Origin of the sequence: Rhodococcus artemisiae, assembly GCF_036327795.1 — a bacterium.
In the GTDB taxonomy this organism is placed as follows: Bacteria; Actinomycetota; Actinomycetes; order Mycobacteriales; family Mycobacteriaceae; genus Rhodococcus; species Rhodococcus artemisiae.
Map to the genome: position 1 here is coordinate 171,993 of NZ_JAUTXY010000013.1, position 57,671 is coordinate 229,663.

Annotated in this window: 55 protein-coding genes and 5 tRNA genes (1 of these 60 only partly in view); 28 read left to right on the plus strand and 32 right to left on the minus strand. The window is 65.3% G+C overall.

Features of this window, described 5'->3' with window-relative positions; all coding sequences use genetic code 11:
• Window positions 1–37: 37 nt before the first annotated feature.
• The 5 genes from Q7514_RS24050 (at window position 38) to Q7514_RS24070 (ending at window position 5,479) form a co-directional block, all read left to right on the plus strand.
• Entirely contained in the window at window positions 38–1,468 is a 1,431-nt protein-coding gene (locus Q7514_RS24050; RefSeq protein WP_330135774.1) for an HAD-IB family hydrolase, read from the plus strand.
• Complete coding sequence (locus Q7514_RS24055) at window positions 1,469–2,674, plus strand: lysylphosphatidylglycerol synthase transmembrane domain-containing protein (protein WP_330135775.1); 1,206 nt, start codon at window positions 1,469–1,471, stop codon at window positions 2,672–2,674. It begins immediately after the preceding gene.
• Between the two features lie 113 nt (window positions 2,675–2,787).
• Complete coding sequence (locus Q7514_RS24060) at window positions 2,788–4,350, plus strand: sodium-dependent transporter (protein WP_330135776.1); 1,563 nt, start codon at window positions 2,788–2,790, stop codon at window positions 4,348–4,350.
• Window positions 4,347–4,454: a methionine/alanine import family NSS transporter small subunit gene (locus Q7514_RS24065; RefSeq protein WP_330135777.1), complete on the plus strand. Its 108-nt coding sequence runs from the start codon at window positions 4,347–4,349 to the stop codon at window positions 4,452–4,454. The genes Q7514_RS24060 and Q7514_RS24065 overlap by 4 nt, the downstream gene beginning before the upstream one ends.
• Window positions 4,455–4,633: 179 nt before the next feature.
• Window positions 4,634–5,479 carry a hypothetical protein gene (locus tag Q7514_RS24070; RefSeq protein ID WP_330135778.1) on the plus strand — a complete coding sequence of 282 codons (846 nt, stop codon included), beginning with the start codon at window positions 4,634–4,636 and terminating at the stop codon, window positions 5,477–5,479.
• A 25-nt stretch (window positions 5,480–5,504) separates the two neighbouring features.
• On the opposite strand, the gene Q7514_RS24075 is transcribed toward Q7514_RS24070, so the two are convergent.
• Entirely contained in the window at window positions 5,505–6,158 is a 654-nt protein-coding gene (locus tag Q7514_RS24075; RefSeq protein WP_330135779.1) for a TetR family transcriptional regulator, read from the minus strand.
• Window positions 6,159–6,300: 142 nt separating this feature from the next.
• Between Q7514_RS24075 and Q7514_RS24080 the strand changes: the two genes are divergently transcribed.
• Both Q7514_RS24080 and Q7514_RS24085 read left to right on the plus strand, forming a co-directional pair.
• Window positions 6,301–7,152 (plus strand): LLM class F420-dependent oxidoreductase, encoded by an 852-nt coding sequence (locus Q7514_RS24080; RefSeq protein ID WP_330135780.1) that lies wholly within the window; start codon window positions 6,301–6,303, stop codon window positions 7,150–7,152.
• A gap of 28 nt (window positions 7,153–7,180) precedes the next feature.
• On the plus strand, window positions 7,181–8,644 hold the full coding sequence (locus tag Q7514_RS24085) for an FAD-dependent oxidoreductase (protein WP_330135781.1): 1,464 nt from the start codon (window positions 7,181–7,183) through the stop codon (window positions 8,642–8,644).
• 83 nt (window positions 8,645–8,727) lie between these two features.
• Here the strand turns inward: Q7514_RS24085 and Q7514_RS24090 are convergent, their stop codons facing one another.
• From Q7514_RS24090 to Q7514_RS24105, 4 genes are all read right to left on the minus strand, one after another.
• Entirely contained in the window at window positions 8,728–10,236 is a 1,509-nt protein-coding gene (locus Q7514_RS24090) for a GMC oxidoreductase (RefSeq protein WP_408016174.1), read from the minus strand.
• Window positions 10,237–10,325: 89 nt separating this feature from the next.
• On the minus strand, window positions 10,326–11,585 hold the full coding sequence (locus tag Q7514_RS24095) for a hypothetical protein (protein WP_330135783.1): 1,260 nt from the start codon (window positions 11,583–11,585) through the stop codon (window positions 10,326–10,328).
• A complete protein-coding gene (locus Q7514_RS24100) occupies window positions 11,579–12,130 on the minus strand; it encodes a nuclear transport factor 2 family protein (protein WP_330135784.1) in 552 nt (183 codons plus the stop codon). The genes Q7514_RS24095 and Q7514_RS24100 overlap by 7 nt, the downstream gene beginning before the upstream one ends.
• A gap of 14 nt (window positions 12,131–12,144) precedes the next feature.
• Window positions 12,145–12,339: a ferredoxin gene (locus tag Q7514_RS24105; protein ID WP_330135785.1), complete on the minus strand. Its 195-nt coding sequence runs from the start codon at window positions 12,337–12,339 to the stop codon at window positions 12,145–12,147.
• Between the two features lie 83 nt (window positions 12,340–12,422).
• Here Q7514_RS24105 and Q7514_RS24110 point away from each other — a divergent pair, with 83 nt between their 5' ends.
• A complete protein-coding gene (locus Q7514_RS24110; RefSeq protein ID WP_330135786.1) occupies window positions 12,423–13,643 on the plus strand; it encodes an RNA-guided endonuclease InsQ/TnpB family protein in 1,221 nt (406 codons plus the stop codon).
• A gap of 6 nt (window positions 13,644–13,649) precedes the next feature.
• Here the strand turns inward: Q7514_RS24110 and Q7514_RS24115 are convergent, their stop codons facing one another.
• The 5 genes from Q7514_RS24115 to Q7514_RS24135 form a co-directional block, all read right to left on the minus strand.
• Entirely contained in the window at window positions 13,650–15,044 is a 1,395-nt protein-coding gene (locus Q7514_RS24115) for a cytochrome P450 (RefSeq protein WP_330135787.1), read from the minus strand.
• Window positions 15,041–15,826 carry an SDR family oxidoreductase gene (locus Q7514_RS24120; RefSeq protein ID WP_330135788.1) on the minus strand — a complete coding sequence of 262 codons (786 nt, stop codon included), beginning with the start codon at window positions 15,824–15,826 and terminating at the stop codon, window positions 15,041–15,043. Before Q7514_RS24120 ends, Q7514_RS24115 begins: the two co-directional genes overlap by 4 nt.
• Window positions 15,819–17,045: a cytochrome P450 gene (locus Q7514_RS24125; RefSeq protein ID WP_330135789.1), complete on the minus strand. Its 1,227-nt coding sequence runs from the start codon at window positions 17,043–17,045 to the stop codon at window positions 15,819–15,821. Before Q7514_RS24125 ends, Q7514_RS24120 begins: the two co-directional genes overlap by 8 nt.
• 3 nt (window positions 17,046–17,048) lie before the next feature.
• Window positions 17,049–17,609, minus strand: a complete 561-nt coding sequence (locus Q7514_RS24130) for a TetR/AcrR family transcriptional regulator (RefSeq protein WP_330135837.1) — start codon at window positions 17,607–17,609, stop codon at window positions 17,049–17,051.
• 76 nt (window positions 17,610–17,685) lie between these two features.
• On the minus strand, window positions 17,686–18,909 hold the full coding sequence (locus Q7514_RS24135; RefSeq protein ID WP_330135790.1) for a cytochrome P450: 1,224 nt from the start codon (window positions 18,907–18,909) through the stop codon (window positions 17,686–17,688).
• Window positions 18,910–19,011: 102 nt separating this feature from the next.
• Between Q7514_RS24135 and Q7514_RS24140 the strand changes: the two genes are divergently transcribed.
• From Q7514_RS24140 to Q7514_RS24170, 7 genes are all read left to right on the plus strand, one after another.
• Complete coding sequence (locus tag Q7514_RS24140; protein WP_330135791.1) at window positions 19,012–19,611, plus strand: TetR/AcrR family transcriptional regulator; 600 nt, start codon at window positions 19,012–19,014, stop codon at window positions 19,609–19,611.
• 27 nt (window positions 19,612–19,638) lie between these two features.
• Entirely contained in the window at window positions 19,639–20,469 is an 831-nt protein-coding gene (locus Q7514_RS24145; RefSeq protein WP_330135792.1) for an oxygenase MpaB family protein, read from the plus strand.
• 133 nt (window positions 20,470–20,602) lie between these two features.
• Window positions 20,603–22,072: an aldehyde dehydrogenase gene (locus Q7514_RS24150; protein ID WP_330135793.1), complete on the plus strand. Its 1,470-nt coding sequence runs from the start codon at window positions 20,603–20,605 to the stop codon at window positions 22,070–22,072.
• 38 nt (window positions 22,073–22,110) lie between these two features.
• Window positions 22,111–22,860, plus strand: coding sequence for an SDR family oxidoreductase (locus Q7514_RS24155; protein ID WP_330135794.1), 750 nt, complete (start codon window positions 22,111–22,113; stop codon window positions 22,858–22,860).
• Complete coding sequence (locus Q7514_RS24160) at window positions 22,857–23,744, plus strand: NAD(P)-dependent oxidoreductase (protein ID WP_330135795.1); 888 nt, start codon at window positions 22,857–22,859, stop codon at window positions 23,742–23,744. The genes Q7514_RS24155 and Q7514_RS24160 overlap by 4 nt, the downstream gene beginning before the upstream one ends.
• Window positions 23,741–24,106, plus strand: a complete 366-nt coding sequence (locus Q7514_RS24165) for a carboxymuconolactone decarboxylase family protein (protein WP_330135796.1) — start codon at window positions 23,741–23,743, stop codon at window positions 24,104–24,106. Before Q7514_RS24160 ends, Q7514_RS24165 begins: the two co-directional genes overlap by 4 nt.
• The gene (locus Q7514_RS24170; RefSeq protein ID WP_330135797.1) at window positions 24,103–24,753 is read left to right on the plus strand and encodes a class I SAM-dependent methyltransferase; all 651 of its coding nucleotides are present in this window, start codon (window positions 24,103–24,105) and stop codon (window positions 24,751–24,753) included. The genes Q7514_RS24165 and Q7514_RS24170 overlap by 4 nt, the downstream gene beginning before the upstream one ends.
• Before the next feature lie 6 nt (window positions 24,754–24,759).
• On the opposite strand, the gene Q7514_RS24175 is transcribed toward Q7514_RS24170, so the two are convergent.
• The 9 genes from Q7514_RS24175 to Q7514_RS24215 form a co-directional block, all read right to left on the minus strand.
• A complete protein-coding gene (locus Q7514_RS24175) occupies window positions 24,760–26,346 on the minus strand; it encodes an FMN-binding glutamate synthase family protein (RefSeq protein ID WP_330135798.1) in 1,587 nt (528 codons plus the stop codon).
• A gap of 245 nt (window positions 26,347–26,591) precedes the next feature.
• A complete protein-coding gene (locus Q7514_RS24180; protein WP_330135838.1) occupies window positions 26,592–27,650 on the minus strand; it encodes a glucosidase family protein in 1,059 nt (352 codons plus the stop codon).
• A gap of 16 nt (window positions 27,651–27,666) precedes the next feature.
• Window positions 27,667–28,398, minus strand: a complete 732-nt coding sequence (locus tag Q7514_RS24185) for a class I SAM-dependent methyltransferase (protein ID WP_330135799.1) — start codon at window positions 28,396–28,398, stop codon at window positions 27,667–27,669.
• Window positions 28,398–29,630: a glycosyltransferase family 4 protein gene (locus tag Q7514_RS24190; RefSeq protein WP_330135839.1), complete on the minus strand. Its 1,233-nt coding sequence runs from the start codon at window positions 29,628–29,630 to the stop codon at window positions 28,398–28,400. The genes Q7514_RS24185 and Q7514_RS24190 overlap by 1 nt, the downstream gene beginning before the upstream one ends.
• A 237-nt stretch (window positions 29,631–29,867) precedes the next feature.
• Window positions 29,868–29,941, minus strand: a tRNA-Asp gene (locus tag Q7514_RS24195).
• Window positions 29,942–30,061: 120 nt separating this feature from the next.
• Window positions 30,062–30,135: transfer RNA gene (locus Q7514_RS24200), tRNA-Phe, on the minus strand.
• A 38-nt stretch (window positions 30,136–30,173) separates the two neighbouring features.
• Window positions 30,174–30,247, minus strand: a tRNA-Asp gene (locus Q7514_RS24205).
• Between the two features lie 54 nt (window positions 30,248–30,301).
• Window positions 30,302–30,374, minus strand: a tRNA-Glu gene (locus Q7514_RS24210).
• 109 nt (window positions 30,375–30,483) lie between these two features.
• Window positions 30,484–31,125: a TetR family transcriptional regulator gene (locus tag Q7514_RS24215; RefSeq protein ID WP_330135800.1), complete on the minus strand. Its 642-nt coding sequence runs from the start codon at window positions 31,123–31,125 to the stop codon at window positions 30,484–30,486.
• A 232-nt stretch (window positions 31,126–31,357) separates the two neighbouring features.
• On the opposite strand from Q7514_RS24215, the gene Q7514_RS24220 reads away from it, so the two are divergent.
• Window positions 31,358–31,430: transfer RNA gene (locus Q7514_RS24220), tRNA-Lys, on the plus strand.
• 55 nt (window positions 31,431–31,485) lie between these two features.
• On the opposite strand, the gene Q7514_RS24225 is transcribed toward Q7514_RS24220, so the two are convergent.
• A complete protein-coding gene (locus Q7514_RS24225; RefSeq protein WP_330135801.1) occupies window positions 31,486–32,130 on the minus strand; it encodes a hypothetical protein in 645 nt (214 codons plus the stop codon).
• A 126-nt stretch (window positions 32,131–32,256) separates the two neighbouring features.
• Here Q7514_RS24225 and Q7514_RS24230 point away from each other — a divergent pair, with 126 nt between their 5' ends.
• From Q7514_RS24230 to phoU, 6 genes are all read left to right on the plus strand, one after another.
• Window positions 32,257–32,715: a hypothetical protein gene (locus Q7514_RS24230; protein WP_330135802.1), complete on the plus strand. Its 459-nt coding sequence runs from the start codon at window positions 32,257–32,259 to the stop codon at window positions 32,713–32,715.
• Between the two features lie 72 nt (window positions 32,716–32,787).
• The gene (locus tag Q7514_RS24235; protein ID WP_330135803.1) at window positions 32,788–33,396 is read left to right on the plus strand and encodes a DUF937 domain-containing protein; all 609 of its coding nucleotides are present in this window, start codon (window positions 32,788–32,790) and stop codon (window positions 33,394–33,396) included.
• Between the two features lie 249 nt (window positions 33,397–33,645).
• On the plus strand, window positions 33,646–34,599 hold the full coding sequence (locus tag Q7514_RS24240; RefSeq protein ID WP_330135804.1) for an acyl-ACP desaturase: 954 nt from the start codon (window positions 33,646–33,648) through the stop codon (window positions 34,597–34,599).
• 165 nt (window positions 34,600–34,764) lie between these two features.
• Window positions 34,765–35,907: a tRNA dihydrouridine synthase DusB gene (gene dusB / locus Q7514_RS24245; protein ID WP_330135805.1), complete on the plus strand. Its 1,143-nt coding sequence runs from the start codon at window positions 34,765–34,767 to the stop codon at window positions 35,905–35,907.
• A gap of 397 nt (window positions 35,908–36,304) precedes the next feature.
• Window positions 36,305–38,278 (plus strand): LCP family protein, encoded by a 1,974-nt coding sequence (locus Q7514_RS24250; protein WP_330135806.1) that lies wholly within the window; start codon window positions 36,305–36,307, stop codon window positions 38,276–38,278.
• A gap of 85 nt (window positions 38,279–38,363) precedes the next feature.
• Window positions 38,364–39,068, plus strand: coding sequence for a phosphate signaling complex protein PhoU (gene phoU / locus Q7514_RS24255; RefSeq protein WP_054716997.1), 705 nt, complete (start codon window positions 38,364–38,366; stop codon window positions 39,066–39,068).
• Window positions 39,069–39,164: 96 nt separating this feature from the next.
• Here phoU and pstB read toward each other — a convergent pair whose 3' ends face one another.
• The 6 genes from pstB to Q7514_RS24285 form a co-directional block, all read right to left on the minus strand.
• A complete protein-coding gene (gene pstB / locus Q7514_RS24260) occupies window positions 39,165–39,941 on the minus strand; it encodes a phosphate ABC transporter ATP-binding protein PstB (RefSeq protein WP_054717000.1) in 777 nt (258 codons plus the stop codon).
• Window positions 39,942–39,996: 55 nt separating this feature from the next.
• Window positions 39,997–40,905: a phosphate ABC transporter permease PstA gene (gene pstA, locus Q7514_RS24265; protein WP_330135807.1), complete on the minus strand. Its 909-nt coding sequence runs from the start codon at window positions 40,903–40,905 to the stop codon at window positions 39,997–39,999.
• A gap of 4 nt (window positions 40,906–40,909) precedes the next feature.
• Window positions 40,910–41,959, minus strand: coding sequence for a phosphate ABC transporter permease subunit PstC (pstC, locus tag Q7514_RS24270; protein ID WP_330135808.1), 1,050 nt, complete (start codon window positions 41,957–41,959; stop codon window positions 40,910–40,912).
• A 69-nt stretch (window positions 41,960–42,028) separates the two neighbouring features.
• On the minus strand, window positions 42,029–43,147 hold the full coding sequence (gene pstS, locus Q7514_RS24275; RefSeq protein WP_330135809.1) for a phosphate ABC transporter substrate-binding protein PstS: 1,119 nt from the start codon (window positions 43,145–43,147) through the stop codon (window positions 42,029–42,031).
• 237 nt (window positions 43,148–43,384) lie between these two features.
• A complete protein-coding gene (gene mshD / locus Q7514_RS24280) occupies window positions 43,385–44,386 on the minus strand; it encodes a mycothiol synthase (RefSeq protein WP_330135810.1) in 1,002 nt (333 codons plus the stop codon).
• A gap of 17 nt (window positions 44,387–44,403) precedes the next feature.
• Window positions 44,404–45,126 (minus strand): winged helix-turn-helix domain-containing protein, encoded by a 723-nt coding sequence (locus Q7514_RS24285; RefSeq protein WP_330135811.1) that lies wholly within the window; start codon window positions 45,124–45,126, stop codon window positions 44,404–44,406.
• A 133-nt stretch (window positions 45,127–45,259) separates the two neighbouring features.
• Here Q7514_RS24285 and Q7514_RS24290 point away from each other — a divergent pair, with 133 nt between their 5' ends.
• The 6 genes from Q7514_RS24290 (at window position 45,260) to Q7514_RS24315 (ending at window position 49,255) form a co-directional block, all read left to right on the plus strand.
• On the plus strand, window positions 45,260–46,042 hold the full coding sequence (locus Q7514_RS24290; protein WP_330135812.1) for an LmeA family phospholipid-binding protein: 783 nt from the start codon (window positions 45,260–45,262) through the stop codon (window positions 46,040–46,042).
• On the plus strand, window positions 46,039–46,464 hold the full coding sequence (locus tag Q7514_RS24295) for a thioredoxin family protein (protein WP_330135813.1): 426 nt from the start codon (window positions 46,039–46,041) through the stop codon (window positions 46,462–46,464). The genes Q7514_RS24290 and Q7514_RS24295 overlap by 4 nt, the downstream gene beginning before the upstream one ends.
• A gap of 206 nt (window positions 46,465–46,670) precedes the next feature.
• On the plus strand, window positions 46,671–47,129 hold the full coding sequence (locus Q7514_RS24300) for a DUF4395 domain-containing protein (protein ID WP_330135814.1): 459 nt from the start codon (window positions 46,671–46,673) through the stop codon (window positions 47,127–47,129).
• A gap of 83 nt (window positions 47,130–47,212) precedes the next feature.
• On the plus strand, window positions 47,213–48,046 hold the full coding sequence (locus tag Q7514_RS24305) for a sulfurtransferase (protein WP_330135815.1): 834 nt from the start codon (window positions 47,213–47,215) through the stop codon (window positions 48,044–48,046).
• Window positions 48,047–48,050: 4 nt separating this feature from the next.
• Window positions 48,051–48,356, plus strand: coding sequence for a DUF1416 domain-containing protein (locus Q7514_RS24310; protein ID WP_054716598.1), 306 nt, complete (start codon window positions 48,051–48,053; stop codon window positions 48,354–48,356).
• 239 nt (window positions 48,357–48,595) lie between these two features.
• Window positions 48,596–49,255 carry an FABP family protein gene (locus Q7514_RS24315; protein WP_330135816.1) on the plus strand — a complete coding sequence of 220 codons (660 nt, stop codon included), beginning with the start codon at window positions 48,596–48,598 and terminating at the stop codon, window positions 49,253–49,255.
• A gap of 3 nt (window positions 49,256–49,258) precedes the next feature.
• On the opposite strand, the gene Q7514_RS24320 is transcribed toward Q7514_RS24315, so the two are convergent.
• From Q7514_RS24320 to Q7514_RS24345, 6 genes are all read right to left on the minus strand, one after another.
• Window positions 49,259–51,022, minus strand: a complete 1,764-nt coding sequence (locus Q7514_RS24320; protein ID WP_330135817.1) for a BCCT family transporter — start codon at window positions 51,020–51,022, stop codon at window positions 49,259–49,261.
• Window positions 51,023–51,358: 336 nt separating this feature from the next.
• Window positions 51,359–53,005 carry a thiol reductant ABC exporter subunit CydC gene (gene cydC, locus Q7514_RS24325; protein WP_330135840.1) on the minus strand — a complete coding sequence of 549 codons (1,647 nt, stop codon included), beginning with the start codon at window positions 53,003–53,005 and terminating at the stop codon, window positions 51,359–51,361.
• 107 nt (window positions 53,006–53,112) lie between these two features.
• Entirely contained in the window at window positions 53,113–54,831 is a 1,719-nt protein-coding gene (gene cydD, locus Q7514_RS24330; protein WP_408016175.1) for a thiol reductant ABC exporter subunit CydD, read from the minus strand.
• Window positions 54,822–55,859 (minus strand): cytochrome d ubiquinol oxidase subunit II, encoded by a 1,038-nt coding sequence (cydB, locus tag Q7514_RS24335; protein ID WP_330135819.1) that lies wholly within the window; start codon window positions 55,857–55,859, stop codon window positions 54,822–54,824. The genes cydD and cydB overlap by 10 nt, the downstream gene beginning before the upstream one ends.
• Window positions 55,860–55,868: 9 nt before the next feature.
• On the minus strand, window positions 55,869–57,389 hold the full coding sequence (locus Q7514_RS24340) for a cytochrome ubiquinol oxidase subunit I (protein ID WP_330135820.1): 1,521 nt from the start codon (window positions 57,387–57,389) through the stop codon (window positions 55,869–55,871).
• Between the two features lie 211 nt (window positions 57,390–57,600).
• Window positions 57,601–57,671, minus strand: the 3' end of a protein-coding gene (locus tag Q7514_RS24345; protein WP_330135821.1) for an aminodeoxychorismate lyase. Its footprint extends 784 nt past the window's final position; the window shows 71 of its 855 coding nt (coding positions 785–855); the start codon falls outside the window, past its right edge; the stop codon is at window positions 57,601–57,603.

Consider the following 57,671-nt stretch of genomic DNA (forward strand, 5'->3'; position numbering starts at 1 on the left):
CCCGCCGTGAACGACGGGGCATCCAGGCGAGGTCCCGGTGAACATCGAGCAGGCACTGCACAGGGTGCGGACGGGGCCACAGGGCCGTGAGGTGGCTGCGTTCTTCGACTTCGACGGCACCATCGTGCACGGTTTCTCGGGGTTGCATTTCTTCCGCGACCGGCTCCTCGCGGGCAAGGTGACCGCAGCCGAACTCGCGTCGACCATGGTCAACGGTCTGCGCGGAACCGACAGCGAAGCCGATTTCGAGCGCTTCGTCGCGGTCGCGTTCAAGGCGTGGCGCGGCCACAGCGAGGAAGAGCTGTACGAGATCGGGCAACGCCTGTTCATGTCGACGATCGCCGGTCATCTGTACCCCGAGGCGTGGCAGCTCATCGGGGCGCACCAGAATGCCGGCCACACTGTAGTGATCGCGTCGTCGGCGTCGCGCTACCAGATCCAGGCGGCGGCCGACGCACTCGGTGTGGAGCACGTGCTGTTCACTCCGCTCGAGGTGGTCGACGGCGTTCTGACCGGAAGAGTCGATGGAAAGTCATTGTGGCGCAGCGGAAAAGCAGATGCCACACGCGCATTCATCGAAGAGTACGGGATCGACGGTCCACGTAGCTACACCTACTCCAATGGTGGTGAGGACGCCGAATTCCTCGCCACGACCGGAAACCCGACCGCGACCAACCCCGACGGCACGCTCGACCGGATCGCACGCGAACGCAAGTGGCCCATCCTGCGGTTCCGACCGCGAGGTACGCCGGGGGTGAAGGAAGCGGTGCGCACCGCCGCCGCCTATGGCGGAATCGTCGGTTCCGTCTGGACGGGGCTCGGGCTCGGGCTGGTCAATCGCAGCCGCAAGGTTGCGCTCGACTCGATCATGAACATCGGATCCGACGTGTCGCTCGCGCTCGCAGGTATCGACGTGCGCGTGCGCGGAGAAGCCAACGCGTGGGAGCACCGCCCGGCGGTGTTCATCTTCAACCATCAGAGTCAGCTCGACCCGGTGCTCCTCGCCAAGGTGCTGCGACACGACTTCACCGGCGTCACGAAGAAGGAGATGGCGACCGACCCGTTGTTCGGTCCGCTGTTGCGTTTCGCCGGTGCCACCTTCGTCGACCGCGGCAACACCGAACGCGCCGTTGAGGCGCTGGCACCCGTAGTGGACACCTTGCGACAGGGCACCTCGGTCATCATCGCGCCGGAGGGCACTCGCTCTCCCACACCGCAGATCGGGCCGTTCAAGAAGGGCGCGTTCCGCATCGCTATGCAGGCGCAGGTCCCGATTGTTCCCGTGGTGATCCGCAATGCCGGGGAGATACTGTGGAAGCATTCGACCCTGCTCCGGTCGGGCACCGTCGACGTCGCGGTACTCGACCCCATCGATGTGAGTGAGTGGCGCGTCGCCGATCTCGACACGCACATCACCGCAGTCGAAGACCTGTACCGAAAGACTCTCACGGACTGGCCGATCGCGTAGATGACGGACGACGACACCCCCGACGAACAGGCAACGAACGGCGCCGACCCGAGTGACTCCTCCGACACGAGTGACACCGACACGTCAGGCTCGGCGGGCAACGAGGACCCGGGCAAAGGCAACGAGGACTCCGGCAAGAGCAGCAGCAACGGCAACGGTTCTGCTCTCACCCCGAAGCGTCGTCGCTACCTGAAGTGGATCGTCGGCGTCCTGCTCGTGGTGGTGCTCACCGTCGAGGTGATCCTCGTGTGGCCGGAGCTGACCGACGGTGTCAGCGGTCTCGGTCACCTCTACTGGTGGTGGGTGATCGCCGCAATCATCGCATCGATTGCGGAGATGACGAGTTTCGCGAGCGTGCAACGCACGCTGCTGTCCGCCGCAGATGTGAAGGTGACTCTTCGCCAATCGCTGGCCGTAGCGCTCGCGTCGAACTCGATGAGCGTGACCCTGCCAGGTGGCCCCGTCGTGGGAACCACCTTCACCTACCGGCAGATGCGCAAGTGGGGGGCGGCCCCCGTCATCGCAACATGGCAGCTCGTGATGGCCGGTCTGCTCCAGGCTGCGGGGCTCGCGCTCCTCGGGCTCGTGGGTGCTCTCATGATCGGCGCCACCACGAACCCGTTCTCGCTGATCTTCTCCATCGGTGGCCTCGCCGCGTTCCTGGTGCTCATCCAGTACGCCGCCAGCAACCCCGGTTCTCTCGAGTCCATCGGCCTGATCTCACTGCGAGGGTTCAACCGGCTCAGGAAGAAGCCCGCGGATGCCGGTTCACGGGCGTGGCGCAAGATCGTCGATCAGATCGGGGCCGTGAAACTCGATCGCCCGCATGCCGCACGTGCCTTCGGCTGGTCGCTGTTCAACTGGGTGTGCGACGGAGCATGCCTCGCGTTCGCTGCCTACGCCGTCGGGGGCACACCCAGCCTCGCCGGTATCGCCGTCGCCTACGCCGCAGGAACCGCGACGAGCCGTGCGATTCCCTTGCTGCCCGCGGGCCTCGGTGTGATGGACGCGGTGCTCGTCCCCGCCCTCACGACGAGCGGAATGTCCGGCGCTGAGGCACTGTCCGCTGTGCTTGTGTATCGCCTGGTCAGCTTCGTGCTGATCGCCGCGATCGGATGGATCGTATTTGCCCTGCGCTATCGCGGCGCACCGGACGACGAGGACGACGACCCGGGTCCTGGGCTCGACAAGCTGTGGCAGGACTGATCCTGTCGGGTGTGTGCAGACACCACACCTGATCATGAATCCCGAATTTGTTCCGATTCCGGCGCTGTGAGGACTAGCGTCTACGCAATCGAACAAGTGGAGGGACAAGGTTCGTGGCACAGCACGAAGCTGCACACAAGCGCGAGGTCTGGTCGGGCCGGTCCGTGTTCATCATGGCCGCCATCGGCTCGGCTGTCGGCCTGGGAAATATCTGGCGATTCCCCTATATCGCGTACGAGAACGGCGGTGGGGCATTTCTCATCCCCTACCTGGTGGCTCTGCTCACCGCGGGTATTCCGCTGCTGTTCGTCGACTACGCGATGGGCCACAAGTTCCGAGGATCGCCGCCGCTGGCGTTCCGGCGACTCAGCCGTGGCAGTGAGTTCATCGGTTGGTGGCAGGTCCTGATCTGCTTCGTCATCGGTGTCTACTACGCGGTGATCATCGCGTGGGCCGCCTGCTACACCTTCTTCTCGGTGACCGAGGCGTGGGGCGACAGCCCCGAAGAATTCTTCATGGGCGACTTCCTCCACGTCGACGGTGAGTCGTCGTTCGGGATGAGTTTCGTTCCGGGAGTCGCGTGGCCGCTGTTGCTGGTCTGGGTGGCGACGCTGGTGGTTCTTGCGCTCGGCGTGCAGCGCGGCATCGGGAACGCGAACCGCATCTTCGTTCCGCTGCTCGTCGTGCTGTTCGGCGCGCTGGTTGTCCAGGCTCTGCTGCTCGACGGCGCATCCGTCGGCCTCGACGCGTTCTTCACCCCCAACTGGGAGGCCTTGACCGACACCGGCGTGTGGATCGCGGCCTACGCGCAGATCTTCTTCTCGCTGTCGGTCGCCTTCGGCATCATGATCACGTACTCGTCGTATCTGAAGCGCAAGACCAACCTGACCGGGTCCGGTCTGGTCGTGGGCTTCTCGAACTCGAGCTTCGAGGTGCTCGCCGGCATCGGCGTGTTCTCGGCGCTCGGATTCATGGCGCAGGCCCAGGGTGTCGCGGTCGACGAGGTCGTGGCCGGCGGCATCGGGCTCGCCTTCATCGCTTTCCCGACGATCGTGTCGCAGATGCCCGGCGGACCCATATTCGGTGTGCTGTTCTTCGGGTCGCTCGTGTTCGCCGGATTCACGTCACTGATCAGCATCCTCCAGGTGACGATCGCGGCGTTCCAAGACAAGACCGGCCTCGGCAAGGTGCCCGCGGTGCTGACGATCGGCGGGGCGTCGGCAATCGTGTCGCTGCTGTTGTTCCCCACCACGACCGGTCTGAACACGTTGGACGTCGTGGACAGATTCGCGAACCAGTTCGGGATCGTCGGCGTCGCATTCGTCGCCATCATCGTGATCGCGTGGATCCTGCGGCGTCTACCCGAGCTGCGTGACCACCTCAACTCGGTGTCGTCGTTCAAGGTGGGCCTGGGCTGGCAGATCTTCGTCGGGGTCATCACACCCGTCGTGCTCGGTTACATGCTCTTCAGTGAGATTCGCGACCGCATCGACGAGGGGTACGGGGGTCTGCCCGATGATCTCGTGACCGTCTTCGGATGGGGAGTGCAGGTCGCGGTGATAGTGCTGGCGGTCGCCATGTCGTTCGTGCCGTGGCGCCGCGGCATCGAGGACGAATTCGAACTGGACGAGAACCGTCCGGTACTCACCAAGACACAGCAGGGAGAGAACTCGTGAACACCTCGGCGATCGTGATGATGGTCCTCGCTTTGGCCACCCTGTGGGGCGGACTGATCGCGAGCGTGATTCACCTGCGAAACCACCCCGACGAAGTGGACTGATCTGCTCGGCACACAGTGTCGGTTGAGTAACACACGGGGCGGCGCTCTGGCCGGAGCGCCGCCCTTGTGCTTTCCTGGGTCTCAACAGTCTCAACCTTTACTTGAGGCTGAGTGTTTGAAGCAGTGTTGAAACGATGTGTCGAGACCGACGTGTCGAGACCTGATGCACAGGAGCACACATGACCCGCAGGACCACGCGCCCCCGGATGCGCCCCTTCGCCGCCGCGGCCACGTTGGCCGTCGCGGCCGGCCTCGCACTGCCCGCCGTCGCCACCGCACAACCGGCACCGGAACCACCTGTAGTCGACGCGCCCGCACCTGCCGATATCCCCACGCCCGCAGCCGACAGCGCAATTGCCACCGCGCTCGGCGTACTGCGCTCGACACCGGGCGCCGACCAGGCTGCGATTGCCGCGGCCGAGGCCATCGCCGGGGCGCGCGGCAGTGCCGTCGACGCGGCCGAAGGCACACCGCTCGCCGTCTACGACGAGGGGACCGAATTCCTGCGCAGGCTCGGCGTAGAGCCGTTCCTCTACCCCACCGGCGCGCCATTCTGCACTTCCGACGGCAACCTGCCCCTCGGAATCGCCCCTGCGCTGGCCGGCGCAGTACCCGGCCCGTGGCCGGGGCAGAGCATCGGAGAGTTCTCCCTCGACGTCGTGGACCCTGCACAGACTTTGTTCGCATTCGTGCCGATGGGCCTGGAGGACGACGCGAACGCCGACGGCATCCAGCTCGCGTGGCTCAACGTCAACACCCTCCAGGGCGGGCTTGTGCCCATGGGCACACTCGACGAAGCCTCGCGCGCGGCGATCCCCGACACGATCCCGGCACACATGCGACCGATGGTGGAGGCAGCGATCTCCAAGTTCCTCGCCGATACCGTTCCGTTCGGCGGCGTGCGTGTTGCGCCGGTCGACACCGGTGCGGGCACCGTCCTGGCCGCCGTGTTCGGCACGGTACAGAACGGCGAGTCGTCGTGCTTCTTCCTACCGACCGTCGGCATCGTCGACGTGCCCGCCTGACACCTCCCGGCTGCAGCGGGTGGGCTCAGCCCGCCCGCTGCAGCCGTTCGAGGCGATCGAAGACCAACCGCACCGCAGTGTCCATGTGAGCGAGAACGCCCTCGGCACTCTGCCGGCCATTGGCCCAGGCGACCAAGGTCGACATCCACACGTCCGCAACGATGCGCACCGCGTTGAGCACCTCTTCGGTGACGATCTCGATACCGGCCGACTTCGCGAACAGCTCGGTGAGCACCTGCCCGAGCCGATCCAGTTCGGGAGCCGACGACGCATCCGCGAACATCACGGCACGCACGAGCGCATCGTATTGCCTCGGATCCTGCTCCAACCTCGAGACGGACGCGCGCAAGACACCCATGATCCGCTCGTGCGGTGTGTCGCCGGGAAGATCCGCGCCGGAAAAATACTCGCCGACCTCTTCGAACTGGGTCACCATCGCCACCACGAGCAACTGGTTCTTCGACGGGAAGTACCGGTAGACCGTGCCGAGCGCGACACCCGACCGATCCGCGACAGCACGCATCTGCACGGCGTCGTAGCCACCCTCGGACGCGAGCTGCTTCGCAGAGTCGACGATCCTCAGATACCGCGCACGCTGCGCCGGCTTCAGCCCTGACCCCGGCGACTGGGCAACCGGACGTTTCCGTGCCTCGGCCCCCATGGCCGACTCTTCCGTCATCACGTCACCTTCCGCTAGTGCAGGTCCAGGATAGTGGAGCTGTCGCATCGACCGAGAAATACTAGACACCTGTCCGGAAACCCTTCCATCCAGAGGTAGAACGCGTTACATTTTCTGCGTCATCCGATGAGAAGGGGTCACTGTGCGCCACGGAATCACCCTGTTCACGAGCGATCGGGGAATCCGACCCGACGTCGCCGCGAAAGCCGCAGAAGAAGCGGGCTTCGACAGCTTCTACGTGCCCGAACACACACACATCCCGGTCCGGCGCGAATCCGCACACCCCGGAACCGGGAACGAGACCCTCCCCGACGACCGGTACATGCGCACCCTCGACCCGTGGGTCGCACTCGGCCTCGCCGCAGCCGTCACCTCCACCATCAGGCTGGGAACCTCGGTCGCCCTCCCCCTCGAACACGATCCCATCACGCTCGCGAAGACGATCGCCACGCTCGACCACCTCACCGGCGGTCGTGTCGTCCTCGGCGCCGGATTCGGTTGGAATGCAGAAGAACTCGCAGACCATGGCGTCCCGCCGAAGAAGAAGCGGACAGCGCTGCGCGAGTATGTCGAAGCCATGCAGTCGCTGTGGACCCAGGAAGAAGCGTCCTACGACGGCACGTTCGTATCGTTCGGGCCGAGCTGGGCGTGGCCCAAACCACTGCAGCAACCTCGCCCCCCGATCCTGCTCGGCGCCGGTGCCACCGACCGGAACTTCGAATGGATCGTCCGCTCGGGCGACGGCTGGATCACCACCCCCACCGAGCGCGACATCGTCGACAACGTGCGGCGCCTACACAAGATGTGGGCCGACGCGGGACGCACCGGCACACCCCAGGTGCTGGCGCTCGCCGGTCGCCCCGACCCGGACCAACTGGCCCAGTGGCGCGACGCCGGCGTCACCGAAGTGATCTTCGGACTCCCCGATCGCTCCGCGGACGAGGTCGTCTCGTACATCGGCCGTCTCGCCGGAAAGCTCGGCCTCGCTTCCTGACCCACCTGCACCAGAAATGGATCACTACATGAGCACCGACGTCCATCCCCTGCTCGCCGACCGGGTCATCACCTGGGATCACGAGGCCGACGTTGTCGTCGCCGGATACGGCATCGCGGGCGTGTCCGCGTCCATCGAAGCCGCCCGCAGCGGCGCCGAGGTCCTCGTCCTCGAGCGCACCGGCGGGTGGGGCGGAGCCGCGTCCCTGTCCGGCGGCATCGTCTACCTCGGCGGAGGCACCGGGCTGCAGAAGGCGCTCGGATTCGACGACTCCGCCGAGAACATGAAGGCCTTCATGCTCGCCGCACTCGGCCCGGGAGCCGATGAAGCGAAGATCTCGGAGTATTGCGACGGCAGCGTCGAACACTACAACTGGCTCGTGGACAACGGCGTCGTGTTCAAAGAGAGCTTCTGGGGCGAACCCGGTTGGGAGATCCCCGGCGACGACGGCCTCATGTTCTCCGGCGGCGAGAACTCGGCGCCCTTCAACGAGATAGCAACGCCCGCGCCGCGCGGTCACGTCCCGCAGATGACCGACAAGCGCACCGGGGAGAAAGGCGGCGGCTTCAAGCTCATGGAGCCGCTGTCGAAGGTGGCAGAAGAACTCGGTGTCCGAGCCGAATACGACGTACGCGTGCAGCGACTCATCATCGACGGCGACGGACGCGTCGTAGGCCTCGCTGCCAAGCAATACGGCAAGGACGTCCACGTCCGCGCTCGGCGCGGTGTCGTCTTGGCCACCGGCAGCTTCGCGTACAACAAAGACATGGTCGCCACCTATGCGCCGCAACTGAACGGCCGGCCCGCCGCTGCCATCGAGGAACATGACGGCCGCGCCATCCGTATGGCCCAGGCACTCGGCGCCGATCTCGCGCACATGGACGCGACCGAGGTCGCATTCTTCGGCGACCCGCAGTTGATGGCACGCGGAATACTCGTCAACGCCCGCGGCCAGCGCTACGTCCCCGAAGACACCTACCCGGGCCGCATCGGGCAGCAGACACTGCTCAAGAACGACAATCAGGCATACCTGATCATCGACGAGAGCGCATACGAAGAAGGATGCGCAACAGTCAGTTCCACTCCGTACTTCCGATTCCAGCCCAAATGGGTGGCGGAGAGCGTCGACGAACTCGAATCCGACATGGGCCTACCGGCCGGCACGCTGCAGTCCACCGTCGAGGTGTACAACCGGCACGCAGCCGACGGTTCCGACCCGGTGCTCGGCAAGAAGTCCGAATGGGTCAAACCGATCGGAACACCCGTCGCCGCACTGGATCTGCGCAACTGCACCGCCGGATTCACACTCGGTGGTCTGCGCACCACGGTCGATTCCGAGGTCCTGCATGTCTCGGGCGAGCCGATCCCCGGGCTCTACGCGGCGGGCCGCTGCACGTCGGGCGTGTGCGCCTGGGGCTATGCGAGCGGCACCTCGCTCGGCGACGGCAGCTTCTTCGGCCGACGCGCAGGAATCTCCGCCGCCAAGGGCTGACGCCCCCTTCCTGCACTTTCGGCCGAATGTCACCTTTGGCCACTCACATCGACCAAAGGTGACATTCGGCCATTCTGCAACGGTCAGAACACGGTGCCGAGGTCGCGGGCGACGATGTCGTCCGCGCCGTACTCGGCCAGCGCCGCGATCGTCATCGACGGATTACACGCTCCCGTCGACCCCGGGATCTTCGCACCATCCACGACGTACAGTCCCCGCTGGCCGAGAACACGGCCCGCGTCGTCACACACCGTGTCGAGCGGGGCTCCGCCCAACGGATGAAACGTGTTGATGTCCACGGCATTGACGTCGATCATGATCGCCGCCGGACCCACGATACGACGGATTCGTGATTCGATCGCACGCGTGAGCGCGCGGTCGTACGCCTGCTCCCAATTCAGTACCGCGTCGTCGCGTTCGGCGTCGTAGCTCCACCTGCCGAGTCCCTTCACCACTCCGAGCCCGATCACCGAGGTCGTGCCGATGTCCGCCGGGAACGGGACAGGTCCCGTGACGATCATCAGGGCACCCGCAGGGTCGGAATGGTCGCGCATGCCGACACACGCAGGCCCGCCTTGGAATGCTCCGGGACTCGCCAGGGGGGATGTCACCGAGAAGACCCTGTCGCCGTTGTTTCCCCAGCCTGTTCCCACCGCGTCGGGGAGATCCGTGATCAGACCCTTGCCGTGCGCCTTCATCAGCAGGCGGGTCGTCCCCGCCGACCCCGCTCCGAGGAACAGTGCGTCGGACACGATCCGCTTGCGCTCCAGCACGGTTCCGTCGGTGTGAATCCGGTCGACATGGGTGATCCACGTTCGATCCGGCCCGCGCTCGACGTCGTTGACCCGGTGGAGGACCATGACATCGACGTGACCCGTCGCCTCCGCTTCCGCGAGATAGGTGACGTCGACGGAGAACTTACCGCCGTTGTTGACCCCGTAGATGACATCACCGGTCGTGTACGACGGCTTCAGTTCGCCGGTGAGCTCGCGGCGCGCGAAGTCCCAATCGATCGACATCGGCACCCGGAAGGTCTCGTACCCTTCCGCGTCCGCGCTGTCGAGGAATGCGCGCGACGATCGGTACCGTTCGTGGCCGAGCACATCGTCCGGAATGGTCGCCGCCCGCAGCATCCGCTCGACACGGCGATAGTGGTCGGAATCGAGGCGGTCATAGTCGATCGACGTCGACACCGACCGGGCAAAACGTTCGCCATCCGGCTGCAATGTCATGCCGTGGTAGGCAAGGGAACTACCACCCACCCCTGCTCCGCACAGGATGTCCATCCCGTCGCCGGGAACGCGTTCGATGAGTCCGGTGAACGACTCCGTCGGGACCGGCGGTGTCCCCGGCATGACCGGTATCGGCGACAACCAGGACACTCGACGATCGGGTTGGAGCATATGCGGGAACGTCTCGGCATTCGGCCCGGTCGGCCACCGGATGCCACGTTCCAATACGACGGTCTGAACGCCCGCGCGCCCGAGGTGCATCGCAGTGATCGCACCACCGAACCCGCTTCCGATGACGACAGCGCGGTGGCGTTCCTCGGTGACCGCGGCGCGAGCGCGCGGAACCGCGGACAAGGTCATACCCACCGCCGCGACTGCGGCACCGCCCAGAAAAGCCCTGCGAGACAGCGCAGTACTCAAGGTCTCCCCTTCGGTCAGAACCTCGGATGTCAGAGCACCGTGAGTGGCAGCGGAATTCCCCGGTCTGCGAAGACGAACTCCGCGCCCGAGCTGAATCTGGTGATCTGCACGTCCTTGGACTCACGCGCCGGTGTGTCCTCTCGGATCACGTCGACAACCAATGCGTCCGGTGACTCCGCCACCAGCCGCGTCGAGAAATGCGGGTCGACCCCGCGGACGAGCGCATCGAGTGGCCCGAGGTGGTCGGCGTCGATGAAAGTCGTCCACCCGCCGTCGATGTCCACGCCCGAGCCACGGCCGATGCGCAGCCGGAGGTGATCATCGCGGTTCTCGATCGTGCGCCCGACGTACTGATACGGCGCGAGGACGGGGTGGATGCCGAGGATTGTCGCCAGGTCGTCGAACGTGCCGGACAGGCCGAGCGCGTTGCGGAGCCGTTCCGACGTCAGCCCGGCGATACCGGTGAGTTGCTTCCGGAGAAGCGTGGATGCCGACGCCTCGTCGGTGCGCTTGCGCACACCGATCAGGAACCCGAGGGTGAGCATGTGCTGTTGGAGGCACACCTCCTCAGCAATCCGGACGAGCGCCGAATGCGAGAAGTCGCCGAAACGCACGTCCGAGAGCAACGGTCCCGAGTAATCGTCGCGTCCACCACCGCCAGGAACGATCGGACTCAGCTCGACTGTCCTCGCCGCGGTTCGCCCCAGCGCTTCGGTGTGAGGCTCGACGGCAGGCGGAACATATGCCGGGTCGATCGTCACCGTCCACGCGCAGTGCGGGTGCCGGTCCTCGGGACGTCGCGGCGGGCGGTGGATGGGTCGCACCTGTGTATGCGGATTCGTCGCGAGCGCGGTGGCGTCGAAGGTCGGGTCTTCGATGTCGTGGCACATCGCGGTCACGTACTCGTCTCCGAGCGGTTCGACGTCCATGAGCGCGCCGCAGTGGTCGAGCCAGAACTCGCCGTGATCGCGGTCGTCGACGCGGAACCGGAAGTCCATGAACTGCGGTGGCGCACCGATGTCGAGTTGCAGGCCCTTGAAGATCGTCACGACATCGTCGCCCTCGTACTTCAGCGCCCGCTGCATGCGCCGGGTGTACCAGGGCGAGGATGCCTGCCATTCTTCGATCGCGATGGCCGCCATTCCCCCCCGGCCGAACGCAGAGATCAGATGGGCCATGCCGGAGCGGTCGATCAATTGCCCGCACAGCAACAGTTCCGGGACGAGAATCGCGAGATCCTCCCGCGACAACGCCTCGAACGAGGCACCGGTCCGCACCGTGGTCACCACAGGGACACCGGTGCCTGGCCCGCGGGGTACCAGCCGGGAAGACGCTTACCGGACGTGGAACGCTCGATACGTTTGTTCATGCCATCGGACAGCGCCCCGTCGGTGATCATCTCGAGGAACAGGTGCGACACGTTCCCGAAATCGAAGAAATCGCGCTGCCACGACCATTGGAAATTCCCGCCGTAGCGGAACCAGCTGCCACCGATGCCGTGCACCGAGTAGTGCTCGCCGTTGTCGCGCTTCGCGTCGGCGATCTGCTTCCACATACCGATCACGTCGCCGGTACGGTCGTCGACGATCAGCTGCTGGTAGGGGTACTCCCACCCTTCCAGACCGCGCATCTCCTGGCCCAGCGCGAGCTCGCGGATCTCGTCGCGGCCGACAGCCATGAAATCGTCCTTGGGACCGTAGTTCCACCCGTAGGTGGCATCCTCGGTGTACATCTCGGCCAGGGGTTTCCAATCACCCACCTCCTCGGCCCGCTTGTTGGCGTCGATCCAGCGGGTAATCATCTCGTCGAGCTCAGCACGGTCGAACGTGGACATGGCGTCTCCTGAGGTCAGTCTTGAATCAGTCGCAATGCTCGGGTGGGGCAATAGCGGACGGCGGCTTCGACGTCGTCGCGCAGGTCTTCGGGGATCTCGTCGACGAGAACCTCCACGGTGCCGTGTTTGGGGACTCGGAACACGCCGGGTGCTTCCATCTCGCACATGGCGTGTCCCTGGCACAGGTCGAGATCTACTTCGATCTTCACCGGGACCTCGCCAGGATGCCCCGCCGTTCACGGCGGGCAGGAATGGCGTTCGACATGTCGGACCCTTCTGTTGTCATGGGCAGATGAGGACCGCGTACAAGGTCCGGGCCTACCCGGACCCCGAACAGTCGGCGCTGCTGCGCCGCACGTTCGGCTGCGTGCGCGTGGTGTGGAACAAGACCCTCGCCGACCGGCAACGCCGGTACACCACCGAGCAGAAATCGACCTCGTACAAGGACACCGACGCCGCACTGTCCGAGTGGAAGAAAACCGAGGAGCTCGCGTTCCTCGGCGAGGTGTCCTCGGTGCCGCTGCAGCAGACGCTGCGCCACCAGCACACCGCGTTCCAGTCGTTCTTCAAGGGCATCGCCGAGTACCCACGGTTCAAGAACCGGCATTCTCGCCAGTCCGCGCATTACGCCCGCTCGGCGTTCCGCATCAAACCGGACGGGCTGTGGCTGGCGAAGACCACCGCGCCGATGAAGGTGGCGTGGTCCTGGCCCGGCATCGACCTTGCCAGGCTCGACCCGACGATGGTGGTCGTCTCCCGCGAGGCGGACGGGCGGTGGTTCGTGACGTTCGCCGTCGACACGACCGATCCCGCTCCGTTGCCGGATACGGGCGAGTCGGTCGGTGTGGACCTCGGGATCAAGGACTTCGCGGTCCTCTCGACCGGGGAGAAGATCGGGAATCCGAGGCACATGGCCCGGCACGAACGTGGCCTGCGCCGCCACCAGAGGCGCCTGGCGCGGATGCAGAAGGGCTCGAACAACCGCGCCAAGCAACGTTCGAGGGTGGCACGCACGCACTCCCGTGTCCGCGATGCCCGCCGTGACTTCCTCCACAAGACCAGCACGGATCTCGTGGCACGGTTCGACACCATCGCCGTCGAAGACCTCGCCCCGCGCAACATGGTCCGCAACCGTCGGTTGGCGAAGTCGATCAGCGAATGCGGGTGGGGTGAGTTCCGGTCGATGCTCGAGTACAAGTCCGAGCGGGCCGGACGCCGGTTCGTGGTGATCGACCGCTGGTGTCCCAGCTCGAAGACGTGCAGTGCGTGCGGGCATCTGCTCGCCGTGCTGTCCCTCGGGACACGGCACTGGTCGTGCCCCGACTGCGGTACCCGGCACGACCGGGACGTCAATGCCGCGCAGAACATCCTTGTCGCCGCCGGGCTGGCGGAGACACCAAACGCCTGCGGAGGCGATGTCAGACGGCACGGGTCCTCCCGTCCGCACTCGCCGGTGAAACAGGAACTCTCGGATGTGAGTCCGAGAGTCCCCGTCCTTCAGGGCGGGGAGTAGTCAAGACTACTCCGTTTCCCGGGTGCGGCGCCGATACCGCACCGTGCACGGCTGCGCGAGCTGCACCACCATCTTCGAGTGATCATTCCGGTAGGTGTCGGCAGGCTGACCGAGTTCGAATTCGAAGTCGCGCAGCAGGATCGAGAAGATCGCCTTGAGTTGCATCAATGCGAACGCAGCCCCGACGCATCGGTGCCTGCCTGCTCCGAAGGGAATCCACGTCCACCGGTTGACGATGTCTTCCTGATTCGGGTCGATGTAGCGGCCCGGGTCGAACACATCGGGATTCGGGAAGTCCTCGGCGATACGGTTGGAGATCGCCGGGGTCGCGCCGACGAGATCGCCTTCGGCGATGCGGTAGCCGGCCACCTCGAAGTCGCCGCGTGCAACCCGCAGCAGCAGAATCAGCGGCGGATGCATCCGCAGCGTCTCCTTGAGTACTGCCTCGAGATTCGGAATCTGCCGCAGTGCATGGAAACTCACGTCCGCGCCATCCGAGTAGATCGCGTCGAGTTCGTCGGTCACCTGCTGCATGCTCTGCGGTGTGCGCAACAGTTCGATCAATGCCCACGCCGCAGTCCCGGAGGTGGTGTGGTGTCCGGCGAACATCATGGAGATGAAGATGCCGGTGATCTCGTCCGCGCTGAACCGCTCGGTGCCGTCCTCGTTCTTGATGGACACGAGCACGTCGAGCAGGTCGCGGTCCTCCTTGCCCTGCGGCGGATGCGCGATCCGGCCGTTCATGATGCCCTGCACCAGGTCGACGAGTCCACGGCGGGCCTCGTCGCGACGGCGGAAGCTTTCGATCGGTGCGTAGGGGTCGACGAAAGCGAGTGCGTCGGTGCCCTTCTCGAGGTCGTGGTAGAGGTGCGAGAAGCGATCGTCGAGCTCGTCGCGGAACTTCTTGCCGATCAGGCACGCCGACGACGTGTAGATCGTCAGCTCGGCGAAGAATTCGAGGAGGTCGATCTCGCCTTCCTCTCCCCACCCCGCGACCATGTCTTGGACCTCGCGGTCGATGGTCGCCGCATGCCCCCGCATCTGTTCGCCCCGCAATGCCGTGTTGTGCAGCATCTCCTTGCGTCGCTCAGGACTCGCATCGAACACGACACCTTCCCCGAACACGGGCGTCATGAACGGGTAGGCAGCCTGCTGGTCCAGTTCTTCGTCGGACGACCGGAAGAAGAACTCGTTGGCCTCGGCCCCCGAGAGCAGCACGACCGTCTTGTCGGCGAGCTGGAAGATGCCGACGTCGCCGCATTCGTCGCGGACGCGGTTCATCAGGGCAATGGGATCGGTGCGCAGTTCTTCGAGGTGTCCGTGCTCATGTTCACCGCCGGAGACTCGGGGCGGTGCGACGGCCGCGCGTGGTGCCCCGCTGTTCGATGTCCCAGTGGTCACTTGTCTTCCTTCCGCAGGGGCGCTTCGGGCTGCACCTCGACGAGCACGATGTGGGCGCCGCGGGGTACCGACACCACGGTCGCTGCCGCGGCGGCGATATCCGACGCGCGGAGAAAATACGGGTGCCGAGCGAAACCCCAGCGCTCCCAATCAGCGAGAAGCGGGCCCACGACCTCGGCCGGTGACGTCATTCCGGCGCCGGTCTGGGTGGGACCGGGCCGGACGGTGGACGCACGCACCCCGGTCCCTTCGAGTTCCATCCGCAGTTGGACGACGAGGGCTTCGAGACCGGTCTTCGCCGCCACATACGCGCCCATCCGCGGACGAGGAACGTCGGCGCAGTCCGATCCGATCACGACGAAGTCGCCGCGCTTGCGTTCGATCATTCCCGGAAGGACACGCCGCGCGAGGCGTTGCGTGCCATTCAGATGCACGTTCACCTGGAACTCGAACCGTTCCGCGTCCATCTCGTGGACGAGTGAGAAATCCATGTCACCGGCGCCGGAGACGACGATCTCGGTGGCACCGAGCGCGTCCTCCGATGCCTCGACGAACGCATCGACGGAGTCGGTGGACGACACGTCGAGGTAGTGGGCGAAGGCCTCACCGCCTTCGGCACGGATCTTCTCGGCGATCGCCTCGCACTCCTCGACACGGCGGGCGCCGAGCGCGACGGGATGACCGAGTTCGGCGAGTGCGTATGCGGTGGCCGTCCCGATTCCCGACGACGCACCGCTGACGAGCGCGGGCCGGCGCTCGGGGTGTGGCTCGAATCTAGGCATGTCGCTCCGTCACTTTCATGGGGAGGGCGGCGAAGCCGCGCACATTGGTGGAGTGGACCCGCTCGGTGCGGTCGAAGTCGATCTCGTAGTCGGCGACCCGACGGGCGAACTGTTCGAGGGCGATGTCGGCTTCGAGTCGCGCGAGGTGGGCGCCGAGACAGAAATGCACTCCCGCACCGAAACTCGCGAGTTTGCCAGCGGTGTCGCGACCGAGACGAAATTCGTCGGCGTCGTCGAACACCTCGGAGTCGCGGTTGGCGGATCCGATGAGCAACAGCACCTTGTCGCCGGAGCGGATGGTGGCGCCGTGCAGGTCGATGTCCGCGGCGGCCGTGCGCGCGACGAGTTGGCTCGATGTGTCGTACCGGAGGGTTTCCTCGACCCACTCGGGTGCGCGTTCCGGATCCGACAGTACCTGCGACACTTCGCTCTTGTTCTTCGCGCCCCAGTAGAGCGCGTTTCCGAGAAGTTTGGTGGTGGTCTCGTTTCCGGCCACCACCATCAGGAACATGAACCCGATGATTTCGTCGTCGTCGAGTCGGTCGCCGTCGATCTCGGCGTCGAGCAGCGCGGAGGTGAGGTCGGCGGTCGGCGACTTCCGGCGCTCTGCGATCATGTCGGCGTAGTAGCCCACGAGGTGCAGCGATGCTTCCATCGCCGAGACCGGGACGTCGAGCACACCCTCGTCGCGGTGCACGACGAGATCCGCGAGTCGTCGGATCTCGGCGCGATCGGCCTCGGGAACTCCCATGAGCTCGGAGATCACGTCCATCGGCAACCTGGCTGCGAAGTCGGTGATCCAATCCAATTCTCCTCCGGCGAGGGCTGGTTCGAGGTGCCCGAGGGTGAGTTCGAGAGTCCGCTCCTGCAGTTCCGCAACCCGCCGCGGGGTGAAACCCTTCGACACGAGTTGTCGCATGCGCATATGCCTCGGGTCGTCCATCGCGAGGAACGACATCACCTTGTGGGCATTGCGCCCGTATGCGGCGGGATCGAGCGAGACGCCGTTCGCGCTGGACAGCCGCGCGTTGTCGCGGAAACCGGCGACGACGTCGGCGTGACGCGACAGCGCCCAGAAGTTCAGGTCGGGGTTGTAGTAGAGCGGTGCCTCCTCACGCAGTCGACGATAGGTCGGGTAGGGATCCTCGTGGAAGGCGTAGTCGTAGGGATCGAACGTGGGTGGGTCGATCGATACGGACTCCGGGGGAGCCTGGATCATGGATCACTCCAATAACAGTCGGGCCGAGATTTCCAGCCTGTCGGCGAGCTTTTCGTATGTTCCGTAACCCATTCCCGCGCGCACGAGCGCACCGGCGTAGAGCAGTTCGAGCGCCTCGAGCTCGTCGGGGTCGGGCGAGTCTCCGAGCGCGGCGGACAGCCTTTCGCGGATGTCGAGACCGATCCGTGCACGCAGATGCTCGACGTCGGGGTCGCGGCCGAGCAGCGCACTCGTGACCGCGGCGGCAAGCTCCGGTTCGTCGGCCATGAGCAACGCAACGCCCCGCAGCACCGCCACGACGCGGTCGGCCCGATCCGCCTGGTCGGAGTCTTCGACCGGCGCAGCGGCGAGTCGGCGCCAGAAGACCTCCGCAACAAGGTGTTCCTTGGAGGAGAAGTAGGTGTACGCGGTCGCGGGAGCGACGCCGGCGCGAGCCGCGACGATGCGCACGGTCAGACCTGCGAATCCCTCTTCACCCAACACCTCGACAGCGGCCTGTGTAAGCCGTTGCACGGTGTCGGCCTGGCGTTCGGTGAGCCGACGTCGGGTGGATTCGAGATTCATATTTCTGGACACGTGTCTGGACATTACTACGGTAACCATCGTCCGGCAATGGTCGTCGACCTGCGCACGCATGAATTCACCCCTGGCGCGGGTAGATCCGCACCGGCATGGCCTTGATTCCGTTGATGAAGTTCGATCGCAGACGCCGCACAGGCCCGGCCGGTTCGATCCGGTCGAGCCGCGTCGCCAGAGTCTCGAACATGATCTTCAACTCGAGACGCGCAAGGTGCGCACCGAGACAGAAGTGCACCCCGGTACCGCCGAATGCCACGTGCGGGTTGTCACTGCGTGCGATGTCGAAGACGTGGGGGTCGTCGAACACGGCGGCGTCGCGGTTGGCGCTCGGGTAGTAGACCACCACCTTGTCACCCCGAGCGACCTCCTGGTCCCCGATCGCGGCCGGGCAGGTGGGCGTGCGGCGGAACCCGATGACGGGACTGACCCAGCGCAGCACCTCCTCCACCGCGCTCGGCAGGAGTCCGGGCTCGCCCTGGAGCCGTCGCCACTGATCGGGGTGGCCCATGAAGGCCTGCATCCCGCCGGAGATCGCGTTGCGAGTAGTCTCGTTCCCCGCGATCACCAGGAGCACGAAGAACATGTCGAACTCCATCTCGGTGAGCGTGTCGCCGTGCTCGTCCGGGGTGACGAGCTTGGTGACGATGTCGTCACGGGGCTCGACGCGTCGTCGTGCTGCGATCTCGTTGGCATACAGAAAGACCTCTGCCGCTGCGAGTTCGCCGTCCTCCCGAGTACTGCCGTACTCCGGGTCGTCCCAGCCGATCATCCTGTTCGACCAGTCGTAGAGCTTGCCGACATCCTCGGCCGGCGCACCGAGCAGCGCAGCGATCACCTCGAGCGGCAACGGCGCAGCCGCGACCGGAACGAAGTCGACGACCTGCCCGTCGCGACCCGCGTCGATCAGGTCGTCGACCACGCGCGTACAGATGTCGCGAATATGACCTTCGAGCTGCTTGATCACGCGCGGGGTGAACCCTCGGCTGACGAGCTGACGTAGTCGGGTGTGGTCGGGTGGATCGAGATTGAGAAGCATGGAGGCCTGTTTGAGTCGGGTCTCCTCGTCGAACTCGTCGATCTGCGTGGACCCCATCGCGGCCGAGAACGTGGCGTCGCGCGAAACGCCGATGACGTCGGCGTGGCGGGTCACTGCCCAGTAACCGGGCCCGTCATCCTCAGGCTGCCAGTACACCGGGCATTGCCGGCGGAGGTCGTCGAAGAAATCGTGCGGTACTCCCTCGGTGTAGAGGTCGGGATTCTTCAGGTCGATGCGGGATGTAGTCATGCCTGCGCCTAACGATTGGTGGGCTCACGAGTCGGTGGCAAATGACGCTCGCCTATAAACTACATATCTTCGTTTGTAATGGAAGCCCCTTAGAATGAAATCATGGCACGTGACAACTCCCGCCCCATCAGACGACGAACCCTCACGCGAGACAAGGTGATCGACGCCGCGATCGACGCCGTCGACGAGGCAGGATGGGAACAGCTCTCGATGAGCACCCTGTCGGGCCGCCTCGGAATCGTCGCCGCCTCCCTGTACAACCACGTACGCGGCCTCGACGACGTCCGGGCCGCAGTCCAGGCGCGCGCCATGACAGACCTGGGGATACACCTGCGCGAAGTGGCGATGGGGCGTAGCGGCAGGGACGGCCTCCGTGCGTTGATCGATGCCCACCGCTCCTGGGCCACGACACACCCGCGCCGCTACCAGGCGTTGACCACCGCGCCGGTCGACCGGGACAGCCTGATCACGGCAGGCCTCGATGCGAATGCCGCCCTGGGGTCGATGTTGACCTCGTGCGGAGTGCCCGAAGAGCGAGCACTCGAGATCACGATCGGCATGTTCTCGGCACTACACGGTTTCGCCATTCTCGAGAACAGCGGGTTCCTCGGCAACGAGATCGATCTCGACCGCATCTACGAATCCGTTGTCCAGGGCGCGCTGTCCCACCTGCCCACACCGTCCGGAGCCGACGTAAACTGATTACAGTCGTCTTCAGATGGAGGTTCCGTGCACACGCTCGAGACGGTCGGCGATCTCGTATCTCCTCTCGGAGCAACGATCAACGCGGCCAACGTGATCATGCAGCTGGCCGATCCCGGCGTCGGCCAAGGAGTGGTCGACAGCTCCGTCGATTCCGGCCGCGCCGACCTACATCCCATCAAGCGCGCCCGCACAACGGGCACCTACCTTGCGGTTGCAGTGTTCGGCAGCGACGCAGACCGCGCCTATCTGCGAGAAGAGTTGCGGAAGATCCACGCCCGGGTCGTGTCCGAACCGAACGCCGAGGTCTCCTACAGCGCGAACTCACCGAAGCTGCAGCTCTGGGTGGCGGTGTGCCTGTTGAAATACTTCATCGACCAGCATGAATTCCTGCACGGCCCGCTGACCGAAGCCGAATACCGCAGCATCCTGCGCGACGGCATCACCCTGGCTACCACCCTGAACGTACGTCCCGAGTCCTGGCCGACGACCCGGGACGAGTACGACGAGCTCTGGCGCGAGGGCGTGGACCGGATCTCCATGAACGACGAGGTCCGCGGGTATCTCACCCGCCTGTGCAATCTGAGCTTCCTCGAAGTGCGACTCGGCCGTGCCGGACGGGCCGCACACAAGATCTTCGGACGAGATTTCGAGTTGATCACCCGGGGAGCGTTGCCGCCGGAGTTCCGGAAGGCCATGCACTACGACTGGACGGCCGACGATCAACGACGATTCGACAGATATCTGCGGACGATGCGCGCCGTCCACCGGGCGACCCCGTACGTCTGGCGCCTGCTGTGGCACGGCTATCTCGTCGACATGCGCACACGACGCCGCCTCGGCATGCGGGTGTTCTGACGAGCCCGAACGTCTGCACACTCGCCTCGTCGTATCAGGCTCCCCCGTAACGACATCCACTCGAACCATTGCGTTCTCACAGCGTGCCGAACTATAGTCCAGACACCTGTCCAGAACGTGAGGGAATCGTCTGATGACATTGCGCCCGACCGACAGTTCCATGCTCCTGATCGACGGAAAGCTCGTCCCCGGCAGCGGCGGGACCTTCGAAATTGTCGATCCCAGTACCGAGGAGGTCCTCGGCCGTGCAGCCGAAGGCACCGCCACCGACCTCGACGCCGCCATCGACGCGGCCCGCCGCGCGTTCGACCACACCGACTGGTCCCGCGACCACGCTTTCCGCGCGCACTGCCTACGCCAGCTCCACGACGCCATCCGCGGTCACATCGACGAACTGCGGGAGATCACGATCGCCGAGGTGGGTGCCCCCAGGTTCCTGACCGCAGCCGCGCACCTCGAAGGACCCGTCGACGATCTGCTGTGGTTCGCCGATCTCGCCGAGAGTTATTCGTGGACACACGATCTCGGAAACTCCTCCCCGATGGGCATCCCCACCCACCGGTACCTGCTCAAGGAAGGCACCGGCGTAGTCGGCGCGATCACCCCGTGGAACTTCCCGCATCAGATCAACTTCGCGAAGATCGGGCCGGCGCTCGCCGCGGGTAATACCGTCGTGCTCAAACCTGCCGCCGACACTCCCTGGTGTGCGGCGCTGATCGGCAGGATCGCAGCCGAGGAAACCGACATCCCCGCGGGTGTTCTCAACATCGTGACCTCGAGCGATCACCGGATCGGCGCCCTGCTCGCCGAAGACCCGCGAGTGGACCTGATCTCGTTCACCGGTTCCACCGCCACCGGGAAGTCGGTGATGCGTGCGGCGTCGGAGTCGCTCAAGAAGGTCTTCCTCGAACTCGGTGGCAAGTCCGCGTTTCTCGTCCTCGACGACGCCGACCTCCGCGCGGCGTGCTCGATGGCCGCGTTCACGGTGTGCACTCACGCCGGCCAAGGCTGCGCGATCACCACCCGACTCGTCGTGCCCCGCCACCGGTACGACGAAGCCGTCGAGGCGACCGCGAAGACGCTGCAGGGCCTGCGCCCCGGCGATCCACGCGACCCCGGCACCGTCTGCGGCCCGCTGATCTCGGCGCGACAGCGCGAACGCGTCGAGGGCTACATCCGTCTCGCTGTCGAAGAAGGCGGCACGATCGTCCTCGGGGGTGGACGCCCCACCGAGCACGAGCGCGGCTTCTACATCGAGCCCACCCTGATCTCGGGACTCGACAACTCGACCCGCACCGCACAGGAGGAGATCTTCGGCCCGGTGCTGGTGATACTGCCCCACGACGGCGACGACGACGCGGTCCGCATCGCGAACGACTCCCCCTACGGACTCTCCGGCGCGGTGTACGGCACCGACCCCGATCGCATCGCACGCGTCGTCGCGAGTGTCCGCACCGGCACCCTCGGAGTCAACGGTGGCATCTGGTATGCCGCAGACGCACCATTCGGCGGGTACAAACAATCCGGCATCGGCCGCGAGATGGGCCTGGCCGGATTCGAGGAGTACCTGGAAACCAAGCTCGTCGCAGAACCTGCACTCTGACGTGTGCAGCGTCCGGCATACTCGAAAGGACCGGTCACATGGCCAGATTCACTGATCGAACCGCGATCGTCACAGGAGCAGCGCAAGGAATCGGTGAGGCATACGCACGCGCACTCGCTGCCGAAGGTGCGCGCGTGGTGATCGCCGACATCGATGCCGAACTCGGCGAGCAGGTGGCCAAGCAGATCGTCGTCGACGGCGGCACCGCGACATTCCTGCCCGTGGATGTCTCCGACCCCGATTCGGCGAAGGAACTCGCCGACAAGACCGTCGAGACGTACGGGGGTATCGATCACGTCGTCAACAACGCCGCGATCTACGGCGGCATGAAACTCGACCTCCTGCTCACCGTGCCGTGGGACTACTACAAGAAGTTCATGAGCGTCAATCTCGATGGGGCCTTGAACATCACCCGCGCAGTATGGCCTCACATGACGAGCCGGGGCGGCTCGATCGTCAACCAGTCGTCCACCGCCGCCTGGGTGTACTCGGGCTTCTACGGACTCGCGAAGGTCGGGATCAACGGCCTCACACAGCAACTCGCCGTCGAGCTCGGCGGATCGAACATCCGCATCAACGCGATCGCGCCCGGACCCATCGACACCGAGGCCACCCGGACCACCACCCCGTCGAGCATGGTCGCCGACATGGTGAAACAGCTGCCGCTCAAGCGGATCGGCACACCCGACGATCTCGTCGGCATGTGTTTGTTCCTGCTGTCCGACGAAGCGGGTTGGGTGACCGGCCAGATCTTCAATGTCGACGGCGGGCAGGTGATCCGGCCGTGACGACCCGCATCGGCTATATCGGCCTCGGCAACATGGGCGCACCGATGGCGCTCCGGTTGCTCGACCACATCGGCAGCCTGTCCGTCCTCGACACCAACCCCGACGCGGTCACCCCGTTCATCGAGGCGGGCGCCCGTCCTGTCTCGAACGCCGCAGAACTCGCCTCCGTCAGCGACATCGTCTGTGTGACGGTGCTCGACGACGCCCAGGTCCGCGACGTCGTCGCCGGCCCCGACGGCCTGCTGTCGACAGCGAAGCCCGGCACCGTGATCGCCGTCCACTCGACGATCTCCGACACCACGGCCCTCGATCTCGAAACGCAGTGCGCATCGCACGGTGTGGAATTCGTCGATGCGCCGGTCAGCGGAGGCGCGGCAGGCGCGAAGAAGGCGGCATTGGCAGTGATGGTCGGAGCCTCCGACGAAGCGTTCGAGAAGATTCGAGAACCGTTCAGGGCGTTCGCCGCGCTGGTCGTCCACGCAGGACCGGTCGGTGCGGGCACCCGGATGAAACTTGCCCGGAACCTGCTCCACTTCGTCTCGTTCACCGCTGCCACCGAAGCCCAACGCCTCGCCGAGGCTGCCGGAATCGACATCACCGAACTCGGCAAGGTCGTCCGCCACACCGACTCGATCACGGGCGGAGCAGGATCGATCATGTGGCGCGACAACACATCCGCACTCGAGCCCGACGATTCTTGGTTCCCGATCTTCTCGCATGTGCGCGCATTGGGCGAGAAAGACCTGGCACTCGCCATGGCCCTCGGCGACCGGCTCGACGTCGATCTTCCTCTCGCAACGCGCGCCCTCGCGGGCCTGGGCCCCGGTCTCGGAGTCGGGATCGGTGACATCGCACGCACCCACAGCATGGAGGAACAGCCGTGACCGACGACAGGCGCCAGCGCGGACTCGAGATGATGGGGAAAGTCTACGGATTCGAGTTCCAGGACGGGCCCGGCGCACATTTCGCCGCCACCGCCGATCACCTGTTCGCCGACATCTGGTCGCGACCGGGACTGAGCATCCGCGATCGGCGGCTGCTGCTACTCGGCGCCTTGGCTGCGCAGGGGCTGAGCGATGTCGCCGAGATCCAGATCGGCGCCGCGCTGCAGAACGAAGAACTCGACGAGGAGCAGCTGCGAGAGATCGCATTGTTCCTGTCACACTATGTGGGTTGGCCACTCGGAACGAAACTCGACAACGCGGTCGGCAATGTTCTGCACAAACGAAAGGCGACGACCCGATGACCCACACCACCCTCTCTCACGAGGCGCTCGCACTCGCAGAAGCCACCCCCGGTTTCATGCCTCTCGACGAGGGCACGGCGCTGCACGACGCAGCTGTCCGCTACCTCGGGGACGGGGTGGGCGTCGAGATCGGCACCTACTGCGGCCGCTCCACGGTGTATCTGGGCGAGGCAGCGAAGGCGACAGGCGGCACCATCATCACCGTCGATCACCACCATGGTTCCGAAGAGCACCAACCGGGTTGGGAGTACCACGATTCGTCGCTGGTCGACCCGCACACCGGCAAGCTGGATACGGTCGGGAAACTCCGGCACACCCTCTCCGACGGCGACCTCGAGTCGCACGTCGTCGCGATCGTGGGTAGGTCCCCTCAGGTCGCTGCATTCTGGCGGACGCCGCTCGCCTTCGTCTTCATCGACGGTGGACACAGCAGCGAAGCGGCTCAGGCCGACTACTCGGGCTGGGCACGTTGGGTGGAGCCTGGAGGTGCGCTGATCATCCACGACGTGTTCCCCGACCCCGCCGACGGCGGTCGCCCTCCGTACGAGATCTATTGCCGCGCACTCGACAGCGGGGATTTCACCGAGGTCTCGGTCACCGGATCGTTGCGGGTGCTGGAGCGCACCCGAGGCGTCGTCGGCTCGTAGGAGCGCTCAGGATACTCGAAACGAGTCGGGGGTCGCGGCCTCCCAGTCTGCAGCCCACGATTCGGGCGGATCGTCGAGAAGTGCACCGGGCGAGAGCCACTCGTAGATCTCCGCGTACGACCGCACGTGCGTGGCATCGATCTTTCGCCGGAGCATATGCGGGGTCAGCTCACTGGGGTCGCTCGCTCCCAGCGACGCCATGATCTGCACCGCCTGCTGCACCGTTGCTTCCTGGTACCGCCACGCCCGGATACTCTTGTCCGCTACATTCAATGCCCGGCTCCGCATCGGATCCTGCGTTGCCACCCCGACCGGGCAGGCGTTGGTGTGGCATCGTTGCGCCTGAATGCAGCCGATGGCCATCATCATCGCGCGTGCCGCGTTGGTGAAGTCGGCGCCCTGGATCAACCGCTTGACGATGTCGTTCCCCGCAGCGACCTTTCCGCTCGCACCGATCTTGATCCGATCCCGCAGGCCGGAACCCACGAAAGCATTGTGGACGGTCATCAGTCCGTCGGTCAGCGGCAGCCCGACATGGTCCTCGTATTCCAGCGGCGCGGCAGCGGTGCCGCCCTCGGCACCGTCGACGACGATGAAATCCGGGGTGGCCCCGACGTCGATCATCGCCTTGCACAGCGCCAGAAACTCGATACGGGAACCCACGCACAGTTTGAATCCGACAGGCTTCCCACCCGCGAGCTCACGTAGCCGACCCACGAACTCCACCAATTCGCGAGGCGTGCGGAACGCCGAATGCGCAGACGGACTGACACATTTCTCGTGCGCGGGAACCTCACGGTATCCGGCGATCTCCTCGCTGACCTTCGCTGCGGGAAGCACACCTCCCAACCCCGGTTTGGCGCCCTGACTCAACTTCACCGAAACAACCTTGACATGCTCGTGGGCAGCATTCTCAGCGAACTGATCCGGATCGAATCGTCCGTCCGGTGTGCGGGTCCCGAAATAGCCCGACCCGATCTCCCACACCAGATCGCCACCCCCGAGGTGATACGGCGTCAACCCGCCCTCACCTGTGTCGTGCGCGAAACCCCCCAGAGCAGCAGCCTTGTTCAAAGCCTTCAATGCATTGCCCGACAACGCACCGAAACTCATCGACGACACGTTCAACAGCGCCATCGAGTACGGCCTGGTGCAGTCCGATCCACCGATCAGTACTCGCGGCGGCTCTGCCGGTTCCGGCACCGGCGCCATCGAGTGGACCAGGAAGTCGTAGCCGACGGAGTCGATATCGCGTTCCGTTCCGAACGACAGCTCCCCGTGGATTCCCTTGGCACGCTCGTAGATGATCGTGCGAGTGTCGCGGTCGAAAGGCCTGCCGTCGACGTTTCGCTCGATGAAGTACTGCTGAATCTCCGGAGGCACTGCCTCCAAGAGGTACCGCGAGTGCCCCAGGATCGGATAGTTACGCAGCACCGAGTGTGTGGTCTGCAACAGGTCGTGGACACCCACGGCTGCGAGCACGAAACAGAGCGACGCGAGGATCCACCAACCCGCTCCCCCCGAGATCACTGCGATCGGCACCGATACCACCGTCGCGACTCCCACGAGCACGACCAGGACATACCTGATCATCGGCGCCTCCTACCTGCGAGACTCACCTTCCCTGCTTACGCGCACAGAGCTCGGAAGCGCAAGACTCCCCCGGAAACGGCTCGGACGAACACCTCGCAATACTCGGTACTCCGTCGGACGAACACCTCGCAAAGCTCGGTACTCCGTCGGACGAACACCTCGCAAAGCTCGGTACTCCGTCAGACGAACACCTCGCAAAGCTCGGTACTCCGTCAGACGAACACCTCGCAAAGCTCGGTACTCCGTCAGACGAACACCTCGCAAAGCTCGGTGCAGTGATCCGGGCCGACCTGTCCCGGGGGAACAGCCGCGTCGCGAAACAGCCCGTTGCCTCCCGTCGTCCGCGACAACGCGTCTGCCGCGAGAATCACCGCCGCACTCGTCCAGGAGCTGACCTCGACGGGCCATCGTTTACCATCGTCGTAGACGAGTCCCGTCCAGTACGAACCGTCCGGGTCGCGCAGGTGTTGCATGGACGCGAACAACTCGTTCGCTCGCGCGTTGTCGCCGAGAGCATCGAGCGCGAGGACGAGCTCACACGTCTCCGCGCCGGTCACCCAGGGCTTGTGGTCGACACAGCGGATCCCTAGTCCGTCCACGACGAAATCGGTCCATCTCTCCCGGATTCGCCGATGTGCCTCGGCGCCGCGAAGCGCACCACCGAGTATCGGGTAGTACCAGTCCATCGAATACTCGGGCTTCGGTGTGAACACCTCGGGGTGTTTGCGCAGCGCGTGGCCCAATCGATACAGCGCCACTTCCCATTCCGGCTGCGGGTCGTCGACGAGTTCGGCAAGCTGAACCCCGCACCTCAGACTCTGGTGAATACTGGCGCTTCCGGTGAGCAGCGCCTCGTCGACGAGTCCGCCCGCACCCCGCGCCCACGCGATGTGCCCGCCGGGAAACTGCATGCCGACGACGTGGTCGAGTGCTGCCCGCACAGTCGGCCACATCTCGGACGTGAACCGCCGGTCGCCGGTGACGAGGTGATGATGCCACACCCCCACCGCGATGTACGCGGTGAAATTGCTGTCTGTATCGGTGTTCTCGATGACCCCGTTCCGAAACTTCACGGGCCAAGACCCGTCGCTGCGTTGCGTCCCGCGCAGGAATCCGAAGGCCGCCGACGCTTCGTCGAGCAGCCCCGTGACAGTGAGTGCCATCGAGGATTCGATGTGATCCCACGGATCCGTGTGGCCACCCGGAAACCAGGGAATCGCCCCGCACGCCTCCTGCATGCGCGCAATTGCCTGCCCCGTCGCGTGGCAGTCGTCGCGCGACAGGGCGCCGGGCACCTCCGGCATCATCCGGCGATGGAACTCACTGCGGCGCACCGGAGGCACCCGGCTTCTCGAGATAGAACACGACGCTCTTACCGATGACGGGGTCGAGGAGTTTCTCTGCGGTGCGTGTCAACCACGGACCTTCCATCAGGTCCCACACGAGCATCCGGTGATAGGTCTTCGTCAACGGATTGTTCTCGTTGTCGACGCCGACCGCGCACTTGAGCCACCAGTAGGGCGAATGCAAAGCGTGGGCGTGGTCGGTCCCGCGCACCGTCAGACCGGCCGCGGTGAGCTTGGCGGCCAGCTCGTCCGCCTTGTAGATGCGCACGTGCCCGCCCTCGACCTCGTGATAGGCGTCCGACAACGCCCAGCAGATCTTCTCGGGGAACCACCGCGGGACCGTCACCGCCGCGACCCCGCCGGGCTTGAGGACCCGCACGAACTCTGCGATCGCCCTATCGTCCTCGGGAACATGTTCGAGGACTTCGGAAATCATCACGAGATCGAAGGTGTCGTCGGCATACGGCAGCGCCAGCGCGTCGCCCACCTCGGCACGCGCGAGGGCCCCTTCGGGCACCTGGCCCTCGAGTTCCATCGCCACGAACATGTCGGCGACCGCCTTCATGTCGTCAGCGCTGCGATCGAAGGCGACGACGTCCGCGCCACGCCGGTACAACTCGAACGAGTGTCTGCCGGCACCGGCGCCGATATCGATCGCGCGGCATCCCGGCCGCACCCCCAGCCGGTCGAAGTCGACGGTCAGCATCAGTCGGTCCTTCCTTCGTGTGCTGCGATCGCGCTCTCGTAGACGGTCGCGGTCTGCGCGGCGACCGCAGCCCAGCTGTACTTCTCCTCGACGCGGGCGCGGGCAGCGGTGCCCAGTTGTGTCCGCCGAGCCGGATCATCGAGCAGTGCCGCAATCGCGGCGGCCAGCTGTTCGGCATCACCGGGCGGTACGAGCTCGCCGGCATCGCCCACCACTTCCGGAATCGCGCCCGCGCGGCTGGCCACGAGCGGTGTCCCGCACGCCATGGCTTCGACCGCCGGCAGCGAGAAGCCCTCGTACAACGACGGCACTGCAGCGATCTCCGCCGACGCGAGAAGCTCCGCGAGTTCGGCGTCGTCGATCCCGGACACAGTGCGCACGACATCACCGATAGCGAGGTTGTCGATGAGGCGCTCAGTGGTACCACCGGGAGCGAGCTTGGAGACGAGCACGAGCTCGACCTCGCGCTCCGTGTGCAGCTTGGCCACGGCTTCGAGCAATGTCGGCACTCCCTTGAGGGGAGCATCGGCGCTGGCCACGCACACGATGCGACCCGAGACCCGCGACGTGGTCGCCGGGGCGAACAGGTCGGTGTCGACGCCGAGCGGAATCGTGTGGAGGCGGTCCGGCTCGATGTCGAAGGCGGTGCGGATGTCGTCGGCGGAGTTCTCCGAGACGGTGAGCAGTGTCGGTATCTTCCGGGCGACCCGCCCCTGCATGCGCAGGAATCCGTACCAACGCCGCAGGGTGATCTTGCGACGCAATGTGGGCGCCGACGCGAGGTCGAGCTCGCGGTCCCGGGTGATCGGATGATGGATGGTCGCGACCAGCGGTAGGTCATTCGCGATGCGGAGAAGTCCTGATCCGAGTGACTGGTTGTCATGGACGACGTCGAAATCGGCGACTCGGTCGCGCAGCAAGCGGGCCGCGCGAAGCCCGAAGGTGCGCGGTTCCGGAAACCCCGCCGTCCACATGGTGGCGACCTCGAGGACGTCGATCAGATCGCGGTACTCACCGGGTCGCGGCGTGCGGAACGGGTCATCGTCGCGATAGAGGTCGAGGCTGGGAACCTTGGTCAGGGTCACCGCCGGATCGAGTTCCGGATACGGCTGGCCCGAGAACACCTCGACGTCGTGACCTTGGGCCGCAAGCTCCCGACTGAGGTGACGAACGTAGACGCCCTGGCCCCCGCAGTGCGGTTTGCTCCGGTACGACAGCAGAGCTATGCGCACATCCAACCCCCGGATTGTTCGGACACGTGTCCATGCAGTTACGTAGGCACACACTAGAACATGTTCACTCGGTCACGGTAGCGGAGCGGACTGATCGGGACCGGTAGCGGAGCGGACTGATCGGAACCGGTAGCGCCCGGCAACAGTGTCGAGCTGCAATGTGTCGAACGGTAACGTGCCGAACTGCAACAACGACGAAGGTCCGGTATCTCTTCGATACCGGACCTTCGTGTTGTGCGACCCTGACGGGACTCGAACCCGCGACCTCCGCCGTGACAGGGCGGCGCGCTAACCAACTGCGCCACAGGGCCATAGGAACCCATTGGGCTCGTCATAGCTGGGCCCACCGCATGCGGTGGGCCTGGTGTATTCATTTGCCTGTATTCATCTGTCTGTATTCATTTGTCGATGGTGGAACACAACCATCGTCGTGGCCAGGGCCGGGATCGAACCGGCGACCTTCCGCTTTTCAGGCGGACGCTCGTACCAACTGAGCTACCTGGCCGGATGGCACCCGAACCGAATGCCGATCGCATACTTCTGCGACCCTGACGGGACTCGAACCCGCGACCTCCGCCGTGACAGGGCGGCGCGCTAACCAACTGCGCCACAGGGCCTTGCTATTCAATTCTCTGCCAGCGTACTGCACACATCCGGCCGAAACCGAAGTGTACCCCCTACGGGATTCGAACCCGCGCTACCGCCTTGAAAGGGCGGCGTCCTAGGCCGCTAGACGAAGGGGGCCCGACCGGATTCCTCCGACCCGTACCCTCAACGGGATTTTCCGTTCCGCTGGGAGCTTGGACAGCTTATGTCACGGCATTCCTGATTCACAAATCAGCTGGTCATGCCATCAATCCGATCTTTGCGGCCAACCGCGCTCCCGCCAGCCGGCGAGCCACTCTTCCGAGGCCATCGCTTCGAGCGGAACCTCGAGACAGGCCTCGAACTTGGACTTGACGTCGGTGTCCGGCGAAGTGAGGTCTGCGAGGTAGCGCTGCCCGGCCAGCGACGACCCGACCGCTTCGACGAACCTGCGGATGTCCACATCCGGACGGAACAGTCCTCGCTCCTGAGCTTCGACCGCGAGCCGATAGCCCCCTCTTCCCCAGATATAGCTGCCACGCAGGAGCGCTTCGTCCGCAAATTCAGGTTCGGTGACGAGCCTGAATTCGGCCGCGATGACGTCATCGTTGTGGAGTGCCTCTCCGAGGTCCGCAATCATTCCGTGCAGGCGCTCGAAAGGGTCGAGCTCTGGCGCGTCGACCCAGCGGGCCACGATCGCCCGGTAATGCTCGAGCCCTTCTTCGAGAACCGCGCGCGCAAGTTCGTCCTTGGACGCGAAGTGGAAGTACATCGCGCCCTTGGTCGCGTTCGAGTGTTCGAGAATCGAGTTGATCGACGCGGCTCCGTAACCCCGCTTCGCGAACTCGACTGCAGCCGCCCTGATGATGACGGAACGCGTACGGCGCGCACGTTCTTGTTGACGTGACATGAGCGAATCGAGCCTCCGAGTATCCGATCCCCGAAGGAAACTCTAGTCGCGCAATCCCCGCCGCGGCCGGGTGACCTGCACCTCAGACCACCGTGAACCACAGAACACACCGAGTGGTATGCTTTCCGCGGCTCGGGTGCGGAAGCAGGGGGTGTGCACCCGAGCCCTTTGAAGTCTTCGGATGCGCGTCCGATACGATTTGGCGCACAGTGTGGTTACACTGTGCGCCCATGCCCCTATAGCTCAGTTGGTAGAGCTACGGACTTTTAATCCGCAGGTCGTAGGTTCGAGCCCTACTGGGGGCACGGCAATGACCCGGCGTTCCTCACGGACGCCGGGTCATTTCGGTTCGTGGACGGGTCAGCGGTCGACCGGTCCCCGGGACGAGTCCTCCGGTGGCCGGCCCTCCGCAGCGCCGGCGCCACCCGCCCGATCGGTGCCGTGCCCGTCGGCGTCCGCAGCCTTCCGCTCGAGGTCGGCGCGCGCAGCACGCAGGTCCTTCCCGCGCTTCCGGTACCGGACGACCGCGACGACGAGGAGGGCGAACACCAACACGCCGATGATCGCCCCGACCAGCGAGGCTCCTCGGAATCCGGGCGCGTCGACATCCATGATCCGTTCGCCGGCGTGTGCCGCGTTCCCACCGCCGAGTACGACACTGAGCGTCATCAGGTTCGGTATTGCCACAACGAGCGCAACGACGGTGAGCGCAATCTGGACACCGCGACCGAACTTCCATCCGCGCACCTGCCACACCCACACGAGTAGGACGAGCGGGATCGCAGTGCACAGGATCCCGAACAGCAGCCCCCACAGAATCCCGCGGGAGAATCCCCCCTCGGCGAGGCCGGCGATACGTTGCGCCCACCACCGAGGCAGGAACGCAGCGAGCACGAAGTAGGTGATGACGAGCACGAGCAGGGTCACGACCACCGCGATGGTCTTCTTGAGCCACGGCTTCATTCCCGCTCGCTCGATCTCGGACGATGTCCTGGCGTCAGACATGACGCCAAGCCTACGGTCCACCCGGACATAGTGGATTCAATTCCATGTCCTCGCGTTTCGCCCCGCGATCCTCGGCCCGCTATGGATAGTGTGAGCACGCGCGAATCGAATCGGGTGGGGAGGCACATGCGCAGTTTCGTGGATCTGGGCCTGTTCCTGGCCGCAGTGGCACTGGGTATCGGCACCGTCTTGCCCATGGTCGGAGGGGTTCGCTCCACCGAAATCCCCCTCTCGGGACTCCGCGACGGATATCCGAGCGGCGATCCCACGAGTCTCGCTGTTGCGGATCTACCGCTGTACGAGGCTCTTGCGGTTCCGCTCGCGGCAGCATCGGTACTGCTGCTGATCGCCGCGCTGTTCGATTCGGTGGTCACCGGCTGGGCCGGCGCCATCCTCGCCCTGTCCGTGTGTGTAGCGGCCGCGGTGCGCATATTCCAGTCTCATGGCGACTATCTGGCGGAGAACCACAGCACTGCCCTGACCAATCAGAACGGGTTCGTACTACTGGTCAGCGGCACCCTCGTCGGGCTGATGTGCTGCCTCGTTTCGCTACGACGACCGTCCCGGCAACCAGCACGAGGCTGACTGTGACGCGGTCGATACGCTCACCGCACCGGTGTCTCTCGGGTGGGGCGCCCTGACCAGACGAGGGTCCGCATGGCAAGCTTTGACGAACTGATCTCCCAGGTACCGATCGATCAAGTGGCGCAGAAACTCGGCGTCGATTCCGCAACGGCGGAGACCGCGGTCCGCGCGGCCCTCCCGACGCTGGTCGGAGGCCTGGATGCGAACGCTCAGGACGCGGCAGGAGCTGCGTCGCTGATGTCGGCTGTGAACAAGCACTCGGGTGCGACCATCCTCGACGGCGGAGTCGACGTAGCAAAGGTCGACACCGCAGACGGCAACAAGATCGTTGCCAACGTGTTCGGCGACAACAAGGACCAGGTCATCAGCACACTGGGTTCGGTCAACGGTTCCGGTGGCAAGGACCTCATCGCGCAGCTGCTGCCGATCCTGGCGCCGATCGTGCTGTCGTACCTCGCGAAGCAGATCACCGGCGGCTCCGCACCCACCTCGACGACGGCGAGCGCGGGTAACCAGGGCGTACTCGGCGACCTGCTCGGCGGACTCCTGAAGAACGCTGCGGGCAAGTCGGGTAACACCGGCGGCGGGCTCGGCGACATACTCGGTGGTGTCCTCGGCGGAAATTCCGGCGGCGGCCTCGGCGGGCTGCTAGGGGGCCTGCTCGGCGGGGGAAAGCGCTGATCAGCGCAATCCGACTCCGGTACTGACGCGGCCACGGAACCCACCGGGGCCGTTTTCGATTCAGGGGACTTCCTTCGGTACACAGCGGTGACCCGGTACCGTAGCCACGGACGTTTTGTGACGGGCAACATTGTGATTCCGATCAATTGCCAGGTTCCGGTGCGCGACGACAGACTTCGACGGGCACGAACCTACGGTCCCGTAGGCTGCACCACCGAAACGACATCACACGGACAGGGGTACTGATACATGACGCGAGTCCTGACTCAACTGGAGCTACTGCGTGAGCTGGAGCCCGTGGCCGAGGCGAACGTCAACCGACACCTCTCGATGACGAAGGATTGGCATCCCCACGACTACGTGCCGTGGGACGAGGGTCGCAACTTCGCCGCCATGGGTGGCAGCGACTGGGATCCCGAGCAGTCGCGACTCGGTGAGGTCGCCAAGGCCGCGATGATCACCAACCTGCTCACCGAGGACAACCTGCCCTCCTACCATCGCGAGATTGCCGTCAACTTCTCGCAAGACGGCGCGTGGGGCACGTGGGTCGGACGGTGGACCGCGGAGGAGAACCGTCACGGCATCGTGATGCGCGATTACCTCGTCGTCACGCGTGGAGTCGATCCGGTGGCCCTCGAGAACGCCCGCATGGAGCACATGACGAACGGCTTCGCGTCGCCCAACGACACCGGCATGTTGAGGTCGGTCGCGTACGTCACGTTCCAGGAGCTCGCGACGCGCGTCTCTCACCGGAACACCGGCCACGCCTGCAACGAGCCGATCGCCGACAAGATGCTCCAGCGCATCGCTGCCGACGAGAACCTGCACATGATCTTCTACCGCAACATCTGCGAGGCCGCTCTCGATGTCGCTCCCGTCCAGACACTCGAAGCGATCACCGAGGTCCTGCGGAACTTCCAGATGCCGGGTGCGGGCATGCCGAACTTCCGTCGCAACGGCGTACTGATGGCCAAGCACGGCATCTACGACCTTCGCCAGCACCTCGACGACGTCGTGATGCCCGTTCTTCGCAAGTGGAAGCTGTTCGACCGCGACTTCGGCAGCGCCGGCGCGCAGACCCTCGACGAGCTCGGCACCTTCCTCGAAGATCTCGAGAAGCAGGCCGTGAAGTTCGAGGAGATGCGCGACCGTTCGCTCGCCCGCGAAGCAGCGAAGCGCGAGCGCACCGCAGCCGTCTCCTGACCTTGCTCGCGGGGCCCGGTCCTGGTTCGACCGATTCGGGTTCCACCGCCACCAGCGGTTATCCTGTGCCCGGTACCGTCTTCGGTGCCGGGCACAGTTGCCCTACCTGCCTCCGCAGGAACCTACTCGTATTCTTTTGCACCACAACGCTTTCTCGAGGTTCTCATGTCTGCCCTGAAGATCGGCCCGCTCGAATTGGACAGCCCTGTCGTGCTGGCTCCGATGGCCGGGGTGACGAACGTCGCATTCCGCACACTGTGCCGCGACCTCGAGCTCGAACGGGCCGGCAGCACATCGGGCCTGTACGTATGCGAGATGGTGACCGCGCGCGCCCTCGTCGAACGTCATCCGGTCACGATGCACATGACCACATTCGGCCCCACCGAGACACCCCGTTCGCTGCAGCTGTACACGGTCGATCCCGACACGACGTACGCCGCGGCGAAGATGATCGTCGACGAGGACCTCGCAGACCACATCGATATGAACTTCGGGTGCCCCGTCCCCAAGGTCACCCGTAAGGGCGGTGGGTCGGCTCTGCCCTACAAGCGTCGCCTGTTCGGACAGATCGTGGCAGCCGCCGTGCGCGCTACCGAGGGCACGAACATCCCGGTCACGGTCAAGTTCCGGATCGGCATCGACGAGGAGCACCACACCCACCTCGACGCGGGGCGGATCGCCGCCGGAGAGGGCGCTGCTGCCGTGGCACTGCACGCGCGCACTGCTGCTCAGCGATACTCGGGCACGGCGGACTGGAACGAAATCGCCCGCCTGAAAGACCATGTCACGGACGTACCGGTCCTGGGCAACGGCGACATATTCGATGCCGAGGACGCCGAGAAGATGATGGCGCAGACCGGATGCGATGGTGTCGTCGTCGGACGAGGATGCCTGGGCCGCCCCTGGTTGTTCGCCGAGTTGAGTGCGGCACTGAACGGCCGGGACATTGCCACCCCGCCGACACTGGGCGAGGTCACGGTGATCATGCGCCGCCACGCCACGCTGCTGGCCGACCACCACGGCGAGGACAAGGGCATGCGCGAGATCCGCAAGCACATCGCCTGGTACCTGCGGGGCTTTCCTGCGGGTTCGGAGGTGCGGAACGGCCTGGCACGGGTGTCGTCGCTGAGCGAGTTCGACGATCTCCTCGGCCTGCTCGACCCGACCGTCCCGTTCCCGGCCGATGCCGAAGGCCCTCGTGGCCGCCAAGGCTCCCCCAGCGCCGTGGCGCTGCCCGAAGGATGGCTCGACGACCCCGACGACACGCTCGTCCCGGCGGGCGCGGACATCATGCACTCCGGTGGATGACGTGCGCTGATTGTCCTCGTGGGCGAGACAAAGCTCGCATGTCTTCGTGGGTCGCCCGGCAATCAGTATCATGGCGAGGTCGCTCTGAGCGAGGGCGAACACGACGAGTGCGGGAACGCGACGCGGAGAGGCCAGGGCATCTGTGGGTGAGGAGCACGATCCGGGTTCGCCCGACAGTCGTGCCCCCTGGGAGCGGCCGATCGCCGACCCCGCCACTCGCGACTCACGCTCCGGACGAATACGTCGGGACCGGTCGGACGGTGCAGAAGCGGACAGTGGTCGCTCGGAGAGCGGACGAAGTGCCAGTTCTCGCTCCGACAGCCGCCGCAGCGAAACCGGGCGCAGCAGGCGCAACGACTCTGCGGACAAGTCGAATCAGCTCACCGTCGCGGAGCTGATGAACAAGGTGGACCGCGAGAAGAACTCGCCCCCGTCCACCCCGTCATCACCGTCCACCCCGCCTCCCACAGCGTCGCCGCCTCCCTCGGTCTCACGACCGCCCGCCGCACCTCGGGTTCCTGACACTCCGCCCGCGTTCCGAACTCCGCAGGCTCCCTCACCGCCGCCGCAGGTGTCCCAACCCCCGCGACCTCCACAGCCCCGGAAGCCCACGGAGGTTTCGGGACCGCCGCCGCAGGCACCTCCGCAACGGCCGAGTTCACCTCCCCTGACCGCGGCGTCGGCGCTTCCCCCTGCCCATCCACCTGCGCCCCCGCCCCAAGGGCGCGTCCCGACACGCGCAACCCCGGCGCCTGCCGCCGACCCCGCACGACCGGACACCGAGTCCGAACACGTCGATGACGAATCGACGGCGACACCGCAGGCGGTGGGCAGCGACGGACTGAGTCGACTGGCACTGAGCAAGAGACGCAAGCAACGGAAATTGCGGCTCGCCGCACGTGTCGCGGTCTCACTCGTATCCGTTCTCGCCCTCGTCGGCACCGGATCGGTCTGGAGTTATCTCCGCGCGACCGAAGCCGGGTTCTCTCAGATCGCAGCACTCGACACGGAGTCCGACGACATCGTGGACCCCATCGGGCAGACCGGCGACGAGACCTACCTCATCGTCGGTACAGATACGCGTGCGGGCGCCAGCGGCGAGGTGGGAGCCGGCAGCATCGATGACGCCGAGGGTTCTCGCGCCGACGTCGCGATCCTCGTCAACATTCCTGCCGATCGCAGTCGCGTGGTCGCGGTGTCGTTCCCCCGGGATCTCGACGTCGAACGGCCGGTGTGTCTCGCGTGGGACAGCGAGACCGGCGACTACAGTTCCGAGGTCTATCCCGCTGCCGAAGGCGACAAACTCAACGCCGTATACGCGCTCGGTGGGCCGAAATGCCTGGTCAAGACGATCCAGAAGATGTCCGGTCTGAAGATCGGCCACTTCGTCGGTATCGACTTCGCCGGCTTCGAATCGATGGTCGACGAGGTCGGCGGTGTCGAGGTCTGCACCCCGACTCCGTTGGTGGACGGTGAGCTCGGCACGATCATCGACGCGGCGGGCACCCATCTTCTCGACGGTCGACGAGCCCTCGACTACGTTCGTGCGCGCAAGATCGAATCCGAGATCAACAGCGACTATTCGCGGATCAATCGCCAGCAGAAGTTCCTGTCGTCGCTGCTGCGGTCCGCGTTGTCGAACAAGGTGCTGCTCGACCCGGGGAAACTGAACGGGCTCATCGGTGCGTTCACCCGTGCAACCTTCGTCGAGAACGTCAACGCCGATTCGCTGGTGAAGCTCGGGAGGTCGCTGCAGAACGTCGACGCCGGGGCCGTGACTTTCCTGACCACACCCACCGCCGGCACTACCGAGTGGGGCAACGAGATTCCACGGCTCGACGACATCGAAGCGATCTTCACCGCGATCATCGATGACCAGCCTCTCCCCGGGGAGAAGCGCGAGACACCTGCCGAGGCCGATCCGGCTGCCGATCCGGTGGTTGCGCCCTCGCTGCCCGCGCTCGATCCGTCCTGGGTGTCGGTCCGGGTGTCGAACGCGTCGGGGGTGTCCGGTCTCGCTGCCGGGACCGCGGAAGAGCTCGCCGCATATGGATTCCCCATCTACGACGTAGGGAACTACACGGGCATCAGCTCACAGACCGTCGTGCGATTCGCACCCGGCATGGAGGCCGAGGCCATGACGGTGGCCTCGGCGTTCCCGGGCGCAGTACTGCAGCGCGCCGCGGATTCGTCGTTGGGCAATGTGGTCGAAGTCGTGCTCGGGCCCGAATTCGACGGCACTCTGGCGTACCCCACCCCGGCGGGAAGCCCACTGGGGACGGTCACGATCGAAGAGGCCCACGACGAAGGCGCCGCGCAACTCCCGGACGACCTCGCCGTAACCAATGCCGGCGCGGATCCCTGCAGCTGAGAGCGTTGAACGGCGCTGCGTCGTTCACCTCCGGTTCACTTCTTGATCGTGATACGGACCGTTGGAGGCCGTATGGTGTGACGTTATGCGCGTCGCTTACAACGAACAGATGGATGAACTCACCGGGCTACTCGGCGAAATGGCCGGACTCGCCGGAGTGGCGATGGAACGGGCCACCCAAGCCTTGCTCCAGGCCGACCTCCCCCTCGCGGAGACGGTGATCGAGGAGCACGACAAGATCACCGAACTCGGTGCCGTGTGCGAAGAGAAGGCCTTCGCACTTCTCGCCCTGCAGGGCCCGGTCGCGGGCGACCTGCGCGCGGTGGTCAGCGGCATCCAGATCGTCGCGGACATCGATCGGATGGGTGCGCTGGCCCTGCACATCGCAAAGGCCACACGCCGGCGTCACCCCAATCACGTGCTGCCCGACGAGGTCAGTGGATACTTCGCGGAGATGGGCCGGATCGCCGTGTCACTCGGCGCCGCGACCCGCGAGATCCTGGAGACCCGCGACCCCGAGCGCGCAGCACGCCTCCACGAGGAGGACGAGGCGATGGACGATCTCCACCGCCACCTGTTCACGGTGCTCATGGACCGTGAATGGAAGCACGGCGTGGCCGCGGCCGTCGACGTCACTCTCCTGGGACGCTTCTACGAGCGGTTCGCCGACCACGCCGTCGAGGTGGGTCGCCGCGTGATCTTCCTGGTGACGGGCAAGCTGCCCACCCTCGAGGACTTCCACACCATGCAGCAGCGCGTCGACAAGCTCACCGTGTATCCCGAGTCCTGAGTTCGCTTGCGCCACACGCGCAGAGCCCCGACCGGATGATCCGGTCGGGGCTCTCCTATTCGTGCTGTGGTCAGTCATGGTGTGGCCGAGGAAGACTCAGCCGAAGCGGCCCGAAATGTAATCCTCAGTGGCCTTCTGCGTCGGGTTCGAGAAGATCTTCTCGGTGTCGTCGATCTCGATCAGCTTGCCGGGCCTACCGGTGGCCTCGAGATTGAAGAACGCCGTCTGGTCGCTCACGCGGGCTGCCTGCTGCATGTTGTGCGTGACGATCACGATCGTGAACTCCTGCTTCAGCTCCGTGATCAGATCCTCGATCGCAAGCGTCGAGATCGGGTCGAGAGCGGAGCACGGCTCATCCATGAGCAGCACGTCGGGCTGTACCGCGATCGCGCGGGCGATACAGAGACGCTGCTGCTGACCGCCGGACAGACCACCGCCGGGCTTGTCGAGGCGATCCTTGACCTCCGTCCACAGGTTCGCCCCACGCAGCGACTTCTCGGCGACCTCGTCGAGCTTCTTCTTGTCGCGCATGCCCTGCAGCTTCAGGCCCGCAACGACGTTGTCGCGAATCGACATCGTCGGGAAGGGGTTCGGCCGCTGGAACACCATGCCGATGGTCTTGCGCACACCCACCGGATCGACGGACGCGTCGTAGATGTCCTCACCGTCGAGGAGCACCGACCCTTCGACGTAGGCACCAGGGGTCACCTCGTGCATGCGGTTGAGGGAGCGGAGCACGGTGGACTTACCGCAGCCCGACGGGCCGATGAACGCCGTAACGTTGCGAGGAGGCACCGAGAGCGTCACGTCGGACACCGCGTGGAACTTGCCGTAGAAGATGTTGACGTCCTTGAGATCCAGACGCTTGGCCATTACCGGCTCCCTAATGGTGTATCGAATTCGAAGTATGTGGTCATCGCCGGCTCGTCTACTTGGAGCCGACCTGCGACAGGCGGCCGATCAGCTTGGCTGCGATGTTGAGGATCGCGATGATCAGGATCAGGGTCAGCGCCGCACCCCAGATGCGCATCGAGCCCGCTTCGGTGGGGTTGTTCATCTCGGCGACCATCAGGCCCGGCAGTGTGGCCATCTCGCCACCGAACAGGTTGAAGTTGATGAACGGTGCGTAGCCCACGAGGATCAGCAGCGGCGCGGTCTCACCCATCACACGAGCGAGCGCGAGCATGATGCCGGTGATGATGCCGGCGAGCGAGGTCGGGAGCACGATCCGGGCGATCGTCTTCCACTTCGGGACACCGAGCGCGTACGACGCCTCGCGGAGATCCTGCGGAACGATCCGCAGCATTTCCTCGGTGCTGCGCACCACGACCGGCACCATCAGCAGCACCAGCGCCAGGGACACTGCGAATGCGGACTTCGGCATTCCGAAAGTCGCCACCCACAGCGCGTAGATGAACAGCGCGGCGACGATGGACGGAACACCACTGAGGATGTCGACCATGAACGTGGTGATGCGGCCGAGCTTCGACTTGCCTGCGTACTCGACGAGATAGATCGCGACGAAAACACCGAGCGGGATCGAGATGACCGCACATACCAATCCCTGCAGGAGGGTGCCGATGATCGCGTGGTAGACACCGCCACCCATGGACGAAGCGGTCAATCCGCTCAACGAGTGTGTGAACCAGGTCGGGGAGAGCAGTGCGGGCAGGCCCTTGGCGATCACCGTGAAGAGCACCCAGGCCAACGGCACGAGAGCAACGAGCACCGAGAGGCTGACGAGCACCGTGGCCGCGACGTCCTTGATGCGACGTGCACCGCTGACCCGCTGGAATGTCGGTGCCTTGACCGGTGATTTGAGGGTTGTCGTCGTCATGGCGTCAGTCCTTCTTTCCAGCGACGATCATGCGGGCTGCGGCGTTGACGACGAAGGTCAGGACGAAGAGCACGAGACCTGCCGCGATGTAGGCGCCTGCCTGGATGTTGTTGTTGAACTCGGCGTAACCGAGGGCGATCTTCGATGCGATGGTGGCGCCACCGTCGAACAGCGACCAGGAAAACGCGTCGGAGGTGGTCCGCAGGATGAGGTAGAGGGCCATGGTCTCGCCGAGTGCACGTCCGAGACCGAGCATCGAACCGCTGACGTAGCCCGACTTGCCGAACGGGATGACCGTGGTCTTCACGACTTCCCAGCGCGTCGCGCCGAGTGCGAGCGCCGCCTCGATGTGCGCGGTGGGCGTCTGGACGAACACCTCACGGCTCACGGCGGCGATGGTGGGCAGGATCATCACTGCGAGCACGATGCCCGCAGTGAAGATCGTTCCGCCACCCACAATCGAACCGCTGCCCGTCGCGAACAGCGGGAACCAGCCGAGGTTGGTGTTGAGGAACTCTGCGACCGGCCGCAGGAAGGGCGCGAGGATCAGCATGCCCCACAGGCCGTAGACGATCGACGGCACCGCGGCGAGCAGGTCGATCACGTACGCGAGCGCCTTCTTGACCCGCGCGGGGCAGTACGAGGTCAGGAAGATCGCGATACCGAGGGCCACCGGCATCGCGAGTACCAGCGCGAACACCGACACGAGGACGGTGACCTGGAACAAATCGAGGACGCCGAAGGCCATCGCCTCGATGTCCTGCGTGACCCACTCGCGGCTGGTGAGGAAGTTGACGGTGTTGCGTTGCAGCGCGGGCACTGCACGCCAGACGAGGAACACCGCGATCGCGGCGATGATCACCGAGATCAGGACGGCAGACCCGGAAGCCAACGAACTGAAGATCCGGTCGCCTGGCCGAACGACGGTCTTCTTCTTGGTCTGTGGGGAAGTAATCTTGGCCTCCGGTGTACTGCCGTGCGGACCGCCCGGTCCTGACCCGGCCGGGTCAGGACCGGCGGCGCGAGTAGCCGAGGTGCTCGGCGCGTCACTCATGTGAACTCGCAATCTATCTCGTTGTGGATTTCAGGAACGGGCGGTCCGCCTGTACAGACGATCAGGCGATCAAGCGATGGCGTCGATCGACTCGGTCAGCTGGGTCTTGAAGGAATCCGGCAGCGGAACGTAGCCGATCTCCTCGAGACCTTCCTGGCCTTCGTTGGCCGCGCTGGTCAGGAACGACTTGATCGCTGCCCCTGTGTCGGCGTCGTAGCCACCCGAGCAGACGATCTCGTAGGTGGCGAGCACCAGCGGGTACGCTCCTTCGGCGTCGGTGCCGAAGATCGAGGTGAGGTCGAGAGTCAGATCGCCGCCGCCGGCGCTGGCGAACTCGGCACCGTCGATGGCCGCAGCGGCGCTCTCGGCGGTCAGCTCGACCGGGCCGTTGCCGGTGTCGATCGACGCGATACTGAGCCCGTTCTGTTCGGCGAACGACAGCTCGACGTAGGTGATCGATCCGGGGGAACCCGAAACAGCCTGGGCGACACCGGCAGATCCCTTCGCACCTTCACCGATACCGCCGGTGAAATCGGAGCCTGCGCCGGTGGTCCATGCACCGTTGGACGCTGCCTCGAGGTACTGCTGGAAATTGTCGGTGGTACCCGACGAATCCGAACGGACGATCGCCGTGATCGGGGTGTCGGGCAGTTCGACGCCCTCGTTGAGTGCGACGATCGCCGGATCGTTCCACGTGGTGATCTGGCCGTTGAAGATCTTGGCGGCGACCTCACCGTCGACGACGAGATTGTCGACGCCCTCGAGGTTGTAGGCGAGCGCGACCGGGCCGAACACGAGCGGCAGGTTCCAGGCCGGATTGCCCGCGCAACGCTCGGCAGCCAGCGCTGCCTGCTCTCCCTCGATACCGGAGTCGGAGCCTGCGAAATCGATCTGGCTTGCGATGAATTGTGTGCGGCCGTCACCGGAACCCGACGGGTTGTACGCCACGTTGACCGTGGAGCCCTTCTCGTTACAGACGGCGATGTAGGTCGACACGAAGTTGTCCATCGCGTTCTTCTGCGCAGACGACCCCGCCCCCGAGAGGTTCGCCTTGCCCTCGCAGGTCGCACCCGACGCGTCGGCATCGACCTCGACGGAGCCCGCGTTGTTGTCGCTACCGCAAGCCGCGAGCGTGAGGGCGCCGGCCGCAAACAGGCCGAGCAGAGCACCATTGCGCTTCAGGTTCACCTGTACTCCTTCAGGAATATCGCTTCCGCCACACAAGGCTGGGTGGCGACTTCGAGACGCGGGAGGATCCCGGCGCCGAGCCGACAGCATCCGACCCGTATGCAGAAGGTAGGCGGATCCGGTGGACGGATACTTCCTCGCTGGTTAACAGAAGATGAACACGCCGGATACAGGCGCTATTGGTGTTGCGACGATCACCCGAACTTCACCGGACAACGACGTGTCGTCGGGAGATGTTCACTTCGCGTATGCGACATCCACATGAAACCGCTCGAACCCGAGCTTGCCGTAGGTGTTGAGCGCGGCTGTGTTGTCACCCTCGACATAGAGCAGAACAGTGGGTAGTCCGCGCTCGCGCAGATGATGCAGACCGGCGAGGGTGAGAAGCCGACCGAGACCCCGGCCCTGTGCCTCCGGATCGATACCGACCACGTAGACCTCGCCGAGCGACGGTTCCGTAGGCCCCGGAGGGTGCACCTTCGTCCAGTGGAAGCCCAGGAGACGATCAGGATCGGCGGCGTCGAATGCGAGGAACAGCCCCTCGGGATCGAACCACGACTCGGCGCGACGGTCGGCCACATCGCTCGCTGTCATACGCCCCTGTTCGGGGTGCCATTCGAAGGCGGATGCATTGACCCGGACGAGCTCCGGATCGTCCGAGGGCCCTCGATACGTGCGCAACTCCACCGAATCGGGAACTTCGAGCTCGGGGAGTGCGAGATCGAGCGACCGTCTCAGCTGGAGTAGTTCGCGCACGCCCGACAGGTCTAGTTTCGCGGCGACGGCCCGGGCAGCGGGAAGGTCGCCATGCGCCCACACCCGCGCCCCGGAGCCGCCTTCGGTCAGTGCTGCACCGACGAGCTCGCTACCGAGCCCGCGGCCTCGATGGGCCGGATCCACGACGACCTCGGACATCGACGGATGATCGCCGTGCGCAGGCGTGAGATTCGCATACCCGGCGACCGCACCGTCCACGACAGCGATCAGGTGCCGCGCGTCGGTGTCGCGGGTCAGGGAGTGGGCCGCGTGCTCCGATACCGGAGCGGTACCGTCGTGCGCGGTGGCGCGGTCGAGAAGTGCCTGCACCTCGGCGGCGTGCGCCGCGGTCGGACGCTCGACGAACTGCTGCGATCCGCGCGGCTGCTGCAATGGGAGCTCTTCGCGCGGCTGCTGCAATGGGAGCTCTTCGCGCGGCTGCTGCAATGGGAGCTCTTCGCGCTCGTGGTGCCCGGGCTTCATGCACCCGAGGGTAGCCACTACTCCGCGAACTCGTCCTCGGGGTGCCCGACAGTGTGACCGCCCTTTGTGCGGCTGCTCGGCCGGACTGCCTTGTAGCCGACATTACGGACGGTGCCGATGAGGGCTTCGTGCTCGGGGCCGAGCTTCGCGCGGAGTCGTCGCACGTGCACATCGACCGTGCGAGTGCCGCCGAAGAAGTCGTAGCCCCACACTTCCTGCAACAACTGCGCGCGGGTGAAGACCCGGCCGGCGTGCTGGGCGAGATACTTGAGGAGTTCGAATTCCTTGTACGTCAGGTCGAGCGGTTTCCCGCGCAACCTCGCCGTATATGTGTCCTCGTCGATGGTGAGTTCGCCGAGCGTGATCCGCCCGGACGTCTCGGCGCCGACCGCTCCACCGGACCGCGCCAGGAGCAGCCGCAATCGGGCGTCGAGTTCTGCGGGTCCCGTGCCGGTGAGCAGGATGTCGTCGAGCGCCCAGTCGGGGTTGACCGCGACGAGCCCGCCTTCGGTGAGGACAGCGACGACGGGGATGGCCGATCCCGCTCCCCCGAGCAGGCGACACAATCCGCGCGCTGCGGCGAGATCCGTCCGGGCGTCGACGATCGCAATATCTGCGGTTGCTGCCTCGAGCAGCGACGACACCTCGGTCGGAACCGGCCGGACCGAATGTGCCAGTAGCGACAGCGACGGCAACACGGCATCAGGATTCGGATCGGAGGTCAGAAGGAGAAGTTCCACCGGGCCTCCGTTTCTTCGCACTGCCTGGGTGGACCGTTCCGGATGAACGACGTGCTACAGATTAACCTCCCATTTGTTACCGGCGTGTTAGCTGACAGAAGGCGGCGCGGTACGCTCCGTCACAATGGTCGGCGTGCGCAAACTCATTTACGGCCTCGTCGTCCTCGTCGGCCTCGCTCTACTGGTCGATTTCGGAGCGGCGGCCTGGTCCGAGTATCGGCTGTCACGGGCGCTGCGTGAGGGCGGAGCCCTCGAGTCCGACCCCGCGGTGACGATCCACGGATTCCCGTTTCTCCTGCAAGCACGCAACGGGCACTACGAAAACGTCGAGATCACCGCAGATCGGGTCCCCACCGACATGCTCGGTGACATCACGGTCGAAGCGAACCTCGTGGGCGCCCACGCAGAAGCCTCCGAACTCCTCGACGGATCGATCCGGTCGGTACCGGTCGACCTGCTGTTCGGCCGCGTCATGATCGACGCCACCGAGCTCGGTCAGGCGCTCGACATCCCCGATCTGCAGATTTCTGCGCCGCCGGACAGCAAGTCCGACGGCACCGGCGGATCCGGCGGATCCGGTCCGACCACAGCCGGCGGTGTCGTGCTCACCGGCACTGTGCCTGTCGGCCCGCTCTCGGCGCGGGTCAGTGTCCAGGCAGACCTCGTGCTGGACGGCGACCAAGTACAGATCGTCGCGTCCGACCTGTACTTCGGCCCTGAGGGACATGCCGATTTCACAGTTCCCGACCCCTTGAAGCCCCTGGTACTGGGACTGTTCACCACCACGATCGAGCCGCAGGACCTGCCGTTCGGCGTCTATCCCACGTCGGTGGAGGCACGTGGCTCGCGGATCGTCATCGAAGGCGAAGCGCACAACGTGACCATCGACCTCGCGGAAGTGCAGCGTCCCTCGTGACCGCACTCGCCGTCCTTGCGGTCGTGGTCGTCACGGCGTGCGTCGTAGGAGTGGTGCTGCGCGCGCAGTCCGGCCGTGTGAGGGAGCAACCGGCCGGCGGTCCCTCGGTGGCGAACCCGGCACTCGGCAGAGTCGGAGTCGGCGCCGGTGAACCGGTGATTCTGCACTTCTCCGCGCCGTGGTGCGGACCGTGCGCTGCGGTGCGCCGGGTGGTGTCCGCGGTGGTGGAAGACCCCGGCGACGCCGCGACACCGGTGCGCGACATCGAACTCGATCTCGATGAAAACTCCTCGCTGGCCGCCGAACTCGGCGTACTCTCGCTTCCCACGACGTTGTTGTTCGACAGCAACGGACGCCAGCGCTTCCGGGTCTCCGGGGTTCCGACGGCTGATGACCTGAGGCAAGCGCTGGCCGCGCTGTGACGTCGGCGTGCACCCACCCCTTCCCTGTGCCGGTTTCTCGGTTAGACTGCGACACGTGCTCACCTGCCAAGAGCTGATGCTCACCCGACGCCGCACAGTCGATCTGTGCCGCCTCGGCGGCTCTTGTTGTACCTGCTGATCCACACGCGGTCGAGCTACCGCGATTCGACTCGCCCCAGCGATATCGATCACGCAGGAGTACATACATGTCTCTCACCAATTCCTCTGCTGCCCAGGTAGACGTTCGCGGACCTCGGTTCGCGGCCTGGATCACCACAGCGGTTCTCGTCGCGGTCCTCGTCATCGCCTCGTTCGCGCCGCCCGTGGCCGGCATTCTGCTGGCCGCGCAGACCGTCGTGTTCGCCCTCGGCGCGGCACTAGGCCCACGACGCAGCCCGTACGGCGCACTCTTCGCCACCGTGGTCGCCCCTCGTGTGGGACCACCGTCCGAGACCGAACCCACCCCGCCTCTGCGGTTCGCGCAGGGTGTCGGATTCGCCTTCGCATTGATCGGCACCGTCGCATTGCTCACCGGCGCCGTCACGCTCGGCATCGTCGCCGCAGGGTTCGCACTGTTCGCAGCACTGCTGAATGCCGCATTCGGTGTGTGCCTCGGCTGCCGCATCTACCCGCTGATCGCCCGGTTACGGCCACAGACGACCTGAGTTGCCGTTCCGCCGACCTGCTCTTCCGTCAACACTGCTGTTCCACCCACAAGTCCTTCAGATCCATCACGAAAGGAACACCCATGGCTCGCTCCGATGTTCTGGTCTCCGCCGACTGGGCTGAGAAGAACCTGCAAGCGCCGAAGACCGTCTTCATCGAGGTCGACGAAGACACCTCCGCCTACGAAGGCGGTCACATCGAAGGTGCGATCCGCCTCGACTGGCGCAAGGATCTTCAGGACGGGGTCCGCCGCGACTTCCTGAACCAGGAGCAGTTCTCCGCTCTGCTGTCTGCGAAGGGTGTCGCGAACGACGACACCGTCGTGCTCTACGGCGGCAACAACAACTGGTTCGCGGCGTACGCCTACTGGTACTTCAAGCTGTACGGTCACCAGGACGTCAAGCTCATCGACGGTGGCCGTAAGAAGTGGGAACTCGACGGTCGCCCGCTGTCGAAGGACGAGGTCACCCGCCCGGCCACCGAGTACAAGGCCTCCGCGCCCGACACGTCGATCCGCGCGTTCCGCGACGAGGTCATCGACGCCATCGGCGGCAAGAACCTCGTCGACGTGCGTTCGCCCGACGAGTTCTCCGGCAAGATCCTCGCTCCCGCGCACCTTCCGCAGGAGCAGGCCCAGCAGCGCGGACACGTCCCCGGGGCAATCAACATCCCGTGGAGCACCACCGCCAACGAGGACGGCACCTTCAAGTCCGACGAGGACCTCACCGCTCTCTACTCGGAGAAGGGCTTCGACGACAGCAAGGAAACCATCGCGTACTGCCGTATCGGTGAGCGCTCGAGCCACACCTGGTTCGTGCTGCAAGAGATCCTCGGCAAGAAGAATGTCAAGAACTACGACGGCAGCTGGGTCGAATACGGCTCACTCGTCGGCGCACCGATCGAATTGGGAGCATAAGAACATGTGTGGAGCACCCGTCCAGTCCCAGACCCTTCCGTCGAACGTCGACACCGAGAAGGAAACGGTCATCACCGGCCGTGTTCTCGCAGCCGACGGACAGCCCGTCGGTGGCGCCTTCGTCCGTCTGCTCGACGGTGGCGACGAGTTCACCGCCGAGGTCGTCGCGTCAGCGACCGGTGACTTCCGGTTCTTCGCCGCGCCCGGCGACTGGAAGATCCGCGCGCTGTCCAGCACGGGCAACGGCACCGCGACCGTGAGCCCGACTGCAGCCGGCGTGCACAACGTCGACGTGACCGTCGCGAAGTAATACCCCGGTCCGCAAGGGCCTGAGTCCGGATTCACACCGGGCTCAGGCCTTTTTGCGTTTCATCACATCGTGAATTCCGGTTTTCTCCTGCACGACCCGGACCCGTCGTCGGCCGTTAATCCTGCCGAGGTCTAAGATGGCCGCGTGGTCATTTTCTTCGAACTTATGCTGCTCGCCGCAACCCTGCTCATCGCCTGGTTTGCGCTGTACACGATCTACCGCCTGGTTACTCAAGACTAGTGACTGCGGAATCGGACGACTCCCGCCGCAGCGGTAACGACGCGATCGCGGAGGCCGAGAAGCGCGCGGCTGCCACAGCCGAGCGCAACATCCCGGCCCTGCCCGGGCTGCCCGGCCCGGAAGACACCGCGAACCTGCGATTCGGCCCCGACCTCGACCCGGCGATGCTCGCGTTGCTACCGCTGGTCGGTGTGTGGCGTGGCGAGGGTGAGGGACACGATCCCGAGACGGGCGACTACCGCTTCGGTCAGCAGATCGTCGTCACGCACAGCGGCGCTGATTACCTCGCGTGGGAAGCACGTTCGTGGCGTCTCGACGACGCCGGCGAGTTCAGTGCACCGGACCGTCGAGAGAGCGGCTTCTGGCGTGTGTCGGGTACCGACGCCGCCGGCAGTGAGGATCCGGAGACCGTCGAGCTGCTGCTCACCCACAGCGCCGGTGTCGTCGAGCTGTACTACGGAACGGCCCTGACCCAGTCGTCGTGGGAGCTCGCGACGGACGTGGTGATCCGCACGAAGTCCGGCGAGGCCGTGGGAGGAGCCAAGCGGCTCTACGGCATCGTCGAAGGCGGCGACCTCGCCTACGTCGAAGAACGTGTCATCGCCGACGGCGAACTGGTCCCGCGCATGTCAGCGCGGTTGTCCCGCTACGTCGGCTGACGGTCACCTCGTCTCCGAGGGGTCTTCGGCACCGGACTCCGCGCGGTCCTCGTCGTCTTGCTCCCCGCTGTCGTGGTCCTCGTTGTCGTGGTCCACGTCGTCGGTATTGCCCGATCCCACGTCCGGGATCGCGTGCGTGACCACCACGACTTCCGGTGCGGGCAATTCCTCGGCCGCAGCAAGAGCTTCGGCTGTGTGCACCTGGGGCCACTGACGGGTGACCGGTTCCGGGCGCTCACCGAGGTCTTCGCGAATTCCCCGCACCAAGCTGTACATCATCACGAAACCCATCACGAAGAACGGCAGACCGACCACCGTGATCAGCTGTTGCAGCGCGTCGAGGCCGTCCTTGCCGGTCGCGACGAGCATGGTCGACGCGACCAGACCCATCAGGATCGCCCAGAAGAGACGTTGATGGATCGGCGCCTTCTCCTCGTGCCCGGACGCCATCATGTCGAGCACCATCGCGGTCGAATCCACCGACGTGACGAAGAAGATCACCACGAGCACAATGGCGATGAACGAGACGAATCCCGTGAACGGGAAATGCCCGAGGAACTCGAAAAGTGCGCCGGGGATGTCGCCGTCGCCGACGACGCGCTCGACGAGCCCACCTTCGCCGTTGAGCTCGATGTCGAACGATCCCATGCCGAAGATGCTGAACCAGATCACCGAGAACAGCACGGGTAATCCGAGCACGCCACCGACGAATTCTCGGATTGTGCGGCCGCGCGAGATCCGGGCGATGAAGATTCCGACGAACGGCGACCACGTGATGGTCCACGCCCAGTAGAACACCGTCCATGTGTTCTGCCAGCCGGAGCTCGCGAAGGTGTCGTTCCAGAATGCGAGCCGCGGCAGTGCCTCCGCATAGATTCCGACCGATTCGATCATGCCCTTGAGCAGAAACAGGCTCGGCCCGGTGACCAGCACGAACACCAGAAGACCCACGGCCATACCGATGTTGAGATTCGACAACCGCTTGATGCCTTTGTCGAGTCCGAGTGCCACCGAGACGCCCGCCATCACCGTCACGATCGCGATCAGCCCGATCTGGATGAATCCGGACTCTTCGAGGTCGAACAGCTGCGCGAGACCGGCGTTGATCTGCAGCGTTCCGAGACCCACCGATGTCGCGACACCGAACACCGTGCCGAGGATCGCGAGGACATCGATGGCGTGGCCGATCGGGCCGTAGATACGGACGCCGAGAATCGGCGCGAAGATCGAACTCACCCGGGGCGGCAGGTGCCGCTTGTAGATGAAGTATCCGAAGCACAGACCCGGCAACGCAAAGATCGTCCAGGTGTGCAGGCCGAAATGATAGAGGGCGAAGCCCATCGCTTCCTGGGCGGCCTCGACAGAACGGGGCTCGACATCCTGCATCGGCGGGTTCGCGAAATGCGAGATCGGCTCGGCAACAGCCCAGAACATCAGGATCGTACCGATGCCTGCGGCGAACAGCATCGAGAACCAGGTGATGTTCGAATGCTCGGGCCGCTCGTCGTCACCACCGAGCCGGACCCGGCCGTATCGGGTGAGCGCAATCCCCACCAGGAAGAGGAGAAAGGTCGTGACGCCGAGGATGTAGAACCAGCCCAGGTTGGTCATGATCCAGGTCGACGCGGTGCTGAAGATCTCGTCGACCGCGCCGGTGAACGCGATCGTCACGACGACGAACAAGATCGCCACCGCCGCTGATGCGAAGAAGATGCCCGGCGATGTCCGCAGCCGGAGGGCGTCATGAGCGCGCTGCAAGATCGGCATCCGCTACATGTACCCCACCGGCTCGGCCGCTATACCCGATTCACCCATATGTGCACGCGACGGTTTCCTCACATTTACGGTGTCGAGCACACGCGAACGACCGTTGCAGTACGCAACCCCCGAGCTGCCGACTCTCCACGGAATTCCTCCGCGAATGTCGGATCCGGTCCGGACAGACCGGTGCTCGGGGGCCGGGTGACCACCTGGGATTCGCCTACCGAGTGCGGCGGGTGAATTCCGTCGTCACACTGCTAGCGGATGGTCACCTCACGCGTCCGAATATCAATCACTTCCAGACCACCTCCTTTCTCGTGTACCTGAGAAAGTACGCGCGGATCACGGCGTCGGCAACGCATTTTTCTCGATGCGTACCACCAGGTCAGCGGCGGTGCCCGCGGGCAGGCTGTGCGTGACCACGACGACCGTACGGGCAGGATCGACGAGTCCCGAACCGGAATCGAGCAGTTGCCGCTGCAGATGCGCGGCATCCTCGGCATCGAGATGCTCGGCCGGTTCGTCGAGCAGCAATATCTCCGCCGGCGACAGGATCGCGCGTGCCAGGAGCAACCGGCGTCGCTGGCCACCCGAGATGTCGCGGGCGCCGGAGGCCAGCACCGTGTCGACACCATCCGGTAATGCGTCGACCCACTCCCCCAGACCGACCGACGCGAGGGCGGCCCGCGCCTCGAACTCGTCCACGGTCCCCCGGGCAACGCGCAGATTCTCGAGGATCGACGTATCGAAGATGTGGGCGTCCTCGGCGAAGAATGCAACACGTCGGCGGAGAGCAGCCTGATCGATCTCCGCGAGATCCACACCGTCGAGAGTGACCGAACCACCTGCCGGTGCCAGCAGCCCGGCCAGTGTCATCACGGTGGTGGTCTTGCCGCTACCGCTGCTTCCGACGATCGCGACCCGCGAACCGGGGGCAGCGTCCAGGTCGACGGGTCGGGTGCACGCGCCGCCCGGCCATCCGCTGCGCAACCCGTCGGCACGGAGTCTGCCGGGACCGTCCGCGGATGCGGTGCCGTGGGGCACGGGGCGGTCAGCACGGTCGAGCAGGTCGACGATGCGCCGTGCCGCGAGTCGAGCACGGGTCAGTGTCTGCGCCGCAGCAGGGAGCACCGCGGTGGCTTCGAACGCGGACAACGGCAGCAACACGAGGATGCCCAGCGTCGTGGGACTCATCGTCGCAGCATCCGATCCGAATACGGTGACACCGATCAGGAGTGCCCCGAGCACACTCGCCCCCACAGCGAGTGGTGCTGCCGCATCCGCGAATGCGGCAGGGACGGCCGAACGGTCGGTGGCACGCACCGATTCGAGATTCGCGGCCCGCGCACGGTCTGTCACGGAGGTCAAGCGCCCCGCGACACGTAGTTCCGCGGCGTGGTCGAGTGCGGTCACGGCGTCCTCGCCGAAGCGGGTCCGGGCGGCGTCGCCGTCGGCCTCCGCACGGGCCGCGGCCGACGCCGACAACCACGGTGCGACGACGCCGGCCAGCAGCAGAGCGACGGCGAGAACGACGCCGGCAGCAGGGACGATAACCCCGACAGTGATCACGGCGGCGAGACTCAATACGACCGCGACCGCGATGGGCACGAGGGCGCGCACCACGACGTCGCCGAGTGCGTCGACGTCGGAGCCGGTGCGCGAGAGCAGATCCCCGCGTCTCAGCCCCGCGGAAGCAGCGGGATCCCCCTCGGCGAGACGCTCGTAGAGCCGCGAGCGCGCCGACGTCATGCCGCGCAGCGCGGCGTCATGTGTGGCGAGCCGCTCGAAGTACCGGAAAAGTCCGCGCGAGATACCCAGCGCACGCACCGCGACGACCGCGACGGTCAGATCGAGGACCGGCGGCATCTCCCACGCGCGCACGATGAGCCACGCCGAGATCCCCGCGAGCAGCAGTGCGCTACCGAGCGTCGCGACACCCGCGACCACGGCGATGATCACGCGGCGAGGTTCGAGTTCGAGAAGCGCCATGGCCCTGCGCAGCACATGCTTCCCGTCGCTCCGCTCGAACTGACCAGATCCCCCGTCGCTCCGCTCGCCCTGACCACATCCCCCGTCGCTCCGCTCGCCCTGACCACTCATCGGACACCTCCTTCCACAACGACCACCCGGTCCGCGATCGCGAGTAGAGACGGTCGGTGCGCGACGATCACGACGGTGCGACCCGCCCGTGCGCGAGCACGAAGGGCGTCCAGGACGGTGGCTTCGGTGGCGTCGTCGAGGTGCGCGGTGGGTTCGTCGAGCAACAGGACTTCTCGAGGTGACGCCAGAGTTCGGGTGAGTGCCAGCCGTTGCCGCTGGCCCAGCGACAGACCGGTCCCGTCGGCACCGACGACGGTGTTCCACCGATCCGGAAGTTCGGCGAGAACGGCGTCGAATCCTGTGGCCGCGCAGATGTCGTCGAGTTCGGGGTTCGCGGGGTCGACCCCGGTGAGCCACAGGTTGTCGGCGAGGGTTCCGGGGAGCAGCACGGGTCGCTGAGGCAGCCAGGCGACCCGCTCCCACCATTGATCGGTGCCTTCCGCCGGGATGCCGTCGACGGTGACGTGTCCTTCCGCCGGTTCGGCGAGACCGAGGAGCGCGAGCAGTGCGGTCGACTTGCCGCTGCCGTTGGGTCCGGAAAGGGCGGTGATCTCGCCGGGTCGGCAGATCGCATCGAGTCGGTGCGGGGCGTATCCGTCGCGGCTCCCGACACTCAGCCCGTCGAACACCAACTCCGGTGCGACCTCCCGGCTCCGATCGGGCCCCTCGCTCGATGCTGCCGATCCGGGTCGGGTCGCATCGGTCCCCACGTTGTCGAGGATCGCGAATGCCCTTTCCGCGGCGGCCATCCCGTCCTCGGCGGCGTGGAACTTACTGCCCACCGTGCGAAGAGGCCGGTAGGCCTCCGGCGCGAGGACCAGTGCGATGATGCCTGCCTCGAGGGGCATCCCACCGGTAACGAGGCGCATGCCGATGGCCACCGCGACGAGCGCGACCGAGAGGGTAGCGAGGAATTCGAGCACGGTGCCCGACAGGAACGCGACGCGGAGCGCGGACATCGTGGTGCGGCGATGATCGTCACCGAGTTCGCGGACACGGGCTTCCGGTCCGCGTTCACGGCCCAGTGCGCGCAGGGTCGGCAGCCCCGCGACCAGGTCGAGCAATTGCGACGACAGAGTGGTCATCGCCGACAGGGTGCGGTCGGCCTTCCCTTTGGTGAGGAATCCGATGAGGATCATGAAAATCGGGATCAGCGGTAGCGTGACCACAACGATGATCGCCGATGTGAGGTCTTGCGTGGCGATGACGACGACCGTGATCGGGGTGAGCGTGACGGCCAGGAGCAGTGCCGGGATGTAGCCGGTGAGGTAGTCGCCGAGTCCGTCGAGTCCGCGGGTGAGCACTGTGGCGATCTCGTCGCGGCGCGGATCGAGTTCGCGGGGCGGCAGACCCGACGCGGCGTCGAGGACTTCGTGTTCGAGTTCGGCGATCACACGCGTTGCGGACCGGTGCGCGTAGCGCGCATGCAGCCAGGTCACAGCGACCCGCACGACGATGGCCACGGTGAGGACGCCGAGTTCGGTGGCCCAGTCCCCGAGCGACCGAGCGTCGGTGGTGATGACCCCGGCAAGGACCGTGCCGATCATGAGCGCGGTCACGATCACCATCACCACATCGACGAGCGACGTAACCACAGTGAGGACGAGAAACCCCCGCGCCGCCGCGGAATAACGCCACAGCCGCGGATCGATCGGCCCCCGCCGGCGTGCACGCACGTCGGCGGGGACAGCCGCGGACCCGACGGTCACTTCGATCCGATTGTCAGACCGATGGATTTGGGAATCTGGCCCGTCGAGATCCGTTGGCGGAAAACCCAGTACGTCCAGCCCTGGTAGATCAGGACGACCGGGGTCATGATCGCCGCAGCCCAGGTCATGACCTTCAGGGTGTACGGGCTCGACGACGCGTTCTCGATCGTCAGTGACCATGCGGGATCCAGGGTGGACGGCATGACGTTCGGGAACAGCGATGCGAACAGCAGGACAATGGTCGCGATGATCGCGACTGTGGTGAAGGCGAATGCCCAGCCCTCGCGTTCGGCGGCAGTGAGTGCGACGACCACCAGCAGCGACAGCGCCGCGACGGCCACGAGGATCCACGTCCAGTCCTTGCCGTAGGCCAGCTGGGTCCACAGTACGAACCCACCCGCGACCGGGATGGCCGGGATCGCCAGCCGCCGGGCCAGCTTCACCGCGTCCTCGTGCACGTCACCCGCAGTCTTCAGAGCGATGAACACTGCGCCGTGCAGCGCGAACACGAGTGCGGTCGTGACGCCGCCGAGCAGCGCGTACGGGTTGAGCAGATCGAAGAACCCCCCGACGAACTGCTTGTTCTCGTCGATTGCGACACCGCGGATGATGTTCGCGAATGCCACGCCCCACAGCACCGCGGGCACCCACGAGCCGAAGATGATGCCCCAGTCGCAGCGCCGGCGCCACGTCGGATCGTCGATCTTGCCGCGCCATTCGATGGCGCACACGCGGACGATGAGCGCGAGCAGGATCAGCAGTAGCGGGAGATAGAACCCTGAGAACAGGGTCGCGTACCACTCGGGGAACGCGGCGAACAACGCGCCACCGGCGGTGATCAGCCACACCTCGTTTCCGTCCCACACGGGCCCGATGGTGTTGAGCAGCACACGCCGACGGGTGTCGGCGGTCTCGTCCCTGCCTCGCCCGAGTACCGGCATGTGCATGCCCACACCGAAATCGAATCCCTCGAGGACGAAGTATCCGGTGAACAGTACGGCGATCAGGATGAACCAGACTTCTTGAAGCCCCATGACCGTCTCCTAGTACGCGAAGGACAGCTTTTTGGGCTGCCCGTTGTCGTCGGACTCGTCGTCGTGTTCACCGGGTGGCTGCGCGTCGTGCTCCAGCGGGCCTTCCATCGCGTACTTGCGGATGAGCCAGAACCACACGACACCGAGGCCGGCGTAGACCAGGGTGAACGCGACGAGCGAGGTGATCACGGTCGCGGGAGCGTGGTCCGACACACCCTGTTCGACGGTGAGCCGGATCATGTCGACACCGGTCGGGTTCGGGTGGACCACCCAGGGCTGGCGACCCATTTCCGTGAAGATCCAGCCCGCGCTGTTCGCGAGGAACGGCGTGGGAATCGCCGCGATGCTGAGCCAACCGAACCACTTCTGGTCGGGAACCCGCCCGCGTCGGGTGACCCACAGACCGGCGAGCGCCAGTGCTGCGGATCCCGCCGCGAGGCCGATCATCGCGCGGAACGACCAGTAGGTGACGAACAGGTTGGGCTTGTAATTGCCCGGGCCGAACTGCTCTTCGTACTGGGCCTGCAGGTCTTCGACGCCCTGCAGCGTCACCCCGGTGAACTCGCCCTGGGCGAGGTACGACAGCACGAACGGCACTTCGAGAACGTGGATCACGCCGTCGCAGTCGTTGTGGGTACCGATGGTGAGGATCGAGAAGTTCGGGTCGGTTTCGGTATGGCACAGCGATTCCGCCGAGGCCATCTTCATGGGCTGCTGCTCGAACATGAGTTTGGCCTGGACATCACCCGTCACGAACAGGCCGATACCCGAGATGATCATGATGAGCAGGCCCAGCCGTGTCGCGGGGCGGAACATCATCCGCGCATCCGATTCGAGCCGCTCGGCTTCGAGGACGTCCGGTTCGGCACCTTCGGACTCGCGAAGCTTCTTGGCGCGTCGCATGTTCCGCACCATCCACCAGCCTCCGATACCGGCGACGAAGGTCGACGCGGTGAGGAAGCCGCCCGCCACGGCATGCGGGAACGCGGCGAGCGCGGTGTTGTTGGTGAGCAGTTCCCAGATGCTCGTGAGCTCTGCGCGACCGGTCTCGGGGTTGTACACGGCGCCCACAGGGTGCTGCATGAACGAGTTGGCGGCGATGATGAAGTACGCGGAGGCGTTGACGCCGATGGCGACGAGCCAGATGGTCGCAAGGTGTACGAGCTTCGGCAGGCGACTCCAGCCGAAGATCCACAGTCCGAGGAAGGTGGATTCCATGAAGAAGGCGACGAGTCCTTCCAACGCGAGCGGCGCACCGAACACGTCGCCGACGAAGCGCGAGTACTCGCTCCAGTTCATGCCGAATTGGAATTCCTGCACGATGCCGGTGGCCACACCGAGTGCGAAGTTGATCAGGAACATCTTCCCGAAGAACTTGGTGAGCCGATACCAGTGGTCCTTCTTCGTGACCACCCACATCGTCTGCATGATCGCGATCATCGGGGCGAGCCCGATGGTCAACGGAACAAGAATGAAGTGATACACCGTCGTGATCCCGAATTGCCATCGGGACAGGTCGAGCACGTCCATTGCCACTCCGAGTCGAACCAGTACAGGTGGAGCCCAGTACCTGGATGAAGTCCGAACGCGGGGGCCCCACGTCGGATTCTGCACACAAGACCGCGACCGCACATGCAATACGGCTTGCTACTACGAACGGTAGTAGAAAATGTCGGTGCCGCCCACCATCGGTGGCCACAACCACACCGCGGCCATACCCACGGCCGGGCTCACTCGGGTGTCAGCGTGCGGTGTCGATCGCCTTGTCGACCAGCTTCTCGATCTCCCCGTCGAGCGCGTCGGTGGCCAGCG

Coding starts and splice junctions, on each gene's coding strand:
- Q7514_RS24150 (WP_330135793.1), top strand. CDS start 20,603: ATGACATTGCGCCCGACCGACAGTTCCATGCTCCTGATCGACGGAAAG.
- Q7514_RS24230 (WP_330135802.1), top strand. CDS start 32,257: ATGCGCAGTTTCGTGGATCTGGGCCTGTTCCTGGCCGCAGTGGCACTG.
- Q7514_RS24320 (WP_330135817.1), bottom strand. CDS start 51,022: ATGCCGATCTTGCAGCGCGCTCATGACGCCCTCCGGCTGCGGACATCG.
- cydC (WP_330135840.1), bottom strand. CDS start 53,005: ATGGCGCTTCTCGAACTCGAACCTCGCCGCGTGATCATCGCCGTGGTC.
- Q7514_RS24140 (WP_330135791.1), top strand. CDS start 19,012: ATGGCACGTGACAACTCCCGCCCCATCAGACGACGAACCCTCACGCGA.
- Q7514_RS24185 (WP_330135799.1), bottom strand. CDS start 28,398: ATGCTGACCGTCGACTTCGACCGGCTGGGGGTGCGGCCGGGATGCCGC.
- Q7514_RS24120 (WP_330135788.1), bottom strand. CDS start 15,826: ATGCCTAGATTCGAGCCACACCCCGAGCGCCGGCCCGCGCTCGTCAGC.
- Q7514_RS24300 (WP_330135814.1), top strand. CDS start 46,671: ATGTCTCTCACCAATTCCTCTGCTGCCCAGGTAGACGTTCGCGGACCT.
- pstB (WP_054717000.1), bottom strand. CDS start 39,941: ATGGCCAAGCGTCTGGATCTCAAGGACGTCAACATCTTCTACGGCAAG.
- Q7514_RS24125 (WP_330135789.1), bottom strand. CDS start 17,045: ATGATCCAGGCTCCCCCGGAGTCCGTATCGATCGACCCACCCACGTTC.
- Q7514_RS24100 (WP_330135784.1), bottom strand. CDS start 12,130: ATGTCCACGTTCGACCGTGCTGAGCTCGACGAGATGATTACCCGCTGG.
- Q7514_RS24225 (WP_330135801.1), bottom strand. CDS start 32,130: ATGTCTGACGCCAGGACATCGTCCGAGATCGAGCGAGCGGGAATGAAG.
- Q7514_RS24075 (WP_330135779.1), bottom strand. CDS start 6,158: ATGACGGAAGAGTCGGCCATGGGGGCCGAGGCACGGAAACGTCCGGTT.
- Q7514_RS24090 (WP_408016174.1), bottom strand. CDS start 10,236: ATGACCTTGTCCGCGGTTCCGCGCGCTCGCGCCGCGGTCACCGAGGAA.
- Q7514_RS24085 (WP_330135781.1), top strand. CDS start 7,181: ATGAGCACCGACGTCCATCCCCTGCTCGCCGACCGGGTCATCACCTGG.
- Q7514_RS24240 (WP_330135804.1), top strand. CDS start 33,646: ATGACGCGAGTCCTGACTCAACTGGAGCTACTGCGTGAGCTGGAGCCC.
- Q7514_RS24110 (WP_330135786.1), top strand. CDS start 12,423: ATGAGGACCGCGTACAAGGTCCGGGCCTACCCGGACCCCGAACAGTCG.
- dusB (WP_330135805.1), top strand. CDS start 34,765: ATGTCTGCCCTGAAGATCGGCCCGCTCGAATTGGACAGCCCTGTCGTG.
- Q7514_RS24175 (WP_330135798.1), bottom strand. CDS start 26,346: ATGATCAGGTATGTCCTGGTCGTGCTCGTGGGAGTCGCGACGGTGGTA.
- Q7514_RS24215 (WP_330135800.1), bottom strand. CDS start 31,125: ATGTCACGTCAACAAGAACGTGCGCGCCGTACGCGTTCCGTCATCATC.
- pstC (WP_330135808.1), bottom strand. CDS start 41,959: ATGAGTGACGCGCCGAGCACCTCGGCTACTCGCGCCGCCGGTCCTGAC.
- pstA (WP_330135807.1), bottom strand. CDS start 40,905: ATGACGACGACAACCCTCAAATCACCGGTCAAGGCACCGACATTCCAG.
- Q7514_RS24055 (WP_330135775.1), top strand. CDS start 1,469: ATGACGGACGACGACACCCCCGACGAACAGGCAACGAACGGCGCCGAC.
- Q7514_RS24340 (WP_330135820.1), bottom strand. CDS start 57,389: ATGGACGTGCTCGACCTGTCCCGATGGCAATTCGGGATCACGACGGTG.
- Q7514_RS24130 (WP_330135837.1), bottom strand. CDS start 17,609: ATGAATCTCGAATCCACCCGACGTCGGCTCACCGAACGCCAGGCCGAC.
- Q7514_RS24070 (WP_330135778.1), top strand. CDS start 4,634: ATGACCCGCAGGACCACGCGCCCCCGGATGCGCCCCTTCGCCGCCGCG.
- Q7514_RS24310 (WP_054716598.1), top strand. CDS start 48,051: ATGTGTGGAGCACCCGTCCAGTCCCAGACCCTTCCGTCGAACGTCGAC.
- phoU (WP_054716997.1), top strand. CDS start 38,364: ATGCGCGTCGCTTACAACGAACAGATGGATGAACTCACCGGGCTACTC.
- cydB (WP_330135819.1), bottom strand. CDS start 55,859: ATGGGGCTTCAAGAAGTCTGGTTCATCCTGATCGCCGTACTGTTCACC.
- Q7514_RS24170 (WP_330135797.1), top strand. CDS start 24,103: ATGACCCACACCACCCTCTCTCACGAGGCGCTCGCACTCGCAGAAGCC.
- Q7514_RS24235 (WP_330135803.1), top strand. CDS start 32,788: ATGGCAAGCTTTGACGAACTGATCTCCCAGGTACCGATCGATCAAGTG.
- Q7514_RS24305 (WP_330135815.1), top strand. CDS start 47,213: ATGGCTCGCTCCGATGTTCTGGTCTCCGCCGACTGGGCTGAGAAGAAC.
- Q7514_RS24250 (WP_330135806.1), top strand. CDS start 36,305: ATGAACAAGGTGGACCGCGAGAAGAACTCGCCCCCGTCCACCCCGTCA.
- mshD (WP_330135810.1), bottom strand. CDS start 44,386: ATGAAGCCCGGGCACCACGAGCGCGAAGAGCTCCCATTGCAGCAGCCG.
- Q7514_RS24155 (WP_330135794.1), top strand. CDS start 22,111: ATGGCCAGATTCACTGATCGAACCGCGATCGTCACAGGAGCAGCGCAA.
- Q7514_RS24135 (WP_330135790.1), bottom strand. CDS start 18,909: ATGACTACATCCCGCATCGACCTGAAGAATCCCGACCTCTACACCGAG.
- Q7514_RS24180 (WP_330135838.1), bottom strand. CDS start 27,650: ATGCCGGAGGTGCCCGGCGCCCTGTCGCGCGACGACTGCCACGCGACG.